This is a genomic window from Listeria immobilis, from assembly GCF_014322765.1.
Classification (GTDB): Bacteria; Bacillota; Bacilli; order Lactobacillales; family Listeriaceae; genus Listeria; species Listeria immobilis.
Map to the genome: position 1 here is coordinate 1 of NZ_JAASTZ010000014.1, position 57,671 is coordinate 57,671.

The following is a 57,671-nucleotide window of genomic DNA, read 5'->3' on the forward strand; positions in this document are numbered from 1 at the left end:
TATTCAGTACCGCGAACAGATGACCGCATAAAAAATACCAACCAGATTTCTCTGGTCGGCATTTGGTCTAACTTTTGAAGTGTACCCGAAAGATGATACGAATGAAAATGGGAAAGATAACGGACAGGCCTCAGAAAATAATCAAGTAAAGGTAACCGAAAATAAAGTTGCCAAAAACAGGTGATAACAATCATATGTTGCTCGGAATGTTACTGATTTTAATAGCATTATTTGTTATTAAAATTCCAAAGAAAAGATATAAAGAAGATACCGAATAAAGTAGGAACTGACCTATCAAAATGAGATAGTAAAAACCTTCAGAAATCTATTACAGATTTTCTGCGGGTTTTGTAATGTTTTAAGAATAGAATTTTAGTAGAAATGTTAAACAATTCAATTGATAGAGCTGGGAATTATTTTTAGTAGTTTGGGTTGTGATTGATTGAGCTGCAATACTTACTATGATAGAAAGAGATGTAAACTTTTGCAGTCAGTAAAATAGTTTTTTTCTTCTTTGGGGTGAAAAAATATAACATGGTATGCAGCGAAAAAAACGATTTTCACTTTTAAATGTGAATTACTTAGCTTTTAATGTTCTGTAATTTAGTTAAAATTGAAATCTTTGTGACTATTTGATTTAAAGATGAATAAAATTGTGTATAACTACTGGGAAAGAACTCTTCAAGAACTTTTTGTTGTAAAACCATGCAAACTGAGTTGCGAATTACTCCTAAATTAGCCTGTATTTGCTCATTCATGACAAGAATCGGACATTTCATTACATTTTTGGTTATACATGGGTTTCTTATGATAAAGTAGAACTAGCTTCTAATAACAATAAATCTCAAAGGATGGATTATGAAAAAATATAAATATTTAGCATTTCTAATAGCTCCTCTCCAAATCATACTCCAGTTTGTAATTGTGAATTGGAATGAAACTCACAAAAATTTGTATTGGTTAACTTATTTAGGTATATTCTTACCAATATTACTATGTTTTCTTATTTCTATTTATTTATTTAAAGATGTTTTAAAAAAAGATAGGAAAGACTTAAAAACTAAATGGTGGAAAATGCTCCTTATTGGCGTTATTGGAACTATTATTCTACAGATGATTTTAATTTTCGGAAGTTTAGCTGTTGGAGAAACAACTAATTTTAATGCAGAAACTGCAACTCTAATGCAATTAATTTTTATACTTATATGTTCTATGTATGGGTTGCTTACAGCAGTGACAGAAGAATTATATTTTCGTTATTTGTTCTTTAGTATTTCAAATAAAAAATCAGCTAAAGTTGTACTTTTGTTTATTTCAAGTTTATTATTTGGATTTGCACATTACTGGAGTACAAATAGTTTTGAACAATTAATACCTTATTTTTTTGCTGGATTGTTTTTGGGTTGTATCTACTTAGTCACTAAAAACATATGGTATACAATAATTATCCATTTGATAAATAATTTTTATGCAATTGTTTTACCTGCTATAATGCTATTGGTAAAATATCTTACTTCTGCATAGAATTATCTATAAATTCAATGAGAGAAAGAGGGAGAAAAGAATGAAAAAAATTGTTGGAAAGTTCGTTTTGCCAGTATTAGTTGGAAGTTTTATTGTTTTAGGAGTACCATCGTTAGTATCAGCTCATGAAGAAGATTCTTTTCAAGAAAAAGGAATAATTTTAGATGAAAATCTACTACCAGTATCACTAGATGACTCGATGAATAATACAACTAAAAGTGAACAAATGATAGTGAAAAGTGCAACAGGGTTTCACTATAAAACAATTTCTCACAGTATTAAAAAAATCAGTACAAAAAAGATAAAGATTGAGAATCATAATAAGTCTTATAATATTGGGATACCAGTTGGACCTTTAAGTCTTGGTGTATCAACGGTTCCGATAGGACGTTGTCAATTATCTCAAGTGAAAGCTAATGTAACCGTAAAAGTTAAAAAATACGAAAATGGATCAGGAAAATATGTTGGAACTTACACATATAAAAGTAATGGAGCATCATATAAAGAACATAAAAAAATTAAGTGAAACTAGAACATAAGGACTTTTAAAGATGAGAGTCATATGCATTAGTAAAGTTGTAGGTAGAAAATAATATTAATGAGTAGTTACTGAAGAATGATATAAATTAACTTTTAACCTAAAAATGATAGGAAAGAACATACGTTTACGTTATATGAGCGAGCATATGTTCTTTTTGTTTGGTGGAAATCATTGTACATCTTGATTTGGTAAGCATAGAATAACCAGAGTGTAATCTTATTAAGATTTAGGAGTTACAGATGATAATAAAAGTAGACATTTTGGATAGAATTATTGATAGTGAACTTCATGGATAAAGTTTATTAAATTCGTTGTTTCTAAGATAATACCAATTTAGGTACTATTATAGAATATTCATATATGAAAAAATATGAGCAAATAATTACTGATGACTGTTAGATTTTAATTCATCTAATAGCTAAGTATTACGCTAAAATGATTTTGGATAGATAAGAAGTTTTGAATGAAGTTAGACTATTATGGAATATGTGAATCTGTTAGTTAAAACAATTTAGGAACGAATTTGATTATTATAGGATGTGGAAAGAGATATAGAATTTTATAATTTATTTTTATTTCGTGTTATAACTTAAAAATATACAAAAGAAAAATATGTAGTGAGGGAAGATAACGGAGTATTTTGTTCGAAGTTTTACAAGTGAAAGGGAAGTAAAACCAGAAGGTGATAATAAAAAAATTTATAATCTTAACCAAAGATAATTGGGATGATTATGGTTATAAGACATCTTTTTTTTATTGATTTATTTACGAATGATAAGTTTGAGGAAATAGGAACAATACGAATATTACATAAAGATAAACATAGAACTGGTTCTGTAATTCCAAACCAATTTACTAGATTAAATGATGAATTTATTTCGCTAGGAATGAACAAAGAATTTTATAGTGAAATAATTAATGTTTTAGGAAAAACAAGGGCGCTCTCAGTATTAGAAGAACTACATGATATTTCTATTATTGGGCTGGATAATAATCCTTATTTTGAAATTAACAATCAAGGAATTCAAGATTCTTTTTTTCGAAGTTCAGATGCTAGATACTTATATGAGGAGGTATTGAAGGTTTATTTTACACTCCCTCAGAACAACTTAAAGAAATGGTAATTAGTAAAAAAGAAAAAGAGTTTCTTTTTGCAATCTCAAAAATCAGACTAGATTTATACTTAAAGTGGGAGTCTCTAGAAACTCATTTCTTCTTTATTTCACAAAGGATACAATGATTTTAAAACTCGAATCGATAATAAACCTTATTTTAAACAAAATTTTTAGCTCTTCGAAAAAATTAAAAAAATATTCCTTGCTCTGTAATGCATTACATATTCTATAGTTAAGAAGTAAATTATAAATGTGAGAGGAGATACACAAAAATGACAGAATCAAAATTTCCTAAAGATTTTTTATGGGGTGGAGCAGTTGCTGCAAACCAATGTGAAGGAGCTTATCTTGAAGATGGCAAAGGACTTTCACTTGTAGATATCCTTCCAACAGTAGAGGACGGACGTTGGGAAGCTTTATTCAATCCATCGAAAGCGCTTGCTACAGATTATGGTTTTTACCCAAGTCACGAATCCATTGATTTTTATCATCGTTATAAAGAAGACATTAAATTAATGGCGGATATGGGATTCAAATGTTTCCGGATGTCCATCAGCTGGCCACGTATTTTCCCAAATGGTGATGAAGCGAAACCAAATGAAAAAGGATTAGCATTTTATGATGCAGTTTTTGACGAATGTCATAAATACGGCATCGAACCTATTGTTACAATTAACCATTTTGATACACCACTTGAAGTTTTCAAAAAATATGGTGGGTGGAAAAACCGTAAATGTATTGATTTTTACTTAAATTTCTGTGAAGCGATTTTCACACGTTATAAAGATAAAGTAAAATATTGGATGACATTTAACGAAATTAACATGATTCTTCATCTTCCATACATTGGTGGCGGTTTAGATGTTACTAAGGAAGAAAATCCGGAAGAAGTGAAATATCAAGCGGCGCATCACCAACTAGTTGCATCAGCTCTTGCAACAAAACTTGGTCATGAAATCAACCCAGAAAATCAAATCGGTTGTATGCTTGCTGCGGGAAACACGTACCCAATGACATGTAATCCAGAAGATGTTTGGAAATCAATTGGTGCTGATCGTGAAGGATACTTCTTCATTGATGTTCAATCACGCGGTTACTACCCAAGCTATACAAAACGCTTCTTTAAAGAAAACAACATCAACATCAAAATGGAAGATGGCGATGTAGAAGCACTACGCGATAACACCGTAGATTATATAGCTTTTAGTTACTATTCTTCCCGTCTAACTAGTGCAGATCCTGAGAAAAACAAAGAAACAGAAGGCAACGTATTCGCAACACTAAAAAACCCATACCTAAAAGCAAGCGAATGGGGTTGGCAAATTGATCCACTAGGTCTACGTATTACAATGAATACCATTTATGACCGCTATCAAAAACCACTTTTCATCGTGGAAAATGGCTTAGGTGCAGTGGACACAGTAGAAGAAGACGGTTCAATTAATGATGATTACCGTATCGACTACATGCGCGAACACGTACGCGAAATGGGTGAAGCAATTGAAGACGGCGTAGAACTTCTTGGATACACACCATGGGGCTGCATCGACCTTGTCAGCGCAGGCTCTGGCGAAATGAAAAAACGTTATGGCTTTATCTATGTTGATCGTGATAACAAAGGTAACGGAACACTTGACCGCTCGAAGAAAAAATCATTCGACTGGTATAAAAAAGTAATTGAAACAAATGGTAAAGAAATCGATTAATAATTAAAAAACCCCCATCTTCTAGCGTGAAGGTGGGGGTTTTAAGTGATATTATTTATTGGCATTTTCTTCTTTTTCAATTTTAAAGCCAGACTTAAATAATAGGATATTCAGCAGAAAACAAAGGTAAAACAGCCGGATTATAAAAAAACGGAGAATGCGAAATCTTAGGTTTTAACTTATCTCGAGGACATTAATTCTTCCCAAATAAAATTATTTTTAAAAAAGGCTTGCAACCGTTTTCTTTATATGATATATTTATCTCATCACAAAGGATTGTTACCAATTCATTGGGCAAAACCTAAGCTGATTTGTAGGACACGTTTATACGTGGAGTCCTCGAATGAGCTTAGGTTTTTCTTTTTGCCCAAAAAACCAAAAAGAGGAAGGAAGTCGTCAAAATGAAATATGAACAGTTAGCAAAAGACATTTTGAAAAATGTTGGCGGTAAAGAAAATATCAACAGTGTTTTCCATTGTATTACCAGACTTCGGTTTAAACTGAAAGATGAGAGTATTGCAAACACTAAAGAAATTGAAAAGCTTGATGGAGTTATCTCCGTAATTAAAAGTGGTGGTCAATACCAAGTAGTTATTGGTAACCATGTACCAGATGTATTTAGTGCAGTATTAGCCGTTAGTGGGATCTCTGCTGAAGGTGCTGAAGATAGTAGTTCAGAATCAGGTGGAAATATTTTTAACCGATTTATTGATATGATTTCGGGTGTATTCACTCCAGTTTTAGGTGTATTAGCCGCAACAGGTATGATTAAAGGTTTCACAGCAATGTTCTTAGCATTTGGATGGCTTACCGAAACATCAGGGACTTATATTTTGCTTTATGCAATTGGGGATTGTTTATTCTACTTCTTCCCAATATTCCTAGGTTACACAGCAATGAAAAAATTTGGTGGGAATATATTTATTGGGATGGCTATTGGTGCATCGTTAGTTTATCCGACACTTGCTGGCGTTTCTGCAGGTGATCCAATTTATACTCTTTTCGGAGGTACTATTTTTGAATCTCCAATTCATATAACTTTCTTAGGAATTCCAGTTATCTTGATGTCTTATGCATCTTCTGTTATTCCGATTATCATAGCAGCATACTTTGGTTCTAAAGTTGAAAAAGGTTTCAAAAAAATCGTTCCAGATGTAGTAAAAACATTCGTAGTTCCATTCTGTACATTATTAGTAGTAGTACCACTAACATTCCTAGTTATTGGTCCAATTGCTACATGGGCAGGTCAGTTACTTGGAGCAGGTACCATTTGGGTTTATCATTTAAGTCCAGTTGTTGCTGGTTTACTATTAGGTGGTTTCTGGCAAGTGTTCGTTATTTTTGGACTTCACTGGGGTCTTGTACCAGTGGCAATCAACAACCTCACAGTACTTGGACATGATCCAATTTTAGCAATGACATTCGGAGCATCTTTCGCACAAATCGGTGCGGTACTCGCAGTATTCTTTAAAACTAAAAACACAAAAATTAAATCTCTTAGTATCCCAGCATTTATTTCCGGTATCTTTGGTGTCACTGAGCCAGCGATTTACGGGGTTACTTTACCACTGAAAAAACCATTTATCATGAGCTGTATCGCTGGTGGTATTGGTGGAGGAATTATTGGGTTTGCAGGAGCTCAAAGTTATATTATTGGTGGTCTTGGAATTTTTGGTATTCCGAGTTTCATTAAACCAGGTACAGGAATTGACAGCTCACTTTGGTGGGTGTTCATCGCAATTGCTATCAGCTTTATCCTTGGTTTCATCCTAACTTATGTACTTGGATTCAAAGACCCAGCTGAAGCAGTAGTGGAAGAATCTAACACAGTTGAAGGCGAAACTTTAATCGAACGTGAAACAATTCCAGCTCCAGTAGTTGGCGAAATCGTTACTTTAGCAGACGTAAAAGACGAAGCATTTTCATCCGGCGCACTTGGTAAAGGTGTTGCAATTATCCCTTCTGTAGGACGTGTAGTAGCTCCAGCAGCAGGAACAGTAACAACCATTTTCCCAACAGGTCATGCAGTTGGTATTACAACAAATGACGGTGCAGAAGTACTGATTCACATTGGTATGGACACAGTTCAATTAGAGGGTAAATTCTTCACAGCACATGTTAAACAAGGTGATACGATTGAAAAAGGTCAATTATTAGTTGAATTTGATATTGAAGGCATTAAAGAAGCTGGATATGATGTAACAACTCCAGTAGTCATCACAAACTCAGGTTCCTATCTAGATGTAATGATTACTGATTCTAAAGAAGCTAAATTAGAAGATCGTTTAATCACACTAGTAATTTAATCATACTAATTAAGCAGCTTGGGCGGAAATTGCTCAAGCTGTTTTTTATGTTATACTGAGAAAAAACTAGGTGGTGGAGTTATGTTGAAAACGGGAGATAGTATTGGGATTATTTGTTGTTCTGATGGTAGGAGAGTTGCGGATAAAGAGAGAATTACTGATTTAGTGCGTATTTTAGACGCCGAATTGGGATTGAAAACTCTTTTTGCTAAAACTATTTTTCAAATGGATGACTCGCCGTATAGTGGGACTGCGGAAGAACGGGCGACGGAATTAATGCGATTGTATACAAACCCTGAAATTAAAGCTATTTTTGATATTTCTGGTGGGGATGCTGCGAATCAAATTTTACCTTATCTCGATTTTGATATTATTCGTGAATCTGGAAAGCCTTTCATTGGTTATAGTGATTTAACAGTAATCCTGAATGCTATTTATACAAAAACAAAACAGATGGGATATAATTATTTACTGTTAAACTTAGTTGGAAGCGAGAGCGTATTACAGTTGGAGCAATTCAGACAAGTGTTTTTTGAAAATAGACTAATGATTACTGGAGAATCCATTACTAATTTTGAATGGAGTCATGCAGAGGTAATTGGTGGGAATATTCGTTGTTTTTTAAAGTTAGCTGGGAAAGAATTTATGCCAGATTTTTCAGGCAAACTTATTTTATTAGAAAGCCTAGGAGGAAGAGAGGCCAAAATAGCATCGTATCTGGCCCAATTAGAGCAACTAGGAGCTTTTTCTAAGTGTTCAGGTCTGATTATCGGTGAATATTCAGAAGCCGAAAAGAATGGAGAATACGGCAAAATAGGCCACTTATATCAGGAACTAGGTCTAAAATATAAATTGCCTATTTTTCGCACAGCTGAAATTGGACATAGCGCGGCAGCAAAACCATGCTTAATTGGAGCAAAAGTTAATGTTTCACGTGAAACATTAACAAATTTTTAATAAAATCATCGTTAAATGTTCATATTTAATCGGTAATATAGTATTTGTAAGCAAGGAATGCAATTAGTTTTACTCCCTTTTTGCTAATTGTAAAATTCCTTAAAATCCTAAACTCCCTTTTTGTGGCCGGCGTAATTGCCGGTCTTTTTTTATTTTCTAAGCTGATAACTACCCATTTTTTTGTTAAAATGATAACATAAAAGAAAATGCGTAATTAAAAGGAGTTTTTGTCATGAAAGTTGAAGGATTGCTGGGATTTTTAGGGGCGGCACTTGGTATTGGTTTTAGTTTGATGGTACTGGTTATTCCTGATATTTCACAAGCTTTAGAAGAGGAATCGTTTTTCTTCTATATGTTAACGATTGGTTCGCTTGTGCTTTCAGGTGTTGGGCTTGCTGGTTCGTTTGTAGTGTCGAATAAACCGCGTCTTGGTGGCGCAATGATGGTTGCTGCGGCAATTGGCTGCACAATGTCCATTTCCATAATGTTCTTACTACCAATCGTGCTACTTGCTGTTGGTGGACTAATTGCATTAATCAATTATGAAGAAGCTGCTTCCGTAGAGGAATAAAATTGAAACGCCGTCTGGGCTTACCAGGCGGCGTTTTTTAGTGATTTATTAGGAGGACGAAAAATGAATGGGAAATGAAATTCGCTAATAAATATCAGACATCTTTTCGTAGGATTATTCTTTTCAATTGCTCGCATATTATTATCATATATAGGCTGGAGAAGACCTTTTGATAGCAGGGGTTTTGCCAGTCTCCTTTTTTGCCCATGTCACATGTTACGCAGAATGTAACGAGTTACAGGGTGATTCCGCCTGTTCTTAAAACCTGAAAACGTATTCAAAAATAAGTTTATTTGTACTATGATGAGCATGTGGCAAGGAATTACTCGAGTATGCCCAGATAATATGTAGAAAATAAACTGTTGAGGTGACAAAAATGAACAAAAAAAGAGACTTTATCGATACGAAAGATTTTTCTAAAGAAGAAATACTATTTATGATAGAAATTGGTCGTAAAATGAAAGAATCTATTAAAAATGGTCATTATCCACAACTTTTAAAACATAAAACACTAGGTATGATTTTCGAACAATCATCGACGAGAACACGGGTATCTTTTGAAACAGCGATGACACAACTTGGCGGACATGCTCAGTACTTAGCGCCAGGACAAATTCAACTTGGCGGGCACGAATCAGTAGGTGATACAGCGAAAGTTCTTTCCAGATTGGTAGATATTTTGATGGCACGTGTAGAACGGCATCAAACAGTAGAGGAACTTGCGAATACTGCAGCAATTCCAGTAATCAACGGGATGAGCGATTACAATCACCCAACACAAGAGCTAGGTGATGCGATTACTATGTTTGAACATCTTCCAGCAGGCAAGAAAATTGAGGATTGCAAAATTGTTTTTGTTGGGGATGCTACCCAAGTTTGTGCATCGACCATGTTTATGGCGACTAAATTAGGAATGGATTTTGTTCAATTTGGCCCTAAAGGATTCCAACTAAGAGAAGAACATTTGAAAATTGCCGAAGAAAATTGCAAAGTATCTGGCGGAAGTTATTTAATTACAGAAGATGCGGATATTGCACTTAAAGATGCGGACTTTATTTATACAGATGTATGGTATGGCTTATATGAAGCAGAACTTTCTGAAGAAGAAAGATTGAAAACTTTCTATCCTAAATATCAAGTGAATAAAGAGCTAATTAGTAAAGCGGCCCCACATGTGAAATTTATGCACTGCTTGCCAGCTACTCGTGGTGAAGAAGTGACAGATGAAGTTCTGGATGCGCCTTATTCTGTTGTCATCGATGAAGCAGAAAATAGATTGACTGCGATGAGAGCGCTACTTGTATATTTCATGAATCCATATGTGAAGGAAGCTGGTTTTGCGGTAGCAGAAAAATATGATGCAGAGCTAGAACTATTGCTTAGAAATGGCGCTGGTTTATAAGATACCAAAATAAGGAGGAGAAGAAAGTCTTAATAGCTTTCTTCCCCCCACTTAAAAAAAGGAGTGGGCATTTTGGAAAAAAAGAAATTCAGGTTATTTGATGCAGTTCTTATGGCTGTCTGCGTTGTCTTAGTTGTGGAATCAGCCGCACCGGCAGCAGCGATCGGGTCGTCTCAGTTTTTCTGGTGGATTGCACTCTTAATATTATTTTTCTTACCATATGGGCTTGTCTCAGCAGAACTTGGGACAACCTATGATGATGAGGGCGGGATTTATGATTGGGTGAAACGAGCATTTGGACGAAAATGGGGTGCCAGAGTTGCTTGGCTTTACTGGATTAATTACCCCATTTGGATGGCAAGTTTAGCGGTGTTATTTGTAGAAGTAATTACTCAAATTTTTCCAATATCATTTGGGACGCCGGTTTCGATATTGATTCAACTCGTTTTTGTTTGGATTGTTGTTATTATTAGTTGCTATCCAGTGAGTGATAGTAAATGGATACTTAATATTGCAGCATTTTGTAAAGTAGCGATCATGCTATCTCTTGGTGTGCTTGGAATTTATTTTGCGGTTACAAAAGGGCTTGCAAATGACTTTTCTGGAAAAGCATTGCTTCCTACTTTTGATTTAGAAAGTCTATCTTTTATTTCCGTTATTTTATTTAACTTCTTAGGTTTTGAAGTTGTTACAACGCTTGCAAGTGATATGGAAAATCCGAAAAAACAAATTCCACAAGCAATTATTTATGGTGGTATTTTGATAGCTTTCTTCTATTTATTAGCAGCATTCGGAATGGGGGCAGCAATTCCGACTTCTGAACTTTCTGCATCAGGAGGCTTAATTGATAGCTTTATCATGCTGATTGGTGGAGTTAACCCGTTTGTTATTATTATTGGGATTATGTTTATGTATACACTGGTCGCAAACTTAGTATCATGGGCACTCGGCGTGAACTATGTGGCTATGTATGCATCGAAAAACAAAGATTTACCAGCTGTTTTTGGGAAAACAAATCCGAAAAATGATATGCCAACGGGGACTAGTATTTTAAATGGTGTCGTTGCTTCAGTGTTAATCGTTGCAGCACCTCTTATTCCAAATGAAAATATTTTCTGGGCATTCTTTGCTTTGAATGTCGTTGCTTTACTAGGTTCATACATCTTAATGTTCCCAGCTTTCTTGAAATTACGTAAGGTGGATCCGAACCGCGAACGTCCATTTAAAGTTCCAGGTGGAAAAATTTTACTTTACTTAATGACATTTGTACCAATGATTTTACTTATTATTACGTTAATTTTCTCAGCGGTTCCTTTAAACGGGTCTAGTGCGGAATTGAATGAAAAGATACCAATCTTGATAGGAACAGTTGTAGCAGTTATTGTAGGTGAAGTTTGTATTTGGCTTGCTGGTAAAAGAATCGATAAAGGAGAGATAAAAAATGAAAACGATTGATAGTTCATCTAAAAAAGATGGTTTCAGAATGCCAGGTGAATTTGAAAAACATACTGGTTGCTATATTATTTGGCCAGAACGACCTGATAATTGGCGTTTAGGTGCCAAACCAGCCCAAAAAGCATTTGTGGATGTAGCAACAGCCATTTCAAAATTCGAGCCTGTCACAGTAGTTGCAAGTTCTAGCCAATATGTAAATGCTAGATATATGATTCCTGATGAAATTCGTGTAGTAGAGATGGATAATGATGATGCTTGGGTACGCGACTGTGGTCCAACATTTGTTATTAATGATTCTGGAGATGTTCGTGGTGTGGACTGGTCTTTTAATTCATGGGGCGGTTTAGTGGATGGTTTATATTTCCCGTGGGATAAAGACGACCAAGTGGCTCAAAAAATATGTGAACTCGAACGAAAAGATCGTTATCGTTTAGCGGACTTTGTACTTGAAGGCGGTTCGATTCATGTGGACGGTGAAGGGACACTTGTTACAACAGAAGAATGCCTGCTATCAGAAGGACGTAATCCCCAACTATCGAAAAAACAAATTGAAATGGTACTAAAAGAATATTTAAACTTAGAAAAAATTATTTGGCTAAAAAGAGGTATTTATTTAGATGAAACAAACGGACATGTAGATAATATTTTTAATTATGTTCGTCCAGGTGTTGTTGCGCTTGCGTGGACAGATGATGAGTCTGATCCACAATATGAAATTTCCAAAGAGTGTTTTGATATTTTATCTAATGAAACGGATGCAAAAGGGCGCAAATTGGAAGTCCATAAAATTCATGTGCCAAAACCAATTTTAATTACGGATGAAGAAAGCAAGGGTGTGGATGCGGTAGAAGGAACATTACCGCGTGAGGAAGGCGATCGTTTGGCTGCTAGTTATATTAACTACTATACTGCAAATGGTGGCGTAGTTTTCCCATTATTTGATGATCCAAATGACGAATTAGCACGTGAAAAACTGCAACAGCTTTATCCAGACCGTGAAGTTGTTGGTGTTAAGGCGAGAGAAATTTTACTTGGCGGCGGAAATATTCATTGCATTACGCAACAAGTGCCAAGAGGATAAGGAGAGAGCCATAATGAAGCGAAAAATAGTCGTGGCACTTGGCGGAAATGCAATTTTGTCAAGTGATGCCAGCTCAAAAGCACAACAAAAAGCCTTGGAAGAAACGGCGGAATATTTAGTTCAATTTATTGAAAACGGGGATGACTTAATTATTTCGCATGGGAATGGTCCTCAGGTGGGGAATTTGATGTTGCAACAACACGCGGGTGCGTCAGAAAAAAACCCGGCAATGCCACTTGATACTTGTGTAGCAATGACGCAAGGGAGTATCGGATACTGGATGCAAAACGCACTTGATAAAGCTTTCTTAAAACATGGCATTGATAAAGTAGCCGTTTCTTTAATTACGCAAGTTGTAGTTGATAAGAATGATGCTGCTTTTGAAAATCCAACCAAACCAATTGGGCCATTTTTAAGCAAAGCAGAGGCTGAAAAAGAAATGGCGGAAACAGGTGCCATTTTTCTGGAAGATGCTGGTCGTGGTTACCGTAAAGTTGTACCTTCGCCGCGCCCGCTTAGTATTAAAGAGTATAAAGTTATTAAGCAACTCGTAGATAGTGGAGTCGTAACAATCTCTGCAGGTGGCGGTGGCGTTTCGGTGGTAGAAGAGGGACTGGATTTAACAGGGGTTGAAACGGTTATTGATAAAGACTTTGCATCTGAAAAATTAGCTGAATTAATCGGCGCAGATTTGTTGGTCATTTTAACAGGGGTAGAGAATGTTTATATCAATTACAATCAGCCCAATCAGAAAAAACTCGAAAAAGTAACTGTTTCGGAATTAGAAAAATATATTAGCGAAAAACAATTTGCTGCAGGAAGCATGTTGCCGAAAATCGAGGCAGCTACAGCGTTTGTCAAAGAAAGACCAGATGCTAGAGCTATCATTACTTCGCTTGAAAACATTGGCGCGATGCTTGAACATGAGGCGGGAACGGTAATTGTTGCAGGATAGTAGAATAGAGGCGGAAATCCGGGTAATTTTTACTCGGTTTTTGTCTTGTACAGTTTTATTTCATGTATAATATGGTTAAGATGTTTTAGGAGGAGAATAAGGATGGGACAACGGAATGGGTTGCCAATAGAGGATGGGTTTAGAATGCCTGGAGAATACGAACCTCATGTTGGATGTTTCATGATTTGGCCAGAACGACCTGATAATTGGCGACTTGGGGGGAAACCGGCACAACAAAATTATAAAGATGTAGCCATTGCAATTTCAAAATACGAGCCGGTCACGATGTTTGTATCAGGCAATCAGTATAAAAATGCTCGTAATGCACTACCAGATGCTATTCGCGTTATTGAAATGAGCAATGACGACGCATGGATTCGCGATTATGGACCAAGTTTTTTAATTAATGACAAAGGTGCTATGCGGGGTGTAAACTGGGGATTTAACGCATGGGGAGGGCTTCTTGATGGTCTCTATTTTCCGTGGGATAAAGATAACCAAATGGCAAAAAAAATATGTGATTTAGAAAGAATGGATTATTATTCACCGGAAAATTTTATTTTAGAAGGTTGTTCTATTCATGTAGACGGCGAAGGAACGCTCGTAACAACGGAAGAATGTCTTTTATCAGAGGGGCGAAATCCGCAATTAACTAAAGTTGAAATTGAAGCAACGTTGAAAAAATATTTTAATGTAGAGAAAGTTATCTGGTTAAAACATGGTTTTTATTTAGATGAAACAAATGGACATATTGATAATATTTTTAATTTTGTTGCTCCTGGCGAGGTTGTGCTATCATGGACTGACAACAAAAGCGATCCACAATATGTAATTTCCCGCGAATGTTATGAAATTTTGACTAATGAAACCGATGCAAAAGGAAGAAAAATCAAAATTCATAAATTGTATTGTCCAGATCCAGTATTAATTACACAGGCGGAAAGTGAAGGAGTAGAAGCAATAAATGGAACGTTTCCAAGGCAAGCGGGAGATAGGTTAGCTGCTAGTTATGTGAACTACTACACAGCGAATGGCGCAATTATCTTCCCGCTTTTCGATGATCCAAAAGATAAAGATGCTTCGGAACTACTTGGAAAACTATACCCAGATAGAGAAATTATTGGGATTAAAGCACGTGAGATTTTGTTAGGCGGCGGAAATATTCACTGTATCACGCAACATATCCCTGATAAAACCGCGATGCGTGGATAAAAAGGAGACCTGAAAGTATGGACTTTTTCGAAATTTCCAGCAAGACTGTAGCTTCTCTTACTCGAAATGAACGAATTTTGTTTGATTATGTAGTAAAAAATATGAATTTAATTAAAAACCAAAGTATTCGTGAGGTTTCTGCAGAATGCTTTGTTTCAACAACCACTTTTTTACGTTTTGTACGAAAATTAGGGTTTACCGGATATAGCGAGTTTACAACCGTTCTTAAATTTACTTTACTAGGAAATACGGAACTAAAACCATCTCCGTTTGTTGTGGAACAATCCGATTACCGAGAAGAATACCTAAAAAACATTATGGAATCAGTCCGAGTTTTAGAACCAAGTAAAATCAAGCAAATCACGAAAAAATTAGCCAATAAGCCGAGAATTTATATTTTTGCTAAAGGGTTAAGTAAACATGCAGCAAAATATATCAAATATCTTTATACAATGAGTGGTTTTTTAGTAGAATTTCCAGAAGACTATCAGTACCGACAAGCGGTTCTTCCTCATATTGGCAGTGATGATTTAGTTTTTATCCTTACATACGGCGGACATGATATTGAATTAATACAAACCGCCCAAAAATTGAAAAATCGCAGTTTGACCCCAATGTTGATTTCTATTACTGGTGCAGATAATAATATTATTCAAAATATGAGTGACATTAATTTATATATCTTCACAGATGAAATTGAAATGAACAATTTAGATATTACTTCGCGAATTTCGACCATTGCTATCATGGAACTTGTTTTATATCAGTTTATGGAGGACGAAACTAACGCAAAATAATTTTTGAAAATAGATAAATACATCACAAGTCTGATACACGCTGGGCTATTTTGTGGTAAAATGAACTTTGACTAAAAAAAGAAGAGGAAGTGAGCGCCTGGTGGATTTTATTACCTTCATCATTGATTTTATTTTGCACATTGACGAACATTTAGTGGAGATTATAAATAATTTTGGAATTTGGACTTACATCATTTTATTTTTGATTGTATTTATAGAAACTGGATTAGTAGTATTTCCATTTTTACCAGGGGATTCATTACTTTTTGCTGCGGGAGCTTTATCTGTTTTAGATGGTTCAATTTTACATATTGTCCCACTAATAATCACACTTTGGTTAGCAGCGGTTCTTGGAGATACAGTAAACTATCACATTGGTAAGAAAATCGGAACATCCATACCCGAAGATAGTTGGTTTGGAAAATTAATTAATAAAGAGAAAATGGAAAAAGCAGAGGCATTCTTTAATAAACATGGTGGAAAAACTATTTTTATTGCTAGATTTATGCCATTTATCCGTACTTTCGCGCCATTTGTTGCTGGAGCAAGCCGGATGAATTATCGCTATTTCTTAAATTACAATATTTTAGGAGCAACAGTATGGGTGCTAATTTGTACGTTAGCTGGTTACTTCTTTGGGAATTTCCCAATCGTGAAAGAAAATTTCTCATTAGTAGTTATCGGAATTATCGTTGTATCAGTCATTCCTATGGTTGTATCATATATTAGAAGTAAAATTGGCAAGAAAAGCGCGGAGTAATTTCCGTGTTTTTTTATTTCCCGGGAAATGCACTGAGTAAAAAAATCATTTTTGGGGTAAGTGGATAGGAAGAGGTGATGGAAGTGGAAAATATATTAAATATTACATCTGAAATTGGCCGACTGAAGACCGTTCTTGTAAAAAGACCAGGATCTGAGCTGGAAAATATCACACCAGAATACTTGCAATCTTTACTGTTTGACGATATTCCTTATTTAAAAATGATGCAAAAAGAACATGATTATTTTGTGAAAACAATGCAAGACGCTCAAATCGAAGTTCTATATTTAGAAAAACTAGCTGCTGAAGCTTTACGAGAATCTGGAAATAAAGAAGCATTTCTTACAAAGATGATTCAAGAGTCCAACCAAATGGATGCGAGCGCACTTTATGTTCGAGATTATTTAATGTCTTTTAATGAAGCTGAGATGATCAATAAGCTTATGTCTGGTCTGAAAAAATCAGAAATCCCTGAACGAAAAAAGAAACACCTGAATGAAATGATGGAAAAGCAATATCCATTTTTCCTAGATCCACTTCCAAATCTATATTTTACGCGAGATCCTGCTGCAGTGATTGGAAGTGGCGTGACAATCAATAAGATGTTCCAACCTGCTAGAAGAAGAGAGTCAATGTTTATGGAACTGATTTTGCAACATCACCCAAGATTTAATAAACAAGAAATTCCAATTTGGATTAATAGAGAGGCGCAGTTTCCAATGGAGGGCGGCGATGAATTAATCCTTAATAACGAGACTATCCTTATTGGAGTATCCGAGCGGACTGATGCACGTGCGGTGGAGCAACTGGCAGAAAATTTATTTAGTCGAGGGGCAGAAATCAAGCGTGTGCTAGCTGTTGAAATCCCTGAAACAAGATCATTTATGCATTTAGATACCGTTTTTACAATGGTGAATTTTGATCAATTTACTATCCATCCAGCTATTCAAAATAAGCAAGGTGAACTCAATGTCTATATTTTGGAAAAGAGCGAAAACGGACTAGAAATTACCCCCCGTAAAGACTTTCAACAGGTTATTGCTGAAGTGCTACAGGTACCAGAAGTCGATTTTATTCCTTGTGGTGGAGAAGATGTCATCGTATCGGCAAGAGAACAATGGAACGATGGGGCTAATACACTTGCAATTGCCCCGGGAGAAGTAGTTACATATGATAGAAATCAAGTATCGAATGACCTCTTAAGAAGTGCGGGAATTAATGTCCATGAAGTAATTAGTTCAGAACTTTCTAGAGGTCGTGGTGGTCCTAGATGTATGTCAATGCCAATTGTTCGAGAAAATTTATAAACTGCCACTAAAACATAGAAATACCAACCAAAAAACAACTTTCACAAAAATGATTGTCGTCTGTTTTTTGATATGCTATAGTATTTTCAAACCAGAAATTTTCGAGAAATATCTTGCTGGTTAGTTAGTGCTATGATATAATATTTTATTGTGAGTAATTATAAATTATTCCTTGCTCGCTCTTGATTTGAAGGCTTGCTAAAGGCAGTCAACATTTCAAGGATATGGTATGTTTTCATATCTTATCAGAGCCGCTTAAGACCACAAGGAGGTGTAGAGTAGATGGCTAGAAAGTACGAAATTATGTACATTATTCGCCCTAATATTGAAGAAGATGAGAAAAAAGCTGTTGTTGAACGCTTTGACGGAATCTTAACTGAAAATGGCGCGGAGATCATCGAATCAAAAGAATGGGGTAAACGTCGATTAGCATATGAAATCAATGACTATCGTGACGGTTTTTACCACATCGTGAAATTAAATGCTGATAAAGCAGATTCTATCAACGAATTTGACCGTTTAGCAAAAATTTCTGATGATATCGTTCGTCACATGGTAATTAAAGAAGAAGCTTAAGAATTTATTCAAGGTTTGAGGCCTTGATTTACTAAACGAGAGGAGGTTGGTTTTGCATGATGAATCGTGTTGTACTTGTAGGACGTTTAACGAAAGATCCTGAATTACGTTATACTCCGGCTGGCGTGGCTGTTGCGACTTTTACATTAGCTGTAAATCGTACGTTCACTAACCAACAGGGGGAACGAGAAGCTGACTTTATTAATTGTGTTGTTTGGCGTAAACCAGCAGAAAACGTTGCTAATTTCCTGAAGAAGGGAAGCATGGCAGGTGTTGATGGCCGCGTTCAAACTCGTAATTACGAAGGAAACGACGGCAAACGTGTTTATGTAACAGAAATTGTAGCTGAGAGTGTACAATTCCTTGAACCGCGTAATTCTAATGGCGGTGGCGGAAATAACTATCAAGGCGGCAATAATAACAACAATAATTATAATAACGGCGGAAATAACTTCGGGCAAGCGACTACTAATAACGGTGGATTCGGACAGGACCAGCAACAATCTCAAAATCAAAATTATCAATCCACTAATAATGATCCTTTTGCAAGTGATGGTAAGCCAATCGACATTTCTGATGACGATTTACCATTCTAAAATCATTTTAGCGGTTTGAACTTTAAGATAGGAGGAATTTTCAATGGCTGGAGGACGCAGAGGCGGACGCCGTCGGAAAAAAGTATGTTACTTTACTTCCAATGGTATTACGCATATCGACTATAAAGATGTAGAACTTCTTAAAAAATTCGTTTCCGAACGTGGTAAAATTTTACCTCGTCGTGTAACTGGAACAAGCGCTAAATATCAACGTAAACTTACTGTTGCTATTAAACGCTCACGCCAAATGGCTTTATTACCATTTGTTGCTGAAGAAAAATAAGTTAAATTTAACAGTCTAGAACTCGTTTCTAGGCTATTTTCTTATAAAAATAGACCTTAAGACAATTAAATTTAAGACTTAAGAAGGACGTTTGTGACAAAAGTTCATGTTATTCTTGTTATAGAAATTATAAAACGCACAGGGGGAAACAAATATGTATAAAAAATTAGCAACAGTAGGAGTAGCAGTATTATTAGTAGGGGCCTTGTCAGCATGTAGTTTTAATGATGATAAAGGTACATCTTCAAATAATAGCAATAGTAGCGGAGAGACAAGTAAAAGTAGCAGTAATGATAGTAGTTCAACAGAAAACTTGCAAAACAAAGATTTTGATATGAGTTATGAAGATGCAGTAAATGCTTTTAAAGAAAAACATAGTGATGCAGAAATTTCTAGTATAGAATTAGAAAAAAATCTAGGAAAATATGTGTACACAGTGGACGGTATTTCAGATGATAATGAATACGAAATGAAATTTAACGCAGAAACAAAAGAGCAGCTAAGTGACGAAACGGATCGTCTTGATGGGGAAGATGCCGGTGGAGTTGAAAAAGCTAATGAAAAACTTGACTTAGATGGTATTAAAACGCCAAAAGAAGCAATGGACAAAGCGGTTAGTGAGCAAGCTGGCGAAGTAACAAGTTGGACTATTGAAAGAGAATTAGATACAACTTATTATGAAGTAACAGTAAGACAAGACAACAATAAATATGAAATCAAACTAAATGCAAAAACATTAGATGTTCTTCAAACAGAACAAGACGACTAATAGATATGAAAACAGCCTGTAATTATTATTTTACAGGCTGTTTTTTTGTAAAAATCGACACTAAAATTATATATTAATATAGGAGATTAAGCCCTGATACTATATCTTTTTACTCATTTGAAAATTCTGAATTGTATTCTAAAAAATGCTGATTTTGCCATTTTTTAGTCGTTCATGACAAGAATCGGACATTTCATTACATTTTTGGTTATTATGAGTAAATTCGTTGTAAAATATTAGTGGAGGTGAATTAGTTGAGTAATTTTACTGCAAAAGTACCTTTGTCCGAACGTATAGCAGATGTTTTGATTTCGAAAGATCGCTGGAAAGACGATGAAGAAGGGTATTTAAAAGTAAAATATGGGCTGGAAATAATTTTAATTAATGTCATGAAGTTTGCTATCGTATACGGTATGGCTCTACTTACAGGGGTTTTACTGCAAACAATGACAGTGCATTTGTCGTATTTATGGCTTAGACGGTATTCATTTGGACTGCATGCGACCAAAACATTGAATTGTACAATAATGAGCTTAGCAATGTTTGTGCTCACACCATTGGTTTTTCAAAATATACTTTCTAATAATTGGATTGTTTTAGGCACATTCGCGTTTATACTACTCAACATGTTTTTATTCGCTCCGGCAGACACCGAGAGTTTGCCGTTAATCGGTAAAGAACACCGAAAAAAATTAAAAAGAAAAGCGATGATAGGAACACTGATCTTAACGGGAATCACGTTACTTATACCATTCGCAGAGATGAAAACATTAATCATGATAGGCTCTATGTATCAGGTAGTTAGTATTAATCCAATAACTTACAAACTATTGAGAAGGAGGTATCGGAACTATGAAAAATATGAATAAAACAGTTGGAAGATTCCTTTCTAAAAAGTTAGAAGAACAATCCATGAAAGTTGCGGATTCTTCTATGAGTAAAGCATGTTTTATGTTTGTATATGAACCAAAAAGTCCATTCGTAAAAATGCAAGAAAAAAACGAAAATAAATAAATTTAGAACTGTATAACATCAAAATTCATGCTAAAATAAAAAGAGAGCAAATTACATATTTAAACATAAGATTTATAAGACAGTGGAGGACCAATATGTTTAGTATTTTGATGGCATTTATACAGATAGCGGGTATTTTTATAGCTATACAGATTTTAACGAACAAAGTATTTTCAATGAAAGAGGGATTGGTTACCGTGGCAATTGCTATGCTAGCCTTCCCTTTATTTACATTAGTTCAATATTGGTCGATGATCTTCGTGGCGCTAATTTTTGTAAGTGCATTGTATTGGAAAAATAAGAACATTGTTTCTTCTGCCTCCATCACGCTTATTGTTATTATATTGCTTACCATTAGTGATTCCATCGTTGGTTTTGTTTTAGTGCCTGGTTTGAACTTTAAATACGAAGACATATTCAATGAATTACTACCAACATTAATATATTGTGTAGGGATGCTTGCTAATTTGTTGGTGCTTTCATATATACTAAGAAAACTAATTGGTAAAATTAACATTACAAGATTTGCAGAACATCGGAAATATGCCTATATCATTTTGGCGATTGTAGCACTTACCGTGTTAGCGTTTTATATGAATATATATGCTGGTTCTATAGCTGGATACGATAGCACTATTTTGAAAACGAATACCTTGATTTTTACGGGATATACTATTTTGCTAATTGTTATTGTGGCAGTTGTGATTAAAACAGCGACTAATGAATTAAAAGTACAAAACCAAAAAGAGCAGCTTGAACAGTTGCAGGATTACGTTTCAACACTGGAATCCTTGCATAGGGAAATGAGAGTTTTTCGGCATGATTATGTAAATATTCTTTCAACACTTGTAGGATATATTGATAATAATGATATGCAAGGCTTGAAGTTTTACTTTGAAAATAATATTGTACCTATAAATAAAACCATTGAATCAAATAACTATAAGATTTCTTTGCTTCAAAATATTCATGTTATGGAACTTAAAGGGCTTTTAGCGGTTAAACTGATTCGAGCGCAAGAGTTGAAAATTGATGCGATTTTGGAAGTTGTGGAACCAATAAATAAAATTGCGATGGACAGCATTGATTTGTGTAAAGCAGTCGGAATTTTGTTAGATAACGCCGTTGAAGCAGCATTAACCTGTGAAAATCCAGTAATTCGAATTGCATTTGTTAAAAAAGATGAAAGCATGTTAATCGTGTTTGCTAACAGTTTGCCAAACAATATGCCACCCATTTATAAAATATTTGAAGAGGGTTTCTCCACCAAAGGAGAAGGTCGTGGTTTGGGACTTGCTAGTTTGCGTGAAATTATGCAGAAATATTCACACGTTACTTTAGATACGAGAGTGACAAATAGAGAAGTTATTCAAGAACTAGAAATTATGTAGAAGAATGGGGATGATTTTATGCTACCGATTTTTATTTGTGAAGATAACAGAATGCAAAGAGAAAGGCTAACGAAATATATTGAAGACTATATTATGGTTGAACATTTTGATATGAAGTTGGAACTTTCAACAGGAGATCCGTTTGAGTTAGTATCACGAATGCCTAGTCACCAAGGGATGGGGCTATATTTCTTAGATATTGATTTAGGGCAACCAGATATGAATGGCTTCGAACTAGCGCAAGAAATCCGAAAATTTGATCCGCGTGGTTTTATTATTTTTATTACAACCCATGCAGAACTTAGCTATATGACATTCACATATAAAGTAGAAGCGCTTGATTATATAATAAAAGATGATATTGATACACTACATGAACGCGTCTTGGCTTGTATGAAACAGGCTGGGGAGCGCATCTCAAACAATCAAGATATGAAAAAGTATTTTACATTTAAAGTTTCGGATAAAAAGATTATTCATGAACTATTAGATGATATTTTGTTTTTTGAGACAGCACCTACGATTCATAAAGTAATTTTACATGGCAAAAATCGTCAAGTAGAGTTTTACGGGAAGCTGAAAAGTATTGAAAAAATGTTAGACGAGTCGTTTTATCGATGTCATCGTTCCTACATTGTAAATAAGAAAAATATTCATGAGTTAGATGCAACAAAAGGAGTCGTTAAGATGTCTAATGGCGAAAATTGTTATGCCTCATCTAAGTTGATTAAGAGCTTAAGTTTATAAAAGTGGCCTATTGGGTCGCTTTTTTTGTCTAAAAGTGTGCTTGGGTTTGAAGAAATAGGAATTTATAGGTAAAATAATAGTGGTGAATTGTTAGTAAGGTTTATGTTATGATATAGATACTTAAATTCAGACAAAAGGTATGTAAAAAAATGGGGAGCTGGATGAAATGTCAGGCTATTTTCAAAAAAGAATGCTTAAATATCCTTTATACGGTCTGATTGCGGCGACAGTTATTTTGAGCATAATCACGTTCTTTTTTTCCTGGTGGTTATCTGCTTTAATTATAGTTGGTGGAATTATTCTCACAGTGGCGATGTTTTACTTTGAATATCGGCTGAATGAGGATGTTCAAAAGTATGTTTCTAACCTAACGTACCGGATTAAACGCAGTGAAGAAGAAGCGCTTGTAGAAATGCCAATGGGGATATTGCTGTATGATGAACATTACAGAATTGAATGGGTAAATCCGTTTATGTCTAAATACTTCGATAAGACCGAATTAATTGGGGAGTCTTTGGAAGAAGTAGGGCCAGAATTTTTAGACGTAATTACTGGAAATGATGATGATGGTATTATGTCGATAGCTTGGCGTGAACATAGGTTCGACACAATCGTGAAGCGTAAAGAGCGAATTTTATATTTATATGATCGAACAGAATATTATGAGCTGAATAAAAAATTCCAAGCGAATAAATCGGTGTTTGCTGTTATTTTCCTTGATAACTATGATGAATGGGCGCAAGGAATGGATGATAGACGTCGCAGTGCACTCAATAATTTGGTGACATCAATGCTGACAAACTGGGCTCGTGAACATCGGATTTATTTAAAACGAATTTCTACAGACCGTTTTATGGCCTTTTTAACAGAAGAAATGTTAAAAAAGTTGGAGGAAGAGAAATTTCAAATTTTAGACCGAATTCGGGAACGTACCTCGAAACAAAATATTCCACTGACGTTAAGTATTGGGATTGGTTATAAAGAAGAAGATTTGATTAAACTTGCTGATTTAGCGCAGTCTAGCTTGGATCTTGCTTTAGGGCGTGGCGGAGATCAAGTGGTTATTAAGCAGCCAGAAGGGAAAGTGCGCTTCTATGGAGGCAAAACAAACCCGATGGAAAAACGGACTCGTGTTCGTGCGCGTGTTATTTCACAGGCGTTACAAGAACTAATCAATCAAAGCGATCAAGTTTTTGTTATGGGGCATCGCTATCCGGATATGGATGTAATCGGATCAAGTCTAGGTGTAATGCGAATTGCAGAGATGAACGATCGGAATGCTTATGTGGTCGTTGAACCTGGCAAAATGAGTCCAGATGTGAAACGACTTATGAATGAAATTGAGGAATATCCCAATGTAATTAAAAATATTGTTACACCACAAGTTGCGCTTGAAAATATTACCGAGAAGAGCTTGCTTGTTGTAGTAGATACGCATAAGCCTTCAATGGTCATTAATAAAGAGTTGCTTGATTCCGCAACGAATGTAGTTGTAGTTGACCATCATCGTCGTTCGGAAGAGTTTGTTGGTAATCCGGTGCTTGTGTACATTGAACCGTATGCTTCGTCTACAGCAGAACTGATTACAGAGCTATTTGAGTATCAACCTGATTTAGAGCAAGTTGGGAAAATCGAGGCAACTGCGCTATTATCTGGAATTGTTGTTGATACGAAGAACTTTACGCTACGAACGGGATCAAGAACGTTTGATGCGGCAAGTTATTTACGGTCACTTGGGGCGGATACGATTTTAGTGCAGCAATTTTTAAAAGAAGATATTACGACGTTCACGCAGCGTAGCCGTTTGGTAGAGTCGCTAAAGGTTTATCATGATGGTATGGCGATTGCGGCTGGACATGAAGAGGAAGAATTTGGCACGGTGATTGCAGCACAGGCAGCAGACACGATGCTTTCAATGGAAGGTGTACAAGCATCTTTTGTTATTACACTACGTCCAGATAAATTAATCGGTATTAGTGCAAGGTCGCTTGGACAAATCAATGTGCAAGTCATTATGGAAAAACTCGGCGGTGGCGGTCATTTATCCAATGCAGCCACACAGCTAAAAGATGTTACAATTGCAGAAGCAGAAAAACAATTAATCAGCGCCATTGATGCGTATTGGAAGGGAGAAACATAATTATGAAAGTTATTTTCTTGAAAGACGTAAAAGGTAAAGGTAAAAAAGGAGAAACAAAAAATGTTGCTGATGGTTATGCAAACAATTTTTTAATTAAAAATGGCTATGCTGTCGAGGCGAGCGCAGGAGCTTTAAGTACACTTTCTGCTCAAAAGAAAAAAGAAGATAAATTAGCGGCAGAGGAACTAGCTGAAGCAAAAGCGTTAAAAGAAAAAATGGAAAAATTAACAGTGGAATTAAAAGCGAAATCCGGTGAAGGTGGCAGATTGTTTGGTTCCATTACATCGAAACAAATTGCTCAAGCGCTTGAAAAAACACATGGTATTAAAATAGATAAACGTAAGATGGACTTGCCGGAAGCTATTCGCGCTTTAGGACATACGAAAGTCCCTGTAAAACTACACCATGAAGTAACAGCAACACTTGATGTACACGTTGGTGAAGAATAATTTTTTCTTAAGGGAGCGTAAGACAGTGGATAATAATTTCCAGGACAGAACACCACCACAAAATATTGAAGCTGAACAAGCTGTACTGGGCGCGATATTTCTTGAGCCTAATGCACTGATTACTGCTTCTGAAATTTTAATGCCGGATGATTTTTATCGAACTGGTCATCAATTGATTTTTGAAACGATGCTTGATTTGAATGACCATGGGAAGGCTGTCGACGTATTAACCGTTTATGAGGCACTTGCTGCGAAGGGTAATTTGGAAGATGTAGGTGGTTTACCTTATTTGACCGAGTTATCCGGAGCTGTGCCAACCGCGGCAAACTTGGAATACTATGCGCATATAATCGAGGACAAGGCGCTTTTGAGGCGTTTAATTCGAACGGCGACCCAAATTGCTACAGACGGCTATTCACGCGAAGACGAGCTGGATATGCTGATGGACGAGGCGGAAAAGAGTATCTTGGAAGTGTCACAACGAAAAAATGTCGGCGCCTTCAAGAATATTAAAGATGTCTTGGTTAAAACCTATGATGACATTGAAATTCTGCATAATCGTAAAGGAGACATTACTGGAATTCCAACTGGATTTAACGAGCTTGATAAAATGACAGCAGGATTCCAGCGCAATGACTTAATCATCGTAGCAGCGCGTCCCTCTGTAGGTAAAACAGCCTTTGCGTTAAATATTGCTCAAAATGTGGCGACCAAAACAGATGAGAATGTGGCGATTTTCAGTCTCGAAATGGGTGCGGAACAACTTGTTATGCGGATGCTCTGTGCAGAAGGGAATATTAATGCACAGAACTTGCGGACAGGAGCTTTGACTAGTGAAGATTGGCAGAAGCTGACCATTGCAATGGGAACCCTTTCTAATTCGGGAATTTATATTGATGATACCCCGGGTGTTCGTGTAAATGAGATACGTTCCAAATGTCGTCGTTTAAAACAAGAGGCGGGTCTTGGCATGATCGTCATTGACTACTTGCAGCTAATTGCCGGAAGTGGTCGTGGCGGAGAAAATAGACAACAAGAAGTTTCTGAGATTTCACGGTCGCTAAAAGCATTAGCTCGGGAACTCGAAGTACCAGTTATTGCACTTTCGCAGTTATCTCGTAGCGTAGAGCAACGCCAAGATAAACGACCAATGATGTCAGATATTCGTGAATCTGGTTCGATTGAGCAAGATGCTGATATTGTTGCCTTTTTATACCGGGAAGATTATTATGACCGGGAAGGCGAAAATGATGGCACTATTGAGATTATTATTGCAAAACAGCGTAATGGTCCAGTTGGTGATGTGAAGTTAGCCTTTGTAAAAGAATATAATAAGTTTGTGAATTTAGAAGTGCGGTATGATGACGCCATGGCTTAATACAAAAACCTTGTGAAATTCTAATCGATATTGGAGTCTCCAAGGTTTTTATTTTGTGTAAAAAAGAGGCTAATTTTTAAGAACAAGCATTGAAATTGATTTAAAATGTTTAAAAAAGCGAACGATAAATTTTGCTTACAAATCAATGTTCGTAAATCCATTGACTATTTTAGTAGCAAACGGTACAATGTATAGTGGAAAATGAAGGGGCTGTGAGAAAGTCATAGCTATCAAAGACCAATTAAATGAGGTGTTTAAATGTCTTCAGTTGTTGTAGTAGGAACACAGTGGGGCGATGAAGGAAAAGGGAAGATTACAGATTTTCTTTCCGAGAATGCAGAAGCGATTGCTAGATATCAAGGCGGAAACAATGCGGGTCATACCATTAAATTTGATGGCGAAACGTATAAATTACACTTAATTCCATCTGGTATTTTTTACAAAGAAAAAATTAGTGTGATTGGTAACGGTATGGTTGTTGATCCAAAGGCTTTAGTGGAGGAGTTAAAATATCTTCATGATAAAGGCGTGGATACTTCTAATTTGCGTATTTCTAACCGTGCGCATATTATTTTACCGTATCACATTCGCATTGATGAAGCTGATGAAGAACGCAAAGGCGCTAATAAAATCGGTACAACGAAAAAAGGAATCGGTCCAGCATATATGGATAAGGCAGCTCGTGTTGGGATTCGAATTATTGATTTATTAGATAAAGAAACTTTTAAAGAAAAATTAGAGCATAACCTTGGTGAAAAAAATCGTTTATTAGAACGTTTTTATGAACTAAAAGGCTTTAAATTAGAAGATATTTTGGAAGAGTACTACGAATATGGTCAACAATTTAAAGACTATGTTTGCGATACGTCTGTCGTTTTAAATGATGCACTTGATGATGGGAAACGTGTCTTATTTGAAGGTGCGCAAGGAGTTATGCTTGATATCGACCAAGGAACCTATCCATTTGTAACTTCAAGTAACCCAATCGCCGGTGGTGTTACAATTGGTAGTGGAGTAGGTCCATCGAAAATTAACCATGTAGTTGGTGTAGCAAAAGCTTATACAACTCGTGTTGGTGATGGTCCATTCCCAACTGAATTATTTGATGCGGTTGGTGATAATATTCGTGAAGTTGGTCGTGAATACGGAACAACTACTGGTCGTCCGCGTCGTGTTGGTTGGTTTGATAGTGTTGTTGTTCGTCACGCCCGTCGTGTGAGTGGCTTAACTGATTTATCACTGACACTATTAGATGTGCTTACAGGAATTGAAACACTTAAAATCTGTGTTGCATACAAATTAGACGGAAAAACAATAACAGAATTTCCAGCAAGCTTAAAAGATTTGGCTCGTTGTGAACCTGTTTATGAAGAATTACCAGGTTGGACAGAAGATATTACAGGTGTTAGCTCTTTGGATGAACTACCAGCGAACTGCCGCCATTATATGGAGCGTATTGCGCAACTTACTGGTGTACAAGTTTCAATGTTTTCTGTAGGTCCAGATCGCTCTCAAACACATGTTGTAAATAGCGTGTGGCGTTTAGCTTAAAATAGAATTAATAGAACTCCTTGGGGATATTCCTCAAGGAGTTTTTTGATAAGTTAACGGAAAAAAGTGCTATAAAAAACAGACTTTTAAAATATGTATTTTTTATCGTTTTATATAACAAAAAGATAAAAAACAAAGTATCGTAAATAAATATGTGAAAAAAACCTCTTTTTGATAAATGGAGCCCTATATAAATATACAGATTTACAAGGAAAATAAGGCGTTTTATTCATTTTATTGTCACATTTTAGATTGTGAATTTATGATATAATTTGATAGTGATATCTAATTCACAATAGATAATAGAGGAGATGAAGTGAATGTCAGGTCAAATTCGTATGAGTCCAAGCGAGCTACGTGATCGTGCTAAGACTTATGGTCAAAGTGGTAGAGACATTGAAGATATTTTAAGCCGTTTGAGCCAATTACAAGAGCAACTTCGAAGCGAATGGGAAGGTCAAGCTTTTGCTCGTTTTGATGAGCAGTTTGAACAATTAAGACCAAAAGTAACGGAATTTGCGAACCTAATGGATCAAATTAATGCTCAACTTGAGAAAACAGCTAATGCAGTTGAAGAGCATGATCAACAACTTTCTCAAAACTTTGGATTCTAAAATCAACAAGAGTAGAGCATACATACAAAATAGTTTGATGCTTTACGAAAAGCCATGCAGTTTTTTGCATGGCTTTTTCTAAAATAGAAAGCAGATACCTCCAATGGTATTTATATAAAAATAGCACAGCGGGAGTGGGACATGAATGAAGAAAGTAAAATGGAGTATTTTACTCTTTTTAGTCTTGGCGATTTTTTTATCGGCGGGGATTACCTATTTAGCCTTAAATCAAGGGACAAAAAAAGAGGCAGATGAAGATGGAGTAGAAAAAGCACATAAGATGACGATTGCCCTTGTGAATGAGGACCAAGGTGACAAGTTCCAAGGAAAACAAGTAGAATTTGGAAATCAATTTGTTAAAAGTATTGAAAAAGATGATCAACATGAATGGTACGTTGTAAGTCGCGGAGTTGCAGAAAGTGGCTTAAAACGAGATGTATACAATATGATGATTGTTATTCCAAGTGACTTTTCTGAAAAAGCATTATCAATGACGTCCGATAACCCAGAAAAAGTGACAATTAGCTACAAAGTAAATGATGTAGGGAATAGCGATTTGAAAGCAGAGGCTGAGAAAACAGCAGCTAATGTATTGGAAGATTTCAACAAACGTATAATTGATGTTTATTTTGCGAGCATTCTAACAACCTTACAAGAAGCGCAGGATAATATTGGTACGTTAGTTAAAGCAGAAAAAGAATATAATGGTGTTTATGATGAAGACGTAAATAACCCGCTATCGAATTATACAAAGCAATTTAAAACCGTACAGGACTACACTGGGACATCCAAAGAGAGCTTCCAAGGTTTCCAGGATATTATGAAAGAATTTGAAGAAAGCTTAAATAATTCTAAAAAAGAAAATGCAGAATATATGAAGAATATGGACGCTTTCGTAAAAACTCAAGAAGACAATGTTCCGTTTGCAGAAAGTTTTACAGAAGACTTGCACAAATTTGATGGTTCACTTTCGGCGGATGATATTAGAAATCAGACAGCAGCATTAGAACAAGCAAACGATCAAATGACAACGGAATTTCAAGTCTTAAATGATAGCAATACACTTTTGTCCCAAACACAAGGTTTACAAAACTATATTGCAGATGTAAATGCGAGAATTGATGCGCTGGATGCGGAAATTAACGGAACGCTAAATGACGATTTTCGAACAGCCGTTTATAATGACTTATTGCGGATTTTACAAACAAATGAGTACTCAGAAGAATTAAATGAAATAGATTTAAAAGATTTGACTGGAGAAGATATAAATGATGGTTTTAACAAACGACTTGTAAAAGCCATCAAAGCTTTACCAACCTATAACTCGCAGCAATTAGCGGAACTTGGATTAGATGAAGCGATGTACAAAAATGTAATAGAGCTATCTAAAGAATATTACTATGGCCATCGAAGCGCATTTGGTGAAGATTTCCAGTTTAAAACAGACGAAAAACCGCTACCGACAGACACGATTAAAAGTAACACAATCAATAATCTGAAAAATAACGGAATAGCATTAGAAAGTACAGCATACACTTTACCAGCGAGTGAGTATACATCGGAAATATTCCTTACTTTAGATGAGAGATTTTCATTTAGTAATGTTGTTTGTACGATAAGCGCAGAAGGACAATCGGAGTTAGTTACGCAGGAGCCGTATGGAGCTAATGGAATAAAATTAACTTTACCAGCCTCAACGAACCCGGTGGACATCAAAATAACTGGACTCGCGAAACTAAATGAGGGTCAAACAGTTCCTCTTTCTGGAGCTGTGAACTGGAATGCGACCTTACAACAATACGAAAAACAAGATTCGAATGAGCTTCCAGTAATTCCAACCGAAGATACTGAAACAGGTGATGGTACTAATCCAGACGACGGTACTAATCCAGATGATGGTACTGATCCGGATTCCGGGACTGAAACGCCAGATGAAGATACTAAAGTTAGAAAAGAAGTTGAGCCTATTAATGTAATTGAGCCAACATATCTTAGCGAAACTCAGTCATCAGTGAAAGCAATAGCTAATACGGTAAAAGATTACTACAAATTACAAGTACTGTTTGATTTGTTTTACGGAATAGATGCGAATAATTCAGAGAGAATGCCAGATTTCAGTCAATCAGGTGTTACGTTGGAAAATGTTGCTAAGACTACTTCCTATTACTACATTTTTAATAAAGAAGATATTATAGGTAGTTTTGTTAATCTAACAACAGATCGCTTTGTAGCAGATTACACGAAAGAGATAAAAGCTTTTGAACAGCGAATTACAGATTATAAATCAGTGATGGCCGAGGCGGCAAATAGATCAGAAGACGTTACTGCAAGGCTAACGGAGACAAGTCAGGAAGCTGTCAACTTAAATACAAACTTAGCGCTAACGCTTGAAAATCTTGAATCATGGAGAAGTGCAAGTAATGAATTAATCGATCAAAATGATGTTGTTGTAGAGAAATCAAACGAAGAAGGAACGATTGCACTGCAACTAGACTCTGAGTTTGCTAGTTTGCTTGCAGAAAGTGAGTCGCTAGCAGGAACTTCGGAAGGTAATTTGAAATCTGCGGAAGTGGTTTATAAAACTTTTGATGCAATTGATAATGAGGCAAAAGGTATCCAAAAAAGTGGAGAAACGCTCGTATCAGAAGCAGCAAATTTATCAGATGACTTAGAAGAAAAACTAAAAGATGATCAAACTTTCCAAAAGAACTTTGCAAAAGTCATGGACAATAGTCGAGTTGGCGATAGACAGAACGAAAATCTATATAGTTTCTTAAGTAATCCAGTGGATAAAATGAATGCTGGGACTATTGTTGCGGGAGACAAATCAATACCATACTTTATTATCTTGATTTGTACTATCTTGGCAATTTTCACTAGTTATGTTATATCGCATCAAGAGAAGAAACGAGTGCAATTAAATGATTTTGAAAAAGAAATGTCCATTGTCTTTAAAAACATTCCAATTACATTCCTAACAGCCGGTGTAGCGCTTATTGAAGGATTAATTGTTGGCGCTGTTTCAGGATATATAATCGAAATTGGAAATATCGGTATGTTCTTATGGATAGGGTTATGTGTATTAATTATGTTGACACTAGTATTAGGATTTTCCTATCTTTTACGTCAATTGAATATGATCGGTATGTCGATTATCTTGTTGATTTTAAGTCTATATTTATTCTTAACAGATGCAGTTGGACTTAACATTGATAATGAGTCTGTTTTTGCGACATTTAGAAATTATTCCCCATTACAATATATGGAGCAGCTGCTGAATGGTGTTATAAGAATGGAGCAAGACTACATCGTAATTGTGTATAGTTTAATCGGTGCAGCTGTCTTGTTTACAGCACTTAACTTATTTGTATGGCATCGTTCTAAAAATGAAGAAGAGGAGGAGCAATCAGATGAAATTTAAAGTAGCAGTTTTACTTCTTTTAGTTTGTTTCGCATTTGCTCCAGGAGCGCTTGCAGCAGAATCGGATAGCTATCTCGAAAACAACGGAAAATTAGACATTAAAACCGATCGACTACAAAAAACAGCAGAAGAAAAAAAGAAAGAACTAAAAGATACACAAGAAACGGAGCTTGATAAAAGCGGGCTACCACTTTTTACAGATGAAATGGATAAGAAAATAAAGAAACAAAAAGCAACAGAAAAAGCGGAGTATGAAAAAATTAAGGACTCACTTTTTGAAGAAGAGCCTGCTGCTGGGAAAACTGTTCAAACAACAAAAGAAAAACTATTTACGGATAATTATTCAACCGCAGCAGATGAGACGGCTGATGTAAAAGTAATGAATTCAGCAGAAGAAACACAAAAAACAAAGCAGAAAACGGTTGGCGGAGCGATTGCAGGAACACTGATAGCATTAGCAGGTGGAATTTATGTGGCTGCGCGAAATGTGTTCGAATAGAAAGCGGGGAAATGAGAATGGCTAAAGATACACATATGAATGTAACAGTTGACTTTACGAATTGGGGCGCAGGTAAATATGACCTGCGAATCCCCGTCCATCAACCAATTAAAGCACTTATTATTAATTTGGCGGAAACACTAAAGATTGAGTATAAAGATGTATCGAAATGCACCATAAAAACGACAAACAAAGCAATACTACTAAGCGATGATGATAAACTAACTAATTTTCAAATTGCTGACGGCGATATTTTAGAAATTTTATAGAAAAAAAAGGAGAATGAAATTGATGAATAAAACAACTGAAATGGACGGAACAACATACGATTTTACTTATGAGGATTTAGTTTGGAGCGTTACTTTTCCAATATCCAAAACACATGCCAAAGAAGTGGGACAACTGGAACTATTAGAAAAACCAGCTGCTCATTTCGTACCTGCCAAGATTACAAGTGATAGTGACTCTTACACCATTTCTTATGATATTGATAAGCATACATATGGGTTTGAGCAAATTAAAAAGATGGAACGGGAAGACAAATTACGCGCACTAAAAAATATTGCAGATTTAAGTGAGTTGCTAAATACGCGTTATACTTTCTTTTTGCACCCGGATAATATTATTTTTGATATAAATTTAGTCCCGAAGATAGTTCACAGAGGTATTAAAAATATTTTACCGCCGTACGAACTAAGTGAAGAAACACTCTTTAAACAGTATCAATGTTTTGTAATTGCCATGTTTTCTAAAAAATATAGCTTTGATAATTTGTATAATGGTTCGTTAAACAGTGCGCGTGGCTCTCATTTTGAAAAAAGTATTTTGGATGCGAAATCGATTCAAGATATTGCTGCGATTTTAGAAGAAGCTTATGTAAAAGAAAGTAAAACCGTTCAAAAAAATATGACACGTGTACCAAAGAAAAAATACGGAACATTCAGAGGCTTGGCTGTTGGGTTTATTATTGTTGCTGTACTATTAGCAATTCCTGTAAGTTACTTTGCATTTGTTAAAGTACCCCTTCAAAATGATTTGCTTACAGCTAATGAGAATTTCCTGAAAACCGACTACGATAAAGTAATTACTGGCTTAGAAGATGTAGAACCAGATAAAATGCCACAATCTGTCCAGTACGAATTAGCATATTCCTACGTAAATGGCGAAAAAATGAGTGACAAAAAGAAAGAAAATATTATGCGTACAATTAGCTTGAAATCAGATGAAAAGAATTTACTTTACTGGATTTATAATGGTCGTGGTGAATTTAACCAATCACTAGATACTGCCAAACTTCTTGATGATCCGACACTTGCGATGTACAGCTTGACGAAACAAATCGAACAAGTGCAAAGTGATACAAAAATGAGTGGCGATGAAAAAGTTGATAAACTGAAAAAACTAGATGATAGTTTGAAAGAATATAGTGACCAACTGAACGAACAAGCAAGTGAAACAGACGCATCAACAAATACAGAAGCAAAATAAGGGAGAATGAATCATGAATAGAGAGGCTTTATTAATTGTTAGTAACGGGCAACAATGCCATAAACAACGCTTGTCCCCTGAAAAAATAGTAACAATCGGCAATACCATGGAACACGAAATTACTTATCCGGAACTAGCGGAATCTATCGAAGTTAAATATAATGAAGAATCTTGGAATGCCGGGTCGACTGCGCTCAAAGTGAATGAAGCAGTTAATGTAGATAAATTAGCATTTTACCTGTGCCAAGACTTGTCTACACAAGTTTATGATGTCGTATCTAATCTTTCTATCACATTTGGAGCGGGGACAGAGAATGATGTCACAATAGATGATACTAAATCAGATTTCTTACTACTACGTGATGAAAAGTCAGCGCTTTTTGAGTTACAAGTTTTGACGGGAGAAATTTATCATAATTTTGCATTGGTGACAGGGAAGTGCACATTAGAACCGGGTGATCAGCTTTATACGGACGGTGTGACGATTACCATTGGAAAAGACGATATTATTGTGTTGGCTGCAAAAAATCGCGTGACAAGCAAATTAGCGCCATTATTTGCTGCGGATAATTCATTTGGAGAAGACTATCCAGATTATCACCGCTCGCCGCGGATTATTTACCGTGCTCCCGAAGAAAAAATTAGCATGGCAAAACCGTCCAGCAAACCTTCCAAACCGACAGACGGCTTAATTAAAATTATTTTGCCACCGCTTATTATGGTTGCAATTACTGTTTTAATATCTATTTTCCAGCCTCGCGGATTATATATCATCATGACCATTGCGATGTCAGCAGTAACTATTACAATGGCAATTATCAACTATATAAAATCACGTAAAAAATATAAAGTCGACACTAAACAAAGAATTGAAAGCTATGACCTTTATTTAAAACGCAAAACAAAGGAACTCCATGAAACAAGTGAAAAACAACGTCATGCGCTAACTTACCATTATCCTGATGTAACAGAACTAGAAAAAATGGCATTGCGTGTTGATTCGCGAATTTATGAAAAAACCATGTTCCATCATGACTTCTTAACATTCCGTGTTGGTCGTGGCGGGGAATCAAGTAGTTTTCAAGTAGATTTTCAACAAGAAGAATTTAGTCAAGATAAAGACGAACTTATTGAAGAAGCTGTAAAAATTAAAGGACAATATTTATCTATTGACGATGTTCCTGTAGCGACAGACCTAATGCATGGTCCAGTCGGCTATATCGGGCCACGTCGTTTAGTGCTGGAACAACTACAAATGTTAGTGATGCAAACGTCTCTTTTTCATAGTTATTATGATTTACAATTTATTACGATTTTTCCAGAAGAAGAAAAAGCAGATTGGGACTGGATGCGCTGGTTGCCACATGCCAACATGCGCGATGTGAATGTTCGTGGCTTTGTTTACCATGAGCGCTCTCGTGACCAAGTACTTAATTCCCTTTATCAAATTTTAAAAGAGCGTAAACAAGCGCTAGCAGAACAATCAAGTAAACAAGAACAATTATACTTTAGCCCGCATTATGTGGTGTTAATTACTGATGAAAAGTTAATTTTAGATCATACAGTCATGGAATTTTTCAATGAAGATCCAAGCGAATTAGGTGTTTCGTTAGTTTTCGTACAAGATGTTATGGAAAGCCTGCCAGAACACGTGAAAACAGTCGTGGATATTCGTGATGCCAAAAGCGGAAACATTATTTTGGAGCAAGGCGATTTAGTCAATCGTGCATTCGTACCAGACCATTTGCCTGCTGATTTTGACAAAGAAGTCATTAGCCGAGCTTTGGCGCCACTCAACCATTTACAAAACTTAAAAAACTCGATTCCAGAGTCCGTTACTTTCCTGGAAATGTACGGGGTAGAGCATGTCGAGGAATTAAATATCGCTGGACGCTGGGCAAAAAATGAAACTTATAAGAGCCTTGCTGTACCACTAGGTCTTCGCGGAAAAGACGATATCGTGCAGCTGAATTTACATGAAAAAGCACACGGACCGCACGGATTGGTAGCTGGGACGACTGGTTCTGGTAAATCAGAAATCATTCAATCCTATATTATTTCACTTGGCGTCAATTTCCACCCCTATGAAGTCGCATTCCTGCTTATTGACTACAAAGGTGGCGGAATGGCGAACTTGTTTAAAGATATGCCGCATTTACTTGGAACCATCACCAACTTGGACGGAGCGCAGTCGATGCGTGCACTTGCTTCCATCAAAGCCGAATTGCAGAAAAGGCAACGGTTATTTGGTGAGCACGATGTAAACCATATCAACCAATACCAAAAACTATACAAACAAGGCAAGGCAAGCGAGCCAATGCCGCATTTATTCTTAATTTCTGATGAGTTTGCTGAATTAAAATCCGAACAACCAGAATTTATGAAAGAACTCGTTTCGACTGCACGTATCGGACGTTCTCTAGGAATCCACTTAATCTTAGCGACCCAAAAACCAAGCGGCGTAGTAGATGACCAAATCTGGTCCAACTCGAAATTTAAACTCGCGCTCAAAGTACAAAATGCGAGCGACTCGAACGAAATTTTAAAAACACCAGATGCAGCAGAAATCACGTTGCCAGGACGTTCGTATTTACAAGTCGGTAATAACGAAATTTACGAGCTATTCCAAAGTGCGTGGAGTGGTGCGGATTATGTGCCGGATAAAGAAAGTACAGATTATATAGATACAACGATTTATGCGATTAATGATTTAGGTCAGTATGATATTTTGACAGAAGATTTGAGTGGGTTGGATAAGAAGGATGATCTGACGAAACTACCGAGTGAGCTGGATGCGGTAATTGATCATATTCATGCGTATACAGAGGCTGCGGGGATTGAGGCATTGCCGAGACCGTGGTTGCCACCACTACCTGAACGAATTTTCGCACAAGATTTACATCCAGTTCATTTTGAAGAAGCATGGAAAGAACCGAAAAAACCATTACAAGCAACGATAGGATTGCTCGATCAACCGGAACTACAAGCGCAAGTGCCGTTAACACTTGATTTGACGAAAGATGGGCATGTAGCAGTGTTCTCAAGCCCAGGATTCGGGAAATCTACCTTCTTACAAAGTTTGGTAATGGATCTTGCCAGACAACATAATCCAGAGCAGTTGCATGTTTATTTGCTTGATTTTGGGACGAATGGGTTGCTTGCAATGAAAGATATTCCACATGTAGCTGATTTAATGCGTTTAGACGAAGAAGAAAAAATTGCTAAACTTTTAAAACGAATTCAACAAGAAATAGAAACTCGCAAGCGATTATTGAGTGAATATAGTGTAGCTTCATTAGAACAATATGAAAAAGCTAGTCAAAAGCAGTTACCACATATTTTAATTACTTTAGACGGTTTTGATGTTGTTCGAGATTCAGAATTACCTCCAGAATTCGAAAAAATGTTGATACAAATAACTCGAGAAGGAGCAGCAATTGGAATTCATTTAGCGGTTTCAGCAATTCGTGGTGCAGCAATGAGACCTCAAATGCTGATGAACTTTAAGTTGGTTATTTCGCTGTTTAATATTGATTTAACAGAGTCAAAAGCGTTAGTTGGAAGAACCGATCTAACTATCGAAGAACTTCCTGGACGTGGAATGGTAAAACTTGAAAATCCAACCATTTTCCAAGTAAGCACACCGACAGAAGGGGAAGATATCCTAGAGACTATTGCCAACATTAAAACAGAAGCCAAGAAAATGGAGGAAAACTGGAACGGAGAACTCCCAGAAGCGATACCTGTTGTTCCAGAAAAAATGGACTACAATGCATTTATTGCAATGCCATATGTTCAAAAATTAATTAAGTCAAAACTGGTTCCTATTGGCTTTGATATGGATTCAGCCTTACCGGTTGGAATTGATATAAATAAACAACGAATTTGGTTAGTTACAGGTTCAGAAACAACTATAAATGAGAATATTTTCCATACGATGCTTAGAGGAATTCAAGGAACAGGTCAGAAGCTACACTTGGTAGATCTTTCTGATTATAATTTGACTGGCTTTAAGTCGGAAAACACTAATTTTATTTCAGATGCAGAGACTTTCCAAGAAGTTATAAAAGAGGTCTATGCTGAAAATAATTTGAGAGCAGAAATGATTAAAAAATCTAACCCACCAGAGCTTGCTGCATACTACCAAACGATAGAGCCAATTAACATAGCAGTCGATACTTTGGAAGTTTTTGCTCAACTTGATAATGATGCACAACAAATGATAGAAGAAATGATGACTAGTAGAATCCAAACTAATATAAATCTTATTATTCAAGTCGATATAACTGACGTAGGAAGAGATGGATCAATTGTTGGTAGGGCATTACGGAATGTCACAAATCTAATGTTGTCCATGAAAATCAAAAACCAAACAACATTTGCGCAAGATATTAGAAGTTATGATGAACCAGATTTACCACCAAGAACGAGCTACTACATTAACGGAAAACTAGCAAGCAAATTTAGAGTAATTTCCTAAAGTAGAGAAAGGAAGATGGGATATGACAGATGTGAGTTATTATCAACAACAAATTGGAGTTTGCAAAAGTAATAAAAGCGCTTTAAAAGATTTACTGAATTATATTAATGCTCAGGCTAGTTTTTATGATGAAAATCATAGGAATATCAAAAATATCAAATCAACAGATTCAGATTTCAAAGGTAAAAATGCCGACAAAACTGCTAATTATATCGAAGACTTGCAAAGTGCAAGTGCCAAATATTTAACAGAATTGGACGATATGAAGGCAGAAATATCAAGACTAATAAATGCACAGACCCAGTCAATCAATGGATATAAAAGTTTGATTAAAGCGGAGGAAAACAAAGAACTATATAATCGACCTTAAGAGGAGTGAAAGTAGGATGGGAAACTCTAAAATTGAACACGATTCTGCTGTAGTAGCTAATTTGTTAAATAGACTACAAGCAGTATCAAATGATCTAGAGGTAAAAAAATTATCATCTAGTAATGAACTACCTGATAAATTTGTACCGGCTGTGAAGAATTCAGAAGCGAAATTCGACGATATGATAACTTGCTTAAGGGAGTATCAAACACTTTTTAAAAGTGATATAGCTCGAATTCGAAAAGCAAGTGAAGAAATTGTTAGCAATGAAAAACAAGTTGCGTCTCAACTAACAGCCACATTAGAGGCGGCTATAAACGCTGGTGCAAAAGCAAGTACCAAATAATAGCAAATAGAGAATGGAAGTGAAGAGCAGATGACTAAAGTTTGGGATACAACACAATTTGATAGTTTTCAAAATGAAATAAAAAAATACAGTAAAAACACAATAAACAAATTAGAAACCGTTTCAAAACAACAACAAGCTTTTAGTGGAACAAATAAAGGGATGAAAAGTAAGACATTTGACGGAGCCAAAGCATACATGGGGGAAGTACATCCAAGTATAATAGGCAGTATAAATCGAGCGTTAGATGAATACGTACGTGTAGTAGGTAAATTAGGAAGTGATTTTGAGGATAATGTAGACGCTGCAGGAGACGTTAAAATTGATACAGATCAAATCACTCAATTGAACACGACAACAGATAGAAAAGTGGAAGATGTGTATCAGGCCCATGCAGAACTACAAAAACGGATAGATACCTGTAATTCAGAATCAAATACCATGCCAATAGTAGCACCACTTTTCGGACCACTCGAAACGAATATGAACGAGCTTAATACACATCTGATAAAGGTGAAAGATAAAATGGATGAGTATGATGGAAACCATGCGAATGCGCTCAATGCCTATCATCAACTAGTAGAAGCAACGAGAAAAGCAATTGACGCAGCTAAAACAAACTATACAGCAGCAAACGGAGCGATAAATTATCAGAGTGGCGCATTCGGGAGTAGTCCAGAGGGAAAAGCATTAAGCAATGCGAACTACCAATTAGAAGCAGCGAAATTAGCAGAGTTGTACGAAGTGAATAATGGCAACTTGGATAATATGGCAGACTACGCCAATGAGCTGCTTCAAGACCCCGCTAGATTAGAACAAGAGATGGCTTATTTGAAGTATTTGCTAGAAAACCGAGCTTTTCCAGATGAGGAAGAAAAAAGAAGTCAATTAACCGCTTTTTATTACTTACTTATTCAGTTGAAAAATAAAAAACGGTTAGCGGATACTATGAGTGATGGAAGTAATTTTCGAGTAAACGACATTGAACTGGTTAAAACAGGGAAATCGAACGTAGAGTTAAATGGATCATGCCAGTACATGAGTCCAGAGGAATTCGAGATTTATTACAGCAAGTATGTAAACCCAAGTTACGGCACAAAAGATTCAGAACGGAAGCGCTTTTTGGATGATACTTTTGTGATAAAACACTTTAATGGAAATGTAGACGCGCAGGTAGATAATGATGAAAATGAAGATTTAAGAAAGCAGATGGAAGCTAATAAAGGTAATTGGGTCATTCCGATGGTAGCTTATGGGGTAGGCTTTATACCAGTTGCTGGGCAAGTATTTAGTGTGGTAGGAACAGTAGGCGATGCGGCTAGTGTCTATTCAGAAAATGAGCGGATAAAAAATAAGATAACGAAAGACAACTTAGTAAACACAGCAGATAAATTTGCTATGACATGTACAATAACAACGAATACAACAGAAAAGTCTCACACAGTAGATGTAGCAATAAATCCAACAAAAGAAACAAATGATATTATGAAGCGTTGGAAAGAAAGGGCAAAAGTTAGTAAAGAAGTAAAGTTTCCAGAAGAAATGAACTATCTCCAATTGCATGAATATTACTTGGTAAATGAAAAATCTTGGAGTTCGGCAGATGAGGATTATATTTTCAAAGGGGTGAAATAGATGAAAAAGAAAATAATAATGATAGTATTTGCAATGCTTTTTCTTGTAGGTTGCAGTCAAGAAGAGAGCGAAAAAGATGATTCATTTGGACTAAAAGCTAAAAAAGGAGATTTTCCCTATGGAGAAGTCTATAAGGTAAATAAAAAAAATAAAGAACGTGATATTTTACGTGTGTATAATGACGAGTTGTTGTTTGGAGTGCAAGAGAATAGGTTTAGTCGAAATATTTCTTTTTACTGGCTAGGAAAAGACCTGAAAATAAAAAAAACAAAAAAAATAACTATTTCTGGAAAAGCAGGAGAGAGAGAGGCTAATTTAAAACTAGGAGTGCAGGGCTGGAAAGAATTTGACATGAGAAATGATGATACAATTGATTCAGAAGGGATTTTTAATTTCTCGGGAGTATATTTTGATTTATATAATAATGGGATTTCTAAATCGTCCCCTGTATCCACCGAATTACCCAACGGAAATCAAGTAATGGGATGTAGAGAAGATAACAACCTAGAAGATGGACTGTTAGTAATATGGGATAAGAATGGCAAACTAAAAAACAAGTTATCGGTTACAGAGATTCTTGGAGATGCGCGAGCAAGTTGCGATAGTATAGAAGCTTTTGGAGATTATGTTTATATTTTTTCCAAAGAAACAAAGGCTATTTACCAATTAACGAATGAACTACAAGTAGTAAAAAATTATGATTTAAGTTCTTATTTGTCACAAAATAAATTAGGAAGTGGAGCTATAGGTGAATTTGTCTACCAAGCAGAGCTAGAAAAATGGGTGTTTTACCTAGGATTAGAAAATGGAGATAGTCGTTATTTTGATGTCAATGCAGATGGAGTAAGTCCTTGGGATTTTTCTAATCCAACATATAAAGATAAGTATATCACAATAGGGTATGATATTATTGATATGGGTGGAAGCGAAGATGGCCAGGATTTTTACAGTATAGGATATGAAAAAGCTCATAGTATAGGTGGAGGATATTTAAATAGTGACGGAGATTTTTATTTCAAGGGACAGAGGGATTTAACGAAGAAAAATCCTAAAGAGGAAGAAGATGGGGTGGAATATTTAATAAAAGTGAAAAAAGATAAGTTAAAAGCTTTCTTGGAGAAATATGGGGAGGATGAGGAATAAAAGTAGCTCTAATGTAATAGTCAATGGAGAACTCTCCACAAAAGGGACATCTATAGAACCGAATTGAAAAATCCAGATAAATCGAGCAACTAATCTGATAGAAAAAGAAAACCTAGTCAACTGTTTTTATTGGACGAAAAAGTAGTTAAAACAAGTGACTTCTTACGTTTATTACAGAATGGAGAGCCACAATGAAAAAACTTATTTTCTACCTTTTAGTAGCCAGCTGTCTTCTCGTTGGTTGCACACAAAAATCTCCTGAACCACATCAACCGCACTCTTTCGAATATGGGAAGTCAGTAGAAATAGATGAGGATGGGTTATTACAAATCATGGAAGATGATAAGCTCTACCTAGTTTCAGATATGTATTCTGAAGGTGCGAGCGACTTAGGAGATAAAGTAAGTTTTAAAAAGATTCCTTCTAATTTAAAGTTAACTCAAAGTCAAATGCTCCCAATAACAAATTTAGAAAGTGAGGATTTAAAGTTAGCTGCTTTCTCATCTAGTTCTAATCCATCAGGAGAAATGAGCGTATTTAACGTAACAAAAGAAAAAGGCATAGTCGTAGGACCGGAAAAATATATTCCAATTTCATCAAATGTAAGAAAAGAAAAAGGAGATTATATTGGAACAGGCACTTTTACCAATGGCGAAAATGCGATACTGTTTTCTAAGAGAAATGACAAGGACTACACGCTAACTAGGTGGAGCAAAAAAGGGAAAATCAACAAAGAAAAGCCTTTAACCGATATTATCAAAGATACACCATTTTCGACAGATCAAATGACGGTTTTTCAAGATACTATTTATATTTATTCTTATAAAAGTCAAAAAGTATATGTTATTTCTCAAGATTTAGAATTATTACATGCATGGGATGTAGGGGAAGAATTAAAAAAAGTTCCCTTCGGAGATTGGAGTACTCCGGTCCAATTTGTCCAACAAAGGGAGCTGGGAGAATTATTTTTATACAACAGCGAAAAACCAGAACAAGGTTTTTATCAAATAAGTGATACTGGCGTGAAAAAATTAGCGCGTGGCCAAGCGAAATATCGAGATATGTTTATCGTGGTCAATGGTTCTATTTTTGATTTATTCCAAGGGAAAGAGTTTTCATCAGATTACAAAAATATAATCAATCAAATGGTATTAACATCTAATGGTGATGCCTATTTTATAGGACACAAAGATTTCAGTAATCCCGAGAAAAAAATTGACAAAGACAAACTCTATTTAACCAAAATAAACAAAAAATCTTTACCTGCGTTTATCAAAGAAATGAATGAAAAAAACAAGTAGTATTCCGTGCTCATAAATAATTTTGATACAGATATTCTTTTCGAAATAAAGCTGAAGAATATAAAGAGTATCAGAAAGTCCATAAAATTAGCCCCTATAACAAAGCTGTAATGGGGCTTATAAAAAACCCAGATGAGCTCTATTTTCATATGAAACAATAGGAAAGATGGACAGTTGCAGATAGAAAATATGTTTTTGGGGAAAGTGGAAGATTAATTTATTCGTCAGTCAGACATAAAGAAATATGCTTTTAAACAGCAAGATAATGGCTTACAGTGATACTATTATAAAAAAAGAAAGAGGCAGAGAAGATGAAAATTGGTGTAAAAAGAAATACGGGAGCAATGGGAGCAGCAAGTAAAATATCGTTAAAACTAGATAAACAAAAAGTAAAATCGTTAAAACACAAGGAAGAGGTAGCACTAGAAATACAGGGGGATTCCGCTGAAATAAGTGCGAATCAGTGGTTTTTTGGAAGCAAGACAGTAAAAGTAAATGCTGGAGAAACCGTAGAAATCCAAACCAATCCTAAGTCTATTTTATCCTTTATTGGCGTAATCTTTTTACTAGTTTTATCATTCTTTTTAAATAATCCAATTGTGAGTGTTATAGCATTAGTAGGGATTTTAGGTGTGATTGTATATTTTATCCAAAATTACTATGTGATAAAACCAATTTCTACAAGTGGAAAAAATAGCACGACAAATTAAATGTCCTAAATATTAGAAATATTAGCGAGCGCCATTTTCATTGAATGGTTCCATGTACTCGAGGGACTTTCACTGAAAATGGCATTAAATAGTTTTAAGAAGACCGAATGAAGAACAGAAGCAAGTATACATATAAAAATCTAGATAAGAGGAAATAATCTGAGGGGAAAGAATGCCTCTCAGATTGTTTTTAGTGGATGGAAAAGTAGCTAAAATGAGTAAAATCTTCCTTGTTTTTATCTCAAAAAGCATACCAACCTAATAATACTTTGAATGAAAAGATTTTAGTATCATAATCCTCGCATAAAACTAAGCAACCTAAAAAATTCGTGCTAGGTTATTACTAAAGGTTAGAGAGGAAGTTAAAATGCCTCCTGAAGTAGATTATATAAATGACGAAACTTTGAAAGTGTATGAGCAAGATAATAAATATGATAATACAAATCAACTAATTATAGATAACTCAGTCACCTTACTACTGGGCGATTATTGATTTTATGATACTACATTAGATGAATTAGACTGTTCAAATGAAGAGAAGCGGATAAAAATCAATCCAGAAGATGTTGTTATTCATTTGAAAAATATTAAGTACACCATTGTAGAATAGGCAACAAAAGATGGGAAAAATTCAAGAATGTAGAAAAAACGTAATGAAGCATATAGAAACATGAAAAAAATAACAAAAAGATAGGAGAACCGATGAAAAAAATACTAATAGGCTTGTTCGCAATCTTATTGTTACTAGGAGGTTGTTTCAATAAAACGGCAGAAGAAAAAGCACAAGAAGGAACCACACCCGTACAAGATTACGTGGGTCAAGGCTTTTCGTTTGTGGACGGAGACAAGTCAGCTGAACGAGTGAAAAAACATGAGGAAGAAATTAAACAAGAAGCAATCAATTATATGAAAACAACCTATAAAACAGATGTGAAAGTGAATAACGTGGTTCCAGCGAGAAATGCGGCAGTAGTGATGGTAGAGTGCGAGGAACCTATTCAATTCCATACCTCTGTAATAGTGAGCCTAGTTCTTAATAAAGACGATGTTGGAAGCGCAAGAAGTGAAGAAGGAGAAGTAGAAAAAGCGATTGTAGGCGGATTATACGCAAAAGCATATGAGGCAGAATTTCAGCATTTGGATGCATTTGCTGAAAAAATAGCGAAGGAATATGATTTGCTAGGGATGAGAGATGAAGCTATCGATAAAACCGCATCAGTGGGTTATGCAGAAAAATATTATTTTATTGCTTCATCGTCTTTGAGTTTTCCTAGTGTGTATCAGGCATACTTAGAAAATCAGAAAATTACTGTAAGTGAATTAAAAATATTATTTGCAAAAGATGACCCAACGAATACTATTTTATCTATTCCAATGGAATTTTATTCTAAAGAAAATAAAATTCCTAAACAAAAGGTAGCAGATGATTTAGCAAAAGAGCTTCGACAAGAGCAAAAGTTACCAAAAGGGAGTTATGACATTAGGGTGTATAAAAACACCATTGTAAATCGAGTTGGATTACCAGATGGTGAAGATGTAGAAGTATTAGAAATTATAAAATAGCATGGAGGAGATTACATGACAACAAAGCTAAAAACTCCAGATACAGATTTAATTGAGTTAAGCGGGAAGTGGGTTTATAAGCATCCAAAAGAAGGGACTCCGTTAGATGTAAATAATACCACGTACTAAGTCAAAGCAGATGAATATAACACAAAATCCGTTCTCGACTACATGATAATAAAGATCAGTGGACAGATAAAGATAGAGAGCATATTTTTGAAGGGAAGTAGAGCGTATGCGTAAAATAGTTATAATAATATTGAGTGTTATATTGTTGCTGTTTGGATGTTCAGCAGGAGAGAAGGATAAAAACACTTCGTTCAGTTTAAAAAAGTTGGAAAGTGAATTTTCCTACGGGGAAGTATTTAAAGTGAATAAAAAGGAAGTAGAAAATATTATTATGCGTGTGTCTGATGATAGCCTATTATTTGGTGTACAAGACAGAGCTTCACGAGATTTTTCTTTTTATTGGACAGGATTAGATCAGAAAATGCAAAAAACTAAGAAGTTGACAATTTCTGAAAAAATAGGAGACAAGGCTGATGAATTATATTTGGGTGTGGAAGGGTATGAAGAACTAGGTATAAGGAATGATGAAAAATTTGAAACAGTAGGTATTCTTAACTTCTCCGGTAGATATTTTGATTTGTATAAGAACAATCTTGTGGATAATTATTCTGACACTGCAGAACTCGAAAATGAAAAACAACTTACGTATTTTAGAGATACAAACGACTCTGTTGAAAGTCGAGTTTTAATAACTTGGGATAGAAATGGAAAAATAGAAAGTAAAGTGCCAATTTCAGAAGTTTTAAAAGACTCACGAGCAACATGTGATAATATGGTGGTTTTTGGAGAGTACACTTATATTTTCTCGAAAAAGACGAAGGAAATCTATCAATTAACCAATGAATTAAAGTTAGTAAAAACATATGATTTGGCTCCATATTTGAATAGTGGAGAATTAGAAAATGATGGTAGTTTCTTTTATCAAGCAGAATTAAAAAAAGGGATATTTTCTATCTACGAAGAGGACGGTAGTACTCATTACTTTGATGTGAAGGCTGATAGTGTGACTCCATGGGATTTCTCTAATCCAGACTATAAAAACAAGTATATGCTGGGGACCTCCTCATTTATAGATTTAGGCAATCAACAAAATATATATTATTTGGATTCGAAAAAAACATTTGATGCAAGCGGTCGAGGCTTGAGCGGGAATGGAGATTATTACTTTTTATCTAGGAGGAACTTGACTCGCAATAATCCAAAAGAAGAAGCTAGAAATACTGCTTATTTAGTAAAAGTGAAGGGAAATAAACTAAAAGATTTTTTAGAAGAATATAGCAACAGAACTAAATAGTTAATAATGAAAATATATGAGGAAAATTGAGAAAGCTAAATAAAAAAACTATCTTAAACAGAACTGCGGAAGGATGAACTTCTGATAGTTTTATGTTGTGTGGTTGTAGCCCTCATAGCATGCAAATTGGTAGATCACACAAAATATGAATCTAAACAATTTAAATATGAAAAAGTGGTGCAAACTAACGCTGAAGTACAAGATAGGTTGAAGCTTATGGACAATAAGGTTTACTTTGAGTTGCCAAAATATTCTTTTGACAACTCAAGGGACCGATAGGGTTCAGAGAAGTAAATGATTCTTTGAGCTTAGAGAAGGCTCAATTGCTAGAACTAAAAAAATAATCAATATTGAAGACCCGATTGAAGATGAAGTTAGTGTAGGTATTTAAGCAACAAAAGTAACTCGAGATATTTTAACTAGGTTGGAAGAAGTGTTTAATGAAAAAATAAGGGATGATTTAAAGTTAGCCACTTTCTCGCCTTCTCGCTTAGCAGCGCCCTGCTAAGCGAGATAGGAAAGGACCCTGATTGTGGTGCATAAATCGATTACACGATAATTTAAAAAGATAGGCTAGTGACATTTCAGCCATGATTATTTTTCTAAAACTTATTTTATAAGGAGCTAACAAAATGAAAATGACTCGAACGAAAAGACTCTGGTTAATGCTGATACTAATGGTTTTAGTCTATCTGTGCTTGTACATGTTACAAGACGATAAGGAATCCAGTCATAAACATGATGATACAAAGACCATCACCAAATCTCAAACCACCACGACAGGGGATAATGGAACAATAACCAAACAAACTATCACGAATGACGATATGGAAAAGGAGCAAGAAGTAGAACTCTCTTATTACGATACGATAGAGGAAGCGGTGAAAGGCAGCAATTTTGCAATTGACGAAGAAGAAGGGGTTTCTTACACCAATAAAAAAGTAATCAAAGAAAAGGTGTTTTTCTCAGAAAGTGAAACCGATGCGCTATTATTTTTTATTGGTAATTTGTTGGAGGGGAAAGATTATAGCGATGCTTTAGTGGTATATAAATTCAAAGTCAAAAAAGAGGGAAATCAAACAAAATACTCCACACCAACAAATGCAACACAGATTGCAGCAGAAAACGAAAAGGACATTTATGAAGAAGAGGGGAGGAAGTTTGAGATTGAAATTAACTTAAACTTAAACAATGCCTATCAAAGCTTCAATCTCTACCCAGAAACCACCCAGCTCCAATGGGGCATGTCCTACGACAAAAATGCGCCTAATCTAACCGTCAATGGCGAACACCCTACAAAAGTGATTCCGATAGAACTAGACGGGGATGACTGTTATTTCTGGTACTATGAAGACCTAAAATATGATAGTTCCAAAAAAGCAAAAATCAGTTTTAAAAAGACAAGTGAAGAGTAAAAATAAGCAAACTTAAAAAAGTAGTCAAAATAAGCAAGATTTTCCTTAGTTTAACCCAAGTAAAGCATACCAATCTGATAATATTTTGAATGAAAAAGATTTATAGTACCAGAAGGCTTATATAAAAACTAAAAAAGCAAAAAAATTCAAGCTAAGTTATTAAATGAAGAAGTTTGGAGCAACTATGAGAAAGGTTACGTTTTTGAAGGGGAGCGAAGTTGATGAAAAAATTAATTCTAATGATTATCTGTATGTTTTGTATTTTAGTTGCTTGTAGTGAGAAAGATATTGAAAAAGATACTCCATTCGGTTTAGAAAAGATAAAAGGTAATTTTGCCTATGGAGAAGTCTATAAAATAAATAAAAAGAAATCTGAAAGTGCGATTTTACGAATGTCTGATGATAAGATGTTATTTGGTATACATGATAGAGCAACACGAGATTTTTCTTTTTATTGGTTAGGTTTGGATCAAAAAATACAAAAAACAAAATCAATGACAGTTTCTGAAAATGTGGGAGATAAGGATGATCAATTGTTTTTAGGCGTAGAAGGCTCCAAAGAAATAGATGTAAGGAATGATAATGCTAGCGATACAATAGGAATTATTAATTTTTCAGGAGTATATTTTGATTTTTTAAAAGGTGATTTTATAGATAAGCAGCAGAATTCAGTTGAATTAAAAAGTGGCAAACAATTAATGAGTTTCACAAGTATGGAGAATTCAATAAAAGATGGGACATTTGTTATCTGGAATAAAACCGGCAAGATAGAAAGTCAGACATCCATTTCAAAAGTTTTAGAAAATCCACAAGCAAGCAGTGATAGTATAGGAGTTTTCGGCAAATATATTTATGTTTTTTCCAAAGAAACAAAGACCATCTACCAATTAACCAATGAACTGCAAGTAGTAAAAAAATATAATCTAAGCGCCTATTTGTCGAAGGATAAACTAGGAGAATGGAATACTGGAGAATTTATCTATCAGAATGAACTAAAAAAATGTATATTTTATCTTAAAGAAGAAAATGGGGAAGGTCATTATTTTGATGTAACAACGGATAATATAACTCCATGGGATTTCTCGAATCCAGATTACAAAGATAAATACGCAATACATGGTCCAAATCTTATAAATCTAAATGATGAAAATGCAGATTATAATTTGAAAACAGCAAGGTTAAGTCGAGCTGCTGGAGAGGGTATTACTGCAAATGGAGATTATTACTTTCTATCTAGTAAAAATTTAACAGAAGAAAAACCAAAAGAAGAAGCTTTATATACAAGATATTTAATAAAAGTGGAAAAAGACAAGTTAAAAAGTTTTCTCGAAGAATATGGAAAGAAGAACAATTAATTTTTAAAGAATTTACAAAGCATTTTAATATATCCAAAGGTGCATATAAAAGCCTATATGTGCCTTTAAAAGGAAAAAGTAAGTGTATTTTATTTAAAAAAGAGGTAAATTAAGTACATTTTAAAAAAATTGACTCTAACATTTTCGTAAAAGGATTGGAACAAGAAAGTAAGTCAATATAAAGATCAGTATGGGGATGACAAACGTCTATTTAACTTTTCTATTAAACATTATGGAGATGAATACAAGATTGCTGGTGATATGGGAGATGATGTAGTAAAAGATTTAAATGAAAAAATAGAGTCTAATAATGCTAATTGGGCTATTCCGATTGTAACTTTTGCGGTGGGCTCATTGCCCATAATAGGAATGCCGATATCAGTGATGACTACTGCTGGGGATGTAGGGGAGGCAGTCACGGAAGATGAAAAAATTAAAGCAAAAATTAAAATGGAGAACTTAAAGTCAACAGCGGATACATTTAAAATGACATTAAGTATACAAACAATTCATCAGGAAAACCCGTTAGAGGATATGGTAAACATAGATATCCAACCAACTAAGGGAACTAGAGATATTTTAGGTAGATGGAAGAAAAAATCTGAAACAATTACAGATCCGAATAAAGGCGGAGGGAGCTTTCCGAAAGCAGAAATTTCTTCTGGAGAGCTAGATTATGTAGAGCTGTATAAACGATTCCAAGATGCAGAATTTGACCGAGATGTTAGCAATAATATTACAGAAGGGATAGAGTAAAATGAAAAAAATAATTTTCTGCCTTTTAGTAGCCAGCTGTCTTCTCGTTGGTTGTACACAAAAATCTCCTGAACCACATCAACCGCACTCTTTCGAATATGGGAAGTCAGTAGAAATAGATATAGGAGGTTCTTTACAAATCATGGAAGATGACAAGCTTTATCTAGTTTCAGGTATGTATTCTGAAGGCGCGAGCGATCTAGGAAATGAAGTGAGTTTTAAAAAGATTCCTTCTAATTTAAAGTTAACTCAAAGTCAAATGCTCCCAATAACAAATTTAAAAAGTGATGATTTAAAGTTAGCTGCTTTCTCATCTAGTTCTAACCCATCTGGGGAAATGAGCATATTTTATGGAGCACAAGAAAAAGGGATTGTCGTAGGACCAGAAAAATATATACCCATCTCATCGAATATAAACAAAGAAAAAGGGGATTATATTGGAACGGGCACTTTTACTAATGGTGAAAATACGATACTGTTTTCTAAGAGAAATGACAAGGACTACACGCTAACTCGGTGGAGTAAAAAAGGGGAAATCAACAAAGAAAAGCCTTTAGCCGATATTATCAAAGATACAGCATTTTCTGCGAATCGAATGACGGTTTTTCAAGATACTATTTATATTTATTCTTATAAAAGTCAAAAAGTATATGTTATTTCTCAAGATTTAGAATTATTACATGCCTGGGATGTAGGAGAAGAATTAAAAAAAGTTCCCCTTGAAGATTGGGGAACTCCGGTTCAATTTGCCCAACAAAGGGAGCTGGGAGAACTATTTTTATATAATAGTGAAAAACCAGAACAAGGTTTTTATCAAATAAGTGATACTGGCGTGAAAAAATTAGCGCGTGGCCAAGCGAAATATCGAGATAAGTTTATCGTGGTTGGTGGTCTTGTTTGTGATTTATTCCAAGGGAAAGCGTCTTTGGCAGATTACAAAAACATAGTCAATCAAATGGTGTTGACATCTGATGGTGATGCGTATTTTACGGGACACCAAGACCTTAGTAATCCCAAGAAAAAACCTAACAAAGACAAACTCTATTTAACCAAAATAAACAAAAAATCTTTACCTGCGTTTATCAAAGAATTGAATGAAAAAAACAAGTAGTATTCCGTGCTCATAAATAGTTTTGATACAGATATTCTTTTCGAAATAAAGCTGAAGAATATAAAGAGTATCAGCAAGTCCATAAAATTAGCCCCTATAACAAAGCTGTAATGGGGCTTATAAAAAACCAGATAGCTCTATTTTCATATGAAACAATAAGAAAGATGGACAGTTGCAGATAGAAAATATGTTTTTGGGGAAAGTGGAAGATTAATTTATTCGTCAGCCAGACATAAAGAAATATGCTTTTAAACAGCAAGATAATGGCTTACAGTGATACTATTATAAAAATAGAAAGAGGCAGAGAAGATGAAAATTGGTGTAAAAAGAAATACGGGAGCAATGGGAGCAGCAAGTAAAATATCGTTAAAACTAGATAAACAAAAAGTAAAGTCGTTAAAACACAAGGAAGAGGTAGCACTAGAGATACAGGGGGATTCTGCTGAAATAAGTGCGAATCAGTGGTTTTTTGGAAGCAAGACAGTGAAAGTAAGTGCTGGAGAAACCGTAGAAATCCAAACCAATCCTAAGTCTATCTTATCCTTTATTGGCGTAATTTTTTTACTAGTTTTATCATTCTTTTTAAATAATCCAATTGTGAGTGTTATAGCATTAGTACTTAGCCTGCTGAGCGAAATAGGAAGGGACTCTAATTGGGCCTTATAAATCGACTATACGGTAATTTAAAAAGAAAAAATAGTGACTTTTCAGATTCACTTATTTTTCTAAAACTTATGAAGAAATAGACAAAATGGCGGCAGATACAATTGGTAATGGTGTTTAATAAATAGAAGAGAGTGGGTTAAAAGATGCGCGGTGTAAGTTTAATGAAATTCATTGGTATGACAATGGTTGTATTGGCTTTAGTACTAGCTGGATGCGGAAATGAAGAAACTACAAAGACAGAAACAAAGAAACAACCAAAAAGTGTTGAGAAACAGGAGAAAAAAGTAAAGATTGAAAGTAACGAAGGAAAACCACAGCATGAACAGCTGATTACAGTGAATATGCCCCCAGAAATAAAGTATCTTGATAACGAAACTATTGATATCTATAAACAAGATGAGAAAAAATATGATAATACAGTACAAGCTATTACAGATGATTCAATCACACTTTTGCTAGGAGAGTATTGTTTTTATGACTCAGACATGGATACAGTGAAATGCTCTGTCATTGTTGTAAACGGGACGAATACAACTATTGAACAACTTAGTTTTCAAGCTAGTATAGAAGTTAAGACACAACCAAATAAAACCTTTGAAGACGATTTTACTTATGAATTCATAGAAGTTGAAACGGGAGTACTTCAACCAAATAAAGGATTTCCAGCAATTTTAGGTTTTTTGGAAAAAAATCCATTAGAAGATGATGGAGATAAGATGATAAAGTTAAATCCTCAAGATATAACCGTCCAATTAAAAAATATTCAATACAATGCTGTAGAATAGGGAAAACAAAAGATGGGAAAAGAAATTAAAACCAATCCAGATTTTTTTTAAAAAGTAGAAAATAATGTAACCAATTACATCAATGCTCAAAAAGAAGTATCTGTCGCTCTACTTGCGGTTAAAAATAATTTAGCAGAAAAATTTTCTGATGTTACATGCGATGAAATCCAAAATTATTTAACGAGTTTAATGAATGACTTGGAAAAAGAATTTGGCGTATTTATCACTAAAAATCATGAGAAAGTTAAAGTATTAAGAGAGAGTTATGTAGAACTTGATAGCCAATTGGGACAAGCTTATCACTACGGGGTGGAGAGTGATAAATGAGTAAAAAAATACAGAAAAGAGAGTGGGTTAAAAGATGCGCGGTGGAAATTTAATGAAATTCATTGGTATGACAATGGTTGTATTGACTTTAGTACTAACTGGATGCGGAAATGAAGAAACTACAAAGACAGAAACAAAGAAACAACCAAAAAGTGTTGGAAAACAGGAGGAAAAAGTAAAGATTGCAAGCAATGAAGGAAAACCACAACATGAACAACTTATTATCGTGAAATTGCCTCCTGAAGCAGATTATATAAATGAAGACACATTGAAACTATATAATCAAGCTAAAAAGAAGTATAACAATACAACTCAACTAATTATAGATAACTCAGTCACACTCCTACTGGGTGATTACTGTTTTTATGATACTACATTAGATGAATTAGAATGTTCGGCTGTAATAATAAACGGCACAAATGCTACCATTAAAGATATTAGTTTTGAAGTTAATTTAGAAATTAAGAATCAAAATGATATGATTTTTAAGGATAATGGGACTTATAGTTTTACAAAAAAAGATGTTGGAGAAGTTCAGTCAAATGAAGGATTTTCCACGGGAGTAGCTTTTGCAACAGAGTCTTCAGAAGTAAATGAAGAGAAGCGGATAAAAATCAATCCAGAAGATGTTGTTATTCATTTGAAAAATATTAAGTATACCATTGTAGAATGGGCAACAAAAGATGGGAAAAATTCAAGAATGTAGAAAAAACGTAATGAAGCATATAGAAACATGAAAAAAATAACAAAAAGATAGGAGAACCGATGAAAAAAATACTGATAGGCTTGTTCGTAATCTTATTGTTACTAGGAGGTTGTTTCAATAAAACGGCAGAAGAAAAAGCGCAAGAAGGAACCACTCCCGTACAAGATTATGTGGGTCAAGGGTTTTCATTTGTGGACGGAGACAAGTCAGCTGAACGAGTAAAAAAACATGAGGAAGAAATTAAACAAGAAGCGATCAATTATATGAAAACAACCTATAAAACAGATGTGAAAGTGAATAACGTGGTTCCAGCGAGAAATGCGGCAGTGGTGATGGTGGAGTGCGAGAAACCTATTCAATTCCATACTTCTGTAATAGTGAGCCTAGTTCTTAATAAAGACGATGTTGGAAGCGCAAGAAGTGAAGAAGGAGAAGTAGAAAAAGCGATTGTAGGCGGATTATACGCAAAAGCATATGAAGCAGAGTTTCAGCATTTGGATGCATTTGCTGAAAAAATAGCGAAGGAATATGATTTGCTGGGGATGAGAGAGGAAGCTATCGATAAAACCGCATCCGAAGGTTATACAAGTAATCATTATTTTATTGCTTCATCGTCTTTGAGTTTTCCTAGTGTGTATCAGGCATACTTAGAAAATCAGAAAATTACTGTAAGTGAATTAAAAATATTATTTGCAAAAGATGACCCAACGAAAACTATTTTATCTATTCCAATGGAATTTTATTCTAAAGAAAATAAACTTCCTAAACAAAAGGTAGCAGATGATTTAGCAAAAGAGCTTCGACAAGAGTTAGGCTTGCCTAAAGGAAATTATATGGTTACGATTTATAAGAATTTTATTGTAAACCGTGTGGGTCTTCCTGACGGAGAAAACATATCTGTAGAAGATATAATTAAATAAGAATGGAGCGAAACTGTATGGTAACAAAGCTTAAAACACCAGATATGGATTTAAAAAAATTAAGTGGTAAATGGGTCTATAAGCGTCCTAAAAGTGGTACTCCGTTAGATGTGAATAATACCACATACCAAGTCAAAGCAGATGAATACAACATAAAATCCGGTCTCGACTACACGGTCGTAGAAAATACACAAACAGGTGAGCTTAGCATGGTATTTGAAGGCACGCAGGTATGATATTAAAAATGTCTCTGGTAATTTTTTAGGTGTGGTAGTATAGCTAATTATGTAGCTTCCAACAATAATTATGTGAGAAACATCACGATTAATTTGTTTAAGAAATTTATAGTAAATCGAGTCGGATTGCCAGATAGAGAAAATATAGAGGCAAGAGTAATAATTAATAGATGGCGATAAGGGTTAGAATGCCAAATAAAGACATCATAGAATTAACCAGGAAGTGGATTTGCTGGTAGGTTCATCAAACATATTAACTAGGAGTGAGTGAAAAAGATGAATGAAAATGTAAAAAATCGACTTGGAAAGCATATTACAGGTAGGTTATTATGGGAAGCATCGCCTTTCATGGCTTTGCCGGTAGTGGTAATCGGTTCCCTTATTTTATCGTTTTGTTCTTTAGAACAAGAAATAAAATTTTCACAGGAGTACCCTGTGATATCAAATATAATATTATGCAGCCCCTTGCTGTTGTGCCTTTTGTTCAGTTGGATAATCAATGTGAAATGGCTGTGGAAAGATCGAAATGAAATAAAATTATTAGTGAAAACACCGTATGATAACAAATTAGTGAATTTATATACAATTGCTTCTGTTTTTTATGTATGTGTTTTGTTTGTTCCATTTGCGCTCATTTTAAGAGGATCTTTGCGGCGTATCATACTAGATAGAATTAAGCCCAATACGTTGTCGGCATTTATAAATGAAAAATATTTAAAAGGGTGGGAGTAAATTGACCTTTTTACAAGAGAAATATTGGCTTGTTCTGTTACTTAATTTATTTGTGAACGCAGCCATTTTTTATACAGGGGTTCTAGGGGTGGGGACTATTTATTTGTTTATTATGGTGCTAACTGTTGTTTTTCAGGTGAAGGCAACTTTAAAGATTAATAATCCTAAATTGGCAGTCCATAAATCGCAAAATAAACTGATGTATTTTGTGCTTAGTGCACTAGTGATTATTGTTTTTGGTACGACTGTATTTGTGTACCCATTTATTAATCAATGGTTTAGTGGTTTGACAGGCTATGCCCATTTCCTATATACATACCGTTTCTTTCTAATTCCGTTGGGGACAATAATTTTTATATTGTCAGTTGTAGTAACAATCCTCAAAATAAACGCGGTCAACAAACTATATTTTAAAAAGGTAGGTAATCAAAAAAATGAATCATTTTAAAACAGAAAAAATACTAATTATCACAGGAGCTATTTTATTTATGTTGATGGGGCTAGGGATTTTATTAATTGGGAGCTTTACCCCTATCCAGTTTAATATTAATGGGGATTATTTTACAGCCACCTACTGGGAAGTAGCGAGTATCAGTATGGGTGGTTTCTGGCTTTGGACAGTCTTTTTTGGGGTCCCACTTATGATAGGAATAATGGGATTAGTTTGTTGGATTTTCATGAGAAAGCAACCTAAAAAAGGCTGGGGAATTGTACTAATTATTATGGGAGTTATTAGCTTTTTCTCTTTAGTAGGAGTTCTTTATTTAGTGGCAGGGATTATGCTTCTTAATAACAAATATTGGCGTGAGAGTAACCAATAGAATAAAAATGAGATAGAAAAATAAGGAGATACAAATGAAAAAAATAATAGTGCTGATTTTGCTTATATCCGTAGGGCTTTTCGCTTGTGGAAATAATACAAAAACTAGTGATTACAACGATGTTAATAAAGAGGCGGTAGAAAAAGAGAAAACATTTTTTCTGCAAATTCCCGAGTTCTATCAGGATGATGCTGATTTTGTGAAGAGCTCTGAGACAGCTTATGCAGATCTAAAAGCAAAAGGAGAGATAGAGAGGGTATTCGGGAAATCGAATTTAGAAGTAGAAGCAGTTCTACTGAATGGACATTTTTTTAGAAAGGATCAA

The 57,671-nt window shown here is 35.2% G+C and carries 54 protein-coding genes and 2 pseudogenes (1 of these 56 running past the window's edge); all 56 read left to right on the top strand.

The window, feature by feature from the left end; genetic code table 11:
• Positions 1–167: 167 nt before the first annotated feature.
• The gene (locus tag HCJ50_RS16105; protein WP_143211484.1) at positions 168–278 is read left to right on the top strand and encodes an LPXTG cell wall anchor domain-containing protein; all 111 of its coding nucleotides are present in this window, start codon (positions 168–170) and stop codon (positions 276–278) included.
• Positions 279–858: 580 nt separating this feature from the next.
• Positions 859–1,524: a CPBP family intramembrane glutamic endopeptidase gene (locus HCJ50_RS10970; RefSeq protein WP_185380433.1), complete on the top strand. Its 666-nt coding sequence runs from the start codon at positions 859–861 to the stop codon at positions 1,522–1,524.
• 40 nt (positions 1,525–1,564) lie between these two features.
• On the top strand, positions 1,565–2,050 hold the full coding sequence (locus HCJ50_RS10975; RefSeq protein ID WP_185380434.1) for an LMxysn_1693 family intestinal colonization protein: 486 nt from the start codon (positions 1,565–1,567) through the stop codon (positions 2,048–2,050).
• Between the two features lie 740 nt (positions 2,051–2,790).
• Positions 2,791–3,189 carry a hypothetical protein gene (locus HCJ50_RS10980; protein WP_143211483.1) on the top strand — a complete coding sequence of 133 codons (399 nt, stop codon included), beginning with the start codon at positions 2,791–2,793 and terminating at the stop codon, positions 3,187–3,189.
• Between the two features lie 263 nt (positions 3,190–3,452).
• On the top strand, positions 3,453–4,886 hold the full coding sequence (locus tag HCJ50_RS10985; protein ID WP_185395700.1) for a 6-phospho-beta-glucosidase: 1,434 nt from the start codon (positions 3,453–3,455) through the stop codon (positions 4,884–4,886).
• A 401-nt stretch (positions 4,887–5,287) separates the two neighbouring features.
• Positions 5,288–7,192: a beta-glucoside-specific PTS transporter subunit IIABC gene (locus tag HCJ50_RS10990; protein ID WP_185344332.1), complete on the top strand. Its 1,905-nt coding sequence runs from the start codon at positions 5,288–5,290 to the stop codon at positions 7,190–7,192.
• A gap of 81 nt (positions 7,193–7,273) precedes the next feature.
• The gene (locus HCJ50_RS10995; RefSeq protein WP_185344334.1) at positions 7,274–8,149 is read left to right on the top strand and encodes a S66 family peptidase; all 876 of its coding nucleotides are present in this window, start codon (positions 7,274–7,276) and stop codon (positions 8,147–8,149) included.
• Positions 8,150–8,381: 232 nt separating this feature from the next.
• Entirely contained in the window at positions 8,382–8,720 is a 339-nt protein-coding gene (locus tag HCJ50_RS11000) for a DUF4064 domain-containing protein (protein ID WP_185344336.1), read from the top strand.
• Between the two features lie 376 nt (positions 8,721–9,096).
• Positions 9,097–10,122 (top strand): putrescine carbamoyltransferase, encoded by a 1,026-nt coding sequence (gene ptcA / locus HCJ50_RS11005; protein WP_038406361.1) that lies wholly within the window; start codon positions 9,097–9,099, stop codon positions 10,120–10,122.
• Between the two features lie 69 nt (positions 10,123–10,191).
• Positions 10,192–11,577, top strand: coding sequence for an APC family permease (locus HCJ50_RS11010; protein WP_185344564.1), 1,386 nt, complete (start codon positions 10,192–10,194; stop codon positions 11,575–11,577).
• Positions 11,564–12,658, top strand: coding sequence for an agmatine deiminase (gene aguA, locus HCJ50_RS11015; protein WP_185344338.1), 1,095 nt, complete (start codon positions 11,564–11,566; stop codon positions 12,656–12,658). Before HCJ50_RS11010 ends, aguA (HCJ50_RS11015) begins: the two co-directional genes overlap by 14 nt.
• A 13-nt stretch (positions 12,659–12,671) precedes the next feature.
• On the top strand, positions 12,672–13,613 hold the full coding sequence (gene arcC / locus HCJ50_RS11020; protein WP_185344340.1) for a carbamate kinase: 942 nt from the start codon (positions 12,672–12,674) through the stop codon (positions 13,611–13,613).
• Positions 13,614–13,715: 102 nt separating this feature from the next.
• Positions 13,716–14,825 (top strand): agmatine deiminase, encoded by a 1,110-nt coding sequence (gene aguA, locus HCJ50_RS11025; protein ID WP_185344342.1) that lies wholly within the window; start codon positions 13,716–13,718, stop codon positions 14,823–14,825.
• 17 nt (positions 14,826–14,842) lie between these two features.
• Positions 14,843–15,622, top strand: coding sequence for a MurR/RpiR family transcriptional regulator (locus HCJ50_RS11030; protein WP_185344344.1), 780 nt, complete (start codon positions 14,843–14,845; stop codon positions 15,620–15,622).
• Positions 15,623–15,722: 100 nt separating this feature from the next.
• A complete protein-coding gene (locus HCJ50_RS11035) occupies positions 15,723–16,382 on the top strand; it encodes a DedA family protein (RefSeq protein WP_185344346.1) in 660 nt (219 codons plus the stop codon).
• Positions 16,383–16,459: 77 nt separating this feature from the next.
• Positions 16,460–17,689 (top strand): arginine deiminase, encoded by a 1,230-nt coding sequence (gene arcA / locus HCJ50_RS11040; protein WP_185344348.1) that lies wholly within the window; start codon positions 16,460–16,462, stop codon positions 17,687–17,689.
• 282 nt (positions 17,690–17,971) lie between these two features.
• Positions 17,972–18,265 (top strand): 30S ribosomal protein S6, encoded by a 294-nt coding sequence (gene rpsF / locus HCJ50_RS11045; RefSeq protein ID WP_003718123.1) that lies wholly within the window; start codon positions 17,972–17,974, stop codon positions 18,263–18,265.
• Between the two features lie 56 nt (positions 18,266–18,321).
• Complete coding sequence (gene ssb / locus HCJ50_RS11050) at positions 18,322–18,861, top strand: single-stranded DNA-binding protein (RefSeq protein WP_185344350.1); 540 nt, start codon at positions 18,322–18,324, stop codon at positions 18,859–18,861.
• A gap of 43 nt (positions 18,862–18,904) precedes the next feature.
• Positions 18,905–19,144, top strand: a complete 240-nt coding sequence (gene rpsR / locus HCJ50_RS11055) for a 30S ribosomal protein S18 (protein ID WP_003721669.1) — start codon at positions 18,905–18,907, stop codon at positions 19,142–19,144.
• 154 nt (positions 19,145–19,298) lie between these two features.
• Positions 19,299–19,913 (top strand): PepSY domain-containing protein, encoded by a 615-nt coding sequence (locus tag HCJ50_RS11060; RefSeq protein WP_185395699.1) that lies wholly within the window; start codon positions 19,299–19,301, stop codon positions 19,911–19,913.
• 254 nt (positions 19,914–20,167) lie between these two features.
• Positions 20,168–20,782, top strand: a complete 615-nt coding sequence (locus tag HCJ50_RS11065) for an accessory gene regulator ArgB-like protein (RefSeq protein ID WP_185344354.1) — start codon at positions 20,168–20,170, stop codon at positions 20,780–20,782.
• Positions 20,766–20,927 (top strand): cyclic lactone autoinducer peptide, encoded by a 162-nt coding sequence (locus HCJ50_RS11070; protein WP_185344355.1) that lies wholly within the window; start codon positions 20,766–20,768, stop codon positions 20,925–20,927. Before HCJ50_RS11065 ends, HCJ50_RS11070 begins: the two co-directional genes overlap by 17 nt.
• 95 nt (positions 20,928–21,022) lie before the next feature.
• Positions 21,023–22,318, top strand: a complete 1,296-nt coding sequence (locus HCJ50_RS11075) for a sensor histidine kinase (RefSeq protein WP_185344357.1) — start codon at positions 21,023–21,025, stop codon at positions 22,316–22,318.
• Between the two features lie 18 nt (positions 22,319–22,336).
• The gene (locus HCJ50_RS11080) at positions 22,337–23,065 is read left to right on the top strand and encodes a LytR/AlgR family response regulator transcription factor (RefSeq protein ID WP_185380441.1); all 729 of its coding nucleotides are present in this window, start codon (positions 22,337–22,339) and stop codon (positions 23,063–23,065) included.
• 166 nt (positions 23,066–23,231) lie between these two features.
• Complete coding sequence (gene pdeA, locus HCJ50_RS11085; RefSeq protein ID WP_185344361.1) at positions 23,232–25,205, top strand: cyclic-di-AMP phosphodiesterase PdeA; 1,974 nt, start codon at positions 23,232–23,234, stop codon at positions 25,203–25,205.
• A gap of 2 nt (positions 25,206–25,207) precedes the next feature.
• Positions 25,208–25,654: a 50S ribosomal protein L9 gene (rplI, locus tag HCJ50_RS11090; protein WP_185344363.1), complete on the top strand. Its 447-nt coding sequence runs from the start codon at positions 25,208–25,210 to the stop codon at positions 25,652–25,654.
• A 25-nt stretch (positions 25,655–25,679) separates the two neighbouring features.
• Positions 25,680–27,032 (top strand): replicative DNA helicase, encoded by a 1,353-nt coding sequence (dnaB, locus tag HCJ50_RS11095; RefSeq protein ID WP_185344365.1) that lies wholly within the window; start codon positions 25,680–25,682, stop codon positions 27,030–27,032.
• A 258-nt stretch (positions 27,033–27,290) separates the two neighbouring features.
• Positions 27,291–28,583 (top strand): adenylosuccinate synthase, encoded by a 1,293-nt coding sequence (locus tag HCJ50_RS11100; RefSeq protein WP_185344367.1) that lies wholly within the window; start codon positions 27,291–27,293, stop codon positions 28,581–28,583.
• A 320-nt stretch (positions 28,584–28,903) separates the two neighbouring features.
• Positions 28,904–29,197, top strand: coding sequence for a WXG100 family type VII secretion target (locus HCJ50_RS11105; protein ID WP_003718138.1), 294 nt, complete (start codon positions 28,904–28,906; stop codon positions 29,195–29,197).
• A gap of 145 nt (positions 29,198–29,342) precedes the next feature.
• The gene (esaA, locus tag HCJ50_RS11110; protein WP_185395698.1) at positions 29,343–32,618 is read left to right on the top strand and encodes a type VII secretion protein EsaA; all 3,276 of its coding nucleotides are present in this window, start codon (positions 29,343–29,345) and stop codon (positions 32,616–32,618) included.
• Positions 32,608–33,117: a type VII secretion protein EssA gene (essA, locus tag HCJ50_RS11115; RefSeq protein WP_185344373.1), complete on the top strand. Its 510-nt coding sequence runs from the start codon at positions 32,608–32,610 to the stop codon at positions 33,115–33,117. The genes esaA and essA overlap by 11 nt, the downstream gene beginning before the upstream one ends.
• A 17-nt stretch (positions 33,118–33,134) precedes the next feature.
• The gene (locus tag HCJ50_RS11120) at positions 33,135–33,386 is read left to right on the top strand and encodes an EsaB/YukD family protein (RefSeq protein WP_003718141.1); all 252 of its coding nucleotides are present in this window, start codon (positions 33,135–33,137) and stop codon (positions 33,384–33,386) included.
• Positions 33,387–33,408: 22 nt separating this feature from the next.
• Positions 33,409–34,605: a type VII secretion protein EssB gene (gene essB / locus HCJ50_RS11125; RefSeq protein WP_185344374.1), complete on the top strand. Its 1,197-nt coding sequence runs from the start codon at positions 33,409–33,411 to the stop codon at positions 34,603–34,605.
• 13 nt (positions 34,606–34,618) lie between these two features.
• Entirely contained in the window at positions 34,619–39,085 is a 4,467-nt protein-coding gene (essC, locus tag HCJ50_RS11130; protein WP_185344376.1) for a type VII secretion protein EssC, read from the top strand.
• A gap of 22 nt (positions 39,086–39,107) precedes the next feature.
• Positions 39,108–39,455, top strand: a complete 348-nt coding sequence (locus HCJ50_RS11135) for a hypothetical protein (RefSeq protein ID WP_185344378.1) — start codon at positions 39,108–39,110, stop codon at positions 39,453–39,455.
• A gap of 16 nt (positions 39,456–39,471) precedes the next feature.
• Positions 39,472–39,801 (top strand): hypothetical protein, encoded by a 330-nt coding sequence (locus tag HCJ50_RS11140; RefSeq protein WP_185344380.1) that lies wholly within the window; start codon positions 39,472–39,474, stop codon positions 39,799–39,801.
• Between the two features lie 30 nt (positions 39,802–39,831).
• The gene (locus HCJ50_RS11145) at positions 39,832–41,436 is read left to right on the top strand and encodes a T7SS effector LXG polymorphic toxin (RefSeq protein ID WP_185395697.1); all 1,605 of its coding nucleotides are present in this window, start codon (positions 39,832–39,834) and stop codon (positions 41,434–41,436) included.
• Entirely contained in the window at positions 41,437–42,579 is a 1,143-nt protein-coding gene (locus HCJ50_RS11150) for a hypothetical protein (protein ID WP_185344384.1), read from the top strand.
• Between the two features lie 191 nt (positions 42,580–42,770).
• Positions 42,771–43,880, top strand: a complete 1,110-nt coding sequence (locus HCJ50_RS11155; RefSeq protein WP_185344386.1) for a hypothetical protein — start codon at positions 42,771–42,773, stop codon at positions 43,878–43,880.
• A gap of 311 nt (positions 43,881–44,191) precedes the next feature.
• Positions 44,192–44,590 carry a hypothetical protein gene (locus tag HCJ50_RS11160; protein WP_185344388.1) on the top strand — a complete coding sequence of 133 codons (399 nt, stop codon included), beginning with the start codon at positions 44,192–44,194 and terminating at the stop codon, positions 44,588–44,590.
• A 702-nt stretch (positions 44,591–45,292) separates the two neighbouring features.
• A complete protein-coding gene (locus HCJ50_RS11165) occupies positions 45,293–46,153 on the top strand; it encodes a DUF1672 family protein (protein ID WP_185344391.1) in 861 nt (286 codons plus the stop codon).
• Between the two features lie 235 nt (positions 46,154–46,388).
• Positions 46,389–47,516, top strand: coding sequence for a hypothetical protein (locus HCJ50_RS11170; protein WP_260443017.1), 1,128 nt, complete (start codon positions 46,389–46,391; stop codon positions 47,514–47,516).
• A 632-nt stretch (positions 47,517–48,148) separates the two neighbouring features.
• On the top strand, positions 48,149–48,931 hold the full coding sequence (locus HCJ50_RS11175; RefSeq protein WP_185344393.1) for a hypothetical protein: 783 nt from the start codon (positions 48,149–48,151) through the stop codon (positions 48,929–48,931).
• Positions 48,932–49,152: 221 nt separating this feature from the next.
• A complete protein-coding gene (locus HCJ50_RS11180) occupies positions 49,153–50,286 on the top strand; it encodes a hypothetical protein (RefSeq protein ID WP_185344395.1) in 1,134 nt (377 codons plus the stop codon).
• 261 nt (positions 50,287–50,547) lie between these two features.
• Positions 50,548–51,042, top strand: a complete 495-nt coding sequence (locus tag HCJ50_RS11185) for a hypothetical protein (RefSeq protein WP_185344397.1) — start codon at positions 50,548–50,550, stop codon at positions 51,040–51,042.
• Between the two features lies 1 nt (position 51,043).
• Positions 51,044–52,153 (top strand): hypothetical protein, encoded by a 1,110-nt coding sequence (locus HCJ50_RS11190; protein WP_185344399.1) that lies wholly within the window; start codon positions 51,044–51,046, stop codon positions 52,151–52,153.
• 309 nt (positions 52,154–52,462) lie between these two features.
• On the top strand, positions 52,463–52,819 hold the full coding sequence (locus tag HCJ50_RS11195; RefSeq protein WP_185344401.1) for a hypothetical protein: 357 nt from the start codon (positions 52,463–52,465) through the stop codon (positions 52,817–52,819).
• A gap of 143 nt (positions 52,820–52,962) precedes the next feature.
• Positions 52,963–53,604, top strand: coding sequence for a hypothetical protein (locus tag HCJ50_RS11200; protein WP_261983664.1), 642 nt, complete (start codon positions 52,963–52,965; stop codon positions 53,602–53,604).
• 12 nt (positions 53,605–53,616) lie between these two features.
• Positions 53,617–53,931 (top strand): annotated as a pseudogene (locus HCJ50_RS16010) (toxin B).
• 52 nt (positions 53,932–53,983) lie between these two features.
• Positions 53,984–54,637, top strand: coding sequence for a hypothetical protein (locus HCJ50_RS11205; protein WP_260443019.1), 654 nt, complete (start codon positions 53,984–53,986; stop codon positions 54,635–54,637).
• A gap of 59 nt (positions 54,638–54,696) precedes the next feature.
• Positions 54,697–55,557 carry a DUF1672 family protein gene (locus HCJ50_RS11210; RefSeq protein WP_185344405.1) on the top strand — a complete coding sequence of 287 codons (861 nt, stop codon included), beginning with the start codon at positions 54,697–54,699 and terminating at the stop codon, positions 55,555–55,557.
• A gap of 17 nt (positions 55,558–55,574) precedes the next feature.
• A pseudogene (locus HCJ50_RS11215) lies at positions 55,575–55,886 on the top strand (SA1320 family protein); the annotation flags it as partial.
• A 183-nt stretch (positions 55,887–56,069) separates the two neighbouring features.
• On the top strand, positions 56,070–56,525 hold the full coding sequence (locus HCJ50_RS11220; RefSeq protein ID WP_185344409.1) for a hypothetical protein: 456 nt from the start codon (positions 56,070–56,072) through the stop codon (positions 56,523–56,525).
• A 1-nt stretch (position 56,526) separates the two neighbouring features.
• The gene (locus HCJ50_RS11225; protein ID WP_185344411.1) at positions 56,527–56,973 is read left to right on the top strand and encodes a hypothetical protein; all 447 of its coding nucleotides are present in this window, start codon (positions 56,527–56,529) and stop codon (positions 56,971–56,973) included.
• Positions 56,960–57,346, top strand: coding sequence for a DUF4064 domain-containing protein (locus HCJ50_RS11230; RefSeq protein ID WP_185344413.1), 387 nt, complete (start codon positions 56,960–56,962; stop codon positions 57,344–57,346). The genes HCJ50_RS11225 and HCJ50_RS11230 overlap by 14 nt, the downstream gene beginning before the upstream one ends.
• Before the next feature lie 34 nt (positions 57,347–57,380).
• On the top strand, positions 57,381–57,671 hold the 5' portion of the coding sequence (locus HCJ50_RS11235; protein ID WP_185344415.1) for a hypothetical protein. 276 nt of this gene lie beyond the right edge of the window; only the first 291 of its 567 coding nucleotides appear in the window; its start codon is at positions 57,381–57,383; its stop codon lies beyond the right edge, outside the window.

Bases quoted from the DNA above. Each gene is read 5' to 3' on its own strand.
- HCJ50_RS10970 (WP_185380433.1), top strand. From the start codon at position 859: ATGAAAAAATATAAATATTTAGCATTTCTAATAGCTCCTCTCCAAATC.
- HCJ50_RS10975 (WP_185380434.1), top strand. From the start codon at position 1,565: ATGAAAAAAATTGTTGGAAAGTTCGTTTTGCCAGTATTAGTTGGAAGT.
- HCJ50_RS10980 (WP_143211483.1), top strand. From the start codon at position 2,791: ATGATTATGGTTATAAGACATCTTTTTTTTATTGATTTATTTACGAAT.
- HCJ50_RS10985 (WP_185395700.1), top strand. From the start codon at position 3,453: ATGACAGAATCAAAATTTCCTAAAGATTTTTTATGGGGTGGAGCAGTT.
- HCJ50_RS10990 (WP_185344332.1), top strand. From the start codon at position 5,288: ATGAAATATGAACAGTTAGCAAAAGACATTTTGAAAAATGTTGGCGGT.
- HCJ50_RS10995 (WP_185344334.1), top strand. From the start codon at position 7,274: ATGTTGAAAACGGGAGATAGTATTGGGATTATTTGTTGTTCTGATGGT.
- HCJ50_RS11000 (WP_185344336.1), top strand. From the start codon at position 8,382: ATGAAAGTTGAAGGATTGCTGGGATTTTTAGGGGCGGCACTTGGTATT.
- ptcA (WP_038406361.1), top strand. From the start codon at position 9,097: ATGAACAAAAAAAGAGACTTTATCGATACGAAAGATTTTTCTAAAGAA.
- aguA (WP_185344338.1), top strand. From the start codon at position 11,564: ATGAAAACGATTGATAGTTCATCTAAAAAAGATGGTTTCAGAATGCCA.
- arcC (WP_185344340.1), top strand. From the start codon at position 12,672: ATGAAGCGAAAAATAGTCGTGGCACTTGGCGGAAATGCAATTTTGTCA.
- aguA (WP_185344342.1), top strand. From the start codon at position 13,716: ATGGGACAACGGAATGGGTTGCCAATAGAGGATGGGTTTAGAATGCCT.
- HCJ50_RS11030 (WP_185344344.1), top strand. From the start codon at position 14,843: ATGGACTTTTTCGAAATTTCCAGCAAGACTGTAGCTTCTCTTACTCGA.
- arcA (WP_185344348.1), top strand. From the start codon at position 16,460: ATGGAAGTGGAAAATATATTAAATATTACATCTGAAATTGGCCGACTG.
- rpsF (WP_003718123.1), top strand. From the start codon at position 17,972: ATGGCTAGAAAGTACGAAATTATGTACATTATTCGCCCTAATATTGAA.
- ssb (WP_185344350.1), top strand. From the start codon at position 18,322: ATGATGAATCGTGTTGTACTTGTAGGACGTTTAACGAAAGATCCTGAA.
- rpsR (WP_003721669.1), top strand. From the start codon at position 18,905: ATGGCTGGAGGACGCAGAGGCGGACGCCGTCGGAAAAAAGTATGTTAC.
- HCJ50_RS11060 (WP_185395699.1), top strand. From the start codon at position 19,299: ATGTATAAAAAATTAGCAACAGTAGGAGTAGCAGTATTATTAGTAGGG.
- HCJ50_RS11070 (WP_185344355.1), top strand. From the start codon at position 20,766: ATGAAAAATATGAATAAAACAGTTGGAAGATTCCTTTCTAAAAAGTTA.
- HCJ50_RS11075 (WP_185344357.1), top strand. From the start codon at position 21,023: ATGTTTAGTATTTTGATGGCATTTATACAGATAGCGGGTATTTTTATA.
- HCJ50_RS11080 (WP_185380441.1), top strand. From the start codon at position 22,337: ATGCTACCGATTTTTATTTGTGAAGATAACAGAATGCAAAGAGAAAGG.
- pdeA (WP_185344361.1), top strand. From the start codon at position 23,232: ATGTCAGGCTATTTTCAAAAAAGAATGCTTAAATATCCTTTATACGGT.
- rplI (WP_185344363.1), top strand. From the start codon at position 25,208: ATGAAAGTTATTTTCTTGAAAGACGTAAAAGGTAAAGGTAAAAAAGGA.
- HCJ50_RS11100 (WP_185344367.1), top strand. From the start codon at position 27,291: ATGTCTTCAGTTGTTGTAGTAGGAACACAGTGGGGCGATGAAGGAAAA.
- HCJ50_RS11105 (WP_003718138.1), top strand. From the start codon at position 28,904: ATGTCAGGTCAAATTCGTATGAGTCCAAGCGAGCTACGTGATCGTGCT.
- esaA (WP_185395698.1), top strand. From the start codon at position 29,343: ATGAAGAAAGTAAAATGGAGTATTTTACTCTTTTTAGTCTTGGCGATT.
- essA (WP_185344373.1), top strand. From the start codon at position 32,608: ATGAAATTTAAAGTAGCAGTTTTACTTCTTTTAGTTTGTTTCGCATTT.
- HCJ50_RS11120 (WP_003718141.1), top strand. From the start codon at position 33,135: ATGGCTAAAGATACACATATGAATGTAACAGTTGACTTTACGAATTGG.
- essB (WP_185344374.1), top strand. From the start codon at position 33,409: ATGAATAAAACAACTGAAATGGACGGAACAACATACGATTTTACTTAT.
- essC (WP_185344376.1), top strand. From the start codon at position 34,619: ATGAATAGAGAGGCTTTATTAATTGTTAGTAACGGGCAACAATGCCAT.
- HCJ50_RS11135 (WP_185344378.1), top strand. From the start codon at position 39,108: ATGACAGATGTGAGTTATTATCAACAACAAATTGGAGTTTGCAAAAGT.
- HCJ50_RS11140 (WP_185344380.1), top strand. From the start codon at position 39,472: ATGGGAAACTCTAAAATTGAACACGATTCTGCTGTAGTAGCTAATTTG.
- HCJ50_RS11145 (WP_185395697.1), top strand. From the start codon at position 39,832: ATGACTAAAGTTTGGGATACAACACAATTTGATAGTTTTCAAAATGAA.
- HCJ50_RS11150 (WP_185344384.1), top strand. From the start codon at position 41,437: ATGAAAAAGAAAATAATAATGATAGTATTTGCAATGCTTTTTCTTGTA.
- HCJ50_RS11155 (WP_185344386.1), top strand. From the start codon at position 42,771: ATGAAAAAACTTATTTTCTACCTTTTAGTAGCCAGCTGTCTTCTCGTT.
- HCJ50_RS11160 (WP_185344388.1), top strand. From the start codon at position 44,192: ATGAAAATTGGTGTAAAAAGAAATACGGGAGCAATGGGAGCAGCAAGT.
- HCJ50_RS11165 (WP_185344391.1), top strand. From the start codon at position 45,293: ATGAAAAAAATACTAATAGGCTTGTTCGCAATCTTATTGTTACTAGGA.
- HCJ50_RS11170 (WP_260443017.1), top strand. From the start codon at position 46,389: ATGCGTAAAATAGTTATAATAATATTGAGTGTTATATTGTTGCTGTTT.
- HCJ50_RS11175 (WP_185344393.1), top strand. From the start codon at position 48,149: ATGAAAATGACTCGAACGAAAAGACTCTGGTTAATGCTGATACTAATG.
- HCJ50_RS11180 (WP_185344395.1), top strand. From the start codon at position 49,153: ATGAAAAAATTAATTCTAATGATTATCTGTATGTTTTGTATTTTAGTT.
- HCJ50_RS11185 (WP_185344397.1), top strand. From the start codon at position 50,548: ATGGGAGATGATGTAGTAAAAGATTTAAATGAAAAAATAGAGTCTAAT.
- HCJ50_RS11190 (WP_185344399.1), top strand. From the start codon at position 51,044: ATGAAAAAAATAATTTTCTGCCTTTTAGTAGCCAGCTGTCTTCTCGTT.
- HCJ50_RS11195 (WP_185344401.1), top strand. From the start codon at position 52,463: ATGAAAATTGGTGTAAAAAGAAATACGGGAGCAATGGGAGCAGCAAGT.
- HCJ50_RS11200 (WP_261983664.1), top strand. From the start codon at position 52,963: ATGCGCGGTGTAAGTTTAATGAAATTCATTGGTATGACAATGGTTGTA.
- HCJ50_RS11205 (WP_260443019.1), top strand. From the start codon at position 53,984: ATGAAATTCATTGGTATGACAATGGTTGTATTGACTTTAGTACTAACT.
- HCJ50_RS11210 (WP_185344405.1), top strand. From the start codon at position 54,697: ATGAAAAAAATACTGATAGGCTTGTTCGTAATCTTATTGTTACTAGGA.
- HCJ50_RS11220 (WP_185344409.1), top strand. From the start codon at position 56,070: ATGAATGAAAATGTAAAAAATCGACTTGGAAAGCATATTACAGGTAGG.
- HCJ50_RS11230 (WP_185344413.1), top strand. From the start codon at position 56,960: ATGAATCATTTTAAAACAGAAAAAATACTAATTATCACAGGAGCTATT.